Annotated in this window: 53 protein-coding genes (1 of these 53 running past the window's edge); 25 read left to right on the top strand and 28 right to left on the bottom strand. The window is 51.3% G+C overall.

Annotated elements, in window-relative coordinates; translation table 11 throughout:
- Window positions 1-618: TRAP transporter substrate-binding protein (locus E1162_RS03290; protein ID WP_257098628.1), on the bottom strand; the 618-nt coding region annotated here is incomplete at its 3' end.
- A gap of 239 nt (window positions 619-857) precedes the next feature.
- Between E1162_RS03290 and E1162_RS03295 the strand changes: the two genes are divergently transcribed.
- The 5 genes from E1162_RS03295 (at window position 858) to E1162_RS03315 (ending at window position 6,664) form a co-directional block, all read left to right on the top strand.
- Window positions 858-1,832: a C-terminal binding protein gene (locus E1162_RS03295; protein WP_371311791.1), complete on the top strand. Its 975-nt coding sequence runs from the start codon at window positions 858-860 to the stop codon at window positions 1,830-1,832.
- Between the two features lie 211 nt (window positions 1,833-2,043).
- The gene (locus E1162_RS03300; RefSeq protein WP_155126762.1) at window positions 2,044-2,739 is read left to right on the top strand and encodes a GntR family transcriptional regulator; all 696 of its coding nucleotides are present in this window, start codon (window positions 2,044-2,046) and stop codon (window positions 2,737-2,739) included.
- 201 nt (window positions 2,740-2,940) lie between these two features.
- Entirely contained in the window at window positions 2,941-4,212 is a 1,272-nt protein-coding gene (locus E1162_RS03305) for an ATP-binding protein (RefSeq protein WP_155126765.1), read from the top strand.
- Entirely contained in the window at window positions 4,209-5,345 is a 1,137-nt protein-coding gene (locus E1162_RS03310; RefSeq protein WP_155126768.1) for a lipid II:glycine glycyltransferase FemX, read from the top strand. Before E1162_RS03305 ends, E1162_RS03310 begins: the two co-directional genes overlap by 4 nt.
- Window positions 5,342-6,664: a lipopolysaccharide biosynthesis protein gene (locus tag E1162_RS03315; protein WP_155126771.1), complete on the top strand. Its 1,323-nt coding sequence runs from the start codon at window positions 5,342-5,344 to the stop codon at window positions 6,662-6,664. The genes E1162_RS03310 and E1162_RS03315 overlap by 4 nt, the downstream gene beginning before the upstream one ends.
- A 15-nt stretch (window positions 6,665-6,679) precedes the next feature.
- On the opposite strand, the gene E1162_RS03320 is transcribed toward E1162_RS03315, so the two are convergent.
- The 7 genes from E1162_RS03320 to speA all read right to left on the bottom strand — a co-directional run bounded on the left by E1162_RS03320 (window position 6,680) and on the right by speA (window position 15,616).
- A complete protein-coding gene (locus tag E1162_RS03320; RefSeq protein ID WP_155126774.1) occupies window positions 6,680-6,910 on the bottom strand; it encodes a hypothetical protein in 231 nt (76 codons plus the stop codon).
- Window positions 6,911-7,060: 150 nt separating this feature from the next.
- Entirely contained in the window at window positions 7,061-8,299 is a 1,239-nt protein-coding gene (gene pepT / locus E1162_RS03325; RefSeq protein ID WP_155126777.1) for a peptidase T, read from the bottom strand.
- A gap of 74 nt (window positions 8,300-8,373) precedes the next feature.
- Window positions 8,374-9,933, bottom strand: coding sequence for an AbgT family transporter (locus E1162_RS03330; RefSeq protein WP_155126779.1), 1,560 nt, complete (start codon window positions 9,931-9,933; stop codon window positions 8,374-8,376).
- A 485-nt stretch (window positions 9,934-10,418) separates the two neighbouring features.
- A complete protein-coding gene (gene speB, locus E1162_RS03335) occupies window positions 10,419-11,267 on the bottom strand; it encodes an agmatinase (protein ID WP_155126782.1) in 849 nt (282 codons plus the stop codon).
- 74 nt (window positions 11,268-11,341) lie between these two features.
- Complete coding sequence (nspC, locus tag E1162_RS03340) at window positions 11,342-12,520, bottom strand: carboxynorspermidine decarboxylase (protein ID WP_155126785.1); 1,179 nt, start codon at window positions 12,518-12,520, stop codon at window positions 11,342-11,344.
- Between the two features lie 2 nt (window positions 12,521-12,522).
- Window positions 12,523-13,734 carry a saccharopine dehydrogenase family protein gene (locus E1162_RS03345; protein ID WP_155126788.1) on the bottom strand — a complete coding sequence of 404 codons (1,212 nt, stop codon included), beginning with the start codon at window positions 13,732-13,734 and terminating at the stop codon, window positions 12,523-12,525.
- A gap of 22 nt (window positions 13,735-13,756) precedes the next feature.
- Entirely contained in the window at window positions 13,757-15,616 is a 1,860-nt protein-coding gene (speA, locus tag E1162_RS03350) for a biosynthetic arginine decarboxylase (RefSeq protein WP_371311796.1), read from the bottom strand.
- A 658-nt stretch (window positions 15,617-16,274) separates the two neighbouring features.
- On the opposite strand from speA, the gene E1162_RS03355 reads away from it, so the two are divergent.
- Genes E1162_RS03355 through E1162_RS03380 form a run of 6 tightly spaced genes read left to right on the top strand, consistent with a single transcriptional unit; the run spans window position 16,275 to window position 21,938 of the window.
- The gene (locus E1162_RS03355) at window positions 16,275-17,378 is read left to right on the top strand and encodes a TRAP transporter substrate-binding protein (protein ID WP_257098629.1); all 1,104 of its coding nucleotides are present in this window, start codon (window positions 16,275-16,277) and stop codon (window positions 17,376-17,378) included.
- Between the two features lie 57 nt (window positions 17,379-17,435).
- Entirely contained in the window at window positions 17,436-18,008 is a 573-nt protein-coding gene (locus E1162_RS03360) for a TRAP transporter small permease subunit (RefSeq protein ID WP_371311792.1), read from the top strand.
- Window positions 18,009-18,034: 26 nt separating this feature from the next.
- Window positions 18,035-19,399 (top strand): TRAP transporter large permease, encoded by a 1,365-nt coding sequence (locus E1162_RS03365; RefSeq protein WP_155126797.1) that lies wholly within the window; start codon window positions 18,035-18,037, stop codon window positions 19,397-19,399.
- Window positions 19,400-19,423: 24 nt separating this feature from the next.
- Complete coding sequence (locus tag E1162_RS03370) at window positions 19,424-20,746, top strand: amidase (protein ID WP_155126800.1); 1,323 nt, start codon at window positions 19,424-19,426, stop codon at window positions 20,744-20,746.
- A gap of 23 nt (window positions 20,747-20,769) precedes the next feature.
- Window positions 20,770-20,979 (top strand): hypothetical protein, encoded by a 210-nt coding sequence (locus E1162_RS03375; RefSeq protein WP_155126803.1) that lies wholly within the window; start codon window positions 20,770-20,772, stop codon window positions 20,977-20,979.
- Window positions 20,976-21,938 (top strand): 2-hydroxyacid dehydrogenase, encoded by a 963-nt coding sequence (locus tag E1162_RS03380; RefSeq protein WP_155126806.1) that lies wholly within the window; start codon window positions 20,976-20,978, stop codon window positions 21,936-21,938. The genes E1162_RS03375 and E1162_RS03380 overlap by 4 nt, the downstream gene beginning before the upstream one ends.
- 17 nt (window positions 21,939-21,955) lie before the next feature.
- Here the strand turns inward: E1162_RS03380 and fabI are convergent, their stop codons facing one another.
- Window positions 21,956-22,720 carry an enoyl-ACP reductase FabI gene (gene fabI, locus E1162_RS03385; protein ID WP_155126809.1) on the bottom strand — a complete coding sequence of 255 codons (765 nt, stop codon included), beginning with the start codon at window positions 22,718-22,720 and terminating at the stop codon, window positions 21,956-21,958.
- 139 nt (window positions 22,721-22,859) lie between these two features.
- Between fabI and E1162_RS03390 the strand changes: the two genes are divergently transcribed.
- From E1162_RS03390 to E1162_RS03405, 4 genes are all read left to right on the top strand, one after another.
- Window positions 22,860-24,356, top strand: a complete 1,497-nt coding sequence (locus E1162_RS03390) for a helicase HerA-like domain-containing protein (protein WP_155126812.1) — start codon at window positions 22,860-22,862, stop codon at window positions 24,354-24,356.
- Window positions 24,357-24,436: 80 nt separating this feature from the next.
- On the top strand, window positions 24,437-25,138 hold the full coding sequence (locus E1162_RS03395; RefSeq protein WP_371311797.1) for a Rossmann-fold NAD(P)-binding domain-containing protein: 702 nt from the start codon (window positions 24,437-24,439) through the stop codon (window positions 25,136-25,138).
- Between the two features lie 116 nt (window positions 25,139-25,254).
- Window positions 25,255-25,698 (top strand): DUF3429 domain-containing protein, encoded by a 444-nt coding sequence (locus tag E1162_RS03400; protein WP_257098630.1) that lies wholly within the window; start codon window positions 25,255-25,257, stop codon window positions 25,696-25,698.
- A gap of 54 nt (window positions 25,699-25,752) precedes the next feature.
- Window positions 25,753-26,910 carry an MFS transporter gene (locus E1162_RS03405; protein ID WP_155126821.1) on the top strand — a complete coding sequence of 386 codons (1,158 nt, stop codon included), beginning with the start codon at window positions 25,753-25,755 and terminating at the stop codon, window positions 26,908-26,910.
- 25 nt (window positions 26,911-26,935) lie between these two features.
- Here the strand turns inward: E1162_RS03405 and pstS (E1162_RS03410) are convergent, their stop codons facing one another.
- From pstS (E1162_RS03410) to E1162_RS03420, 3 genes are all read right to left on the bottom strand, one after another.
- Window positions 26,936-27,997 (bottom strand): phosphate ABC transporter substrate-binding protein PstS, encoded by a 1,062-nt coding sequence (gene pstS / locus E1162_RS03410; protein WP_155126824.1) that lies wholly within the window; start codon window positions 27,995-27,997, stop codon window positions 26,936-26,938.
- A gap of 229 nt (window positions 27,998-28,226) precedes the next feature.
- Complete coding sequence (locus tag E1162_RS03415) at window positions 28,227-28,904, bottom strand: ChrR family anti-sigma-E factor (RefSeq protein WP_155126827.1); 678 nt, start codon at window positions 28,902-28,904, stop codon at window positions 28,227-28,229.
- Window positions 28,901-29,461 carry a sigma-70 family RNA polymerase sigma factor gene (locus tag E1162_RS03420; protein ID WP_155126830.1) on the bottom strand — a complete coding sequence of 187 codons (561 nt, stop codon included), beginning with the start codon at window positions 29,459-29,461 and terminating at the stop codon, window positions 28,901-28,903. The genes E1162_RS03415 and E1162_RS03420 overlap by 4 nt, the downstream gene beginning before the upstream one ends.
- A gap of 197 nt (window positions 29,462-29,658) precedes the next feature.
- On the opposite strand from E1162_RS03420, the gene E1162_RS03425 reads away from it, so the two are divergent.
- From E1162_RS03425 to E1162_RS03440, 4 genes are read left to right on the top strand one after another with little or no spacing between them, the layout of a single operon-like run.
- Window positions 29,659-31,005: an NAD(P)/FAD-dependent oxidoreductase gene (locus E1162_RS03425; protein WP_155126833.1), complete on the top strand. Its 1,347-nt coding sequence runs from the start codon at window positions 29,659-29,661 to the stop codon at window positions 31,003-31,005.
- Window position 31,006: 1 nt separating this feature from the next.
- Window positions 31,007-31,867, top strand: coding sequence for a DUF1365 domain-containing protein (locus E1162_RS03430; RefSeq protein WP_155126836.1), 861 nt, complete (start codon window positions 31,007-31,009; stop codon window positions 31,865-31,867).
- A complete protein-coding gene (locus E1162_RS03435; protein ID WP_155126839.1) occupies window positions 31,857-33,104 on the top strand; it encodes an SAM-dependent methyltransferase in 1,248 nt (415 codons plus the stop codon). The genes E1162_RS03430 and E1162_RS03435 overlap by 11 nt, the downstream gene beginning before the upstream one ends.
- A complete protein-coding gene (locus E1162_RS03440) occupies window positions 33,073-34,422 on the top strand; it encodes an MFS transporter (RefSeq protein WP_155126842.1) in 1,350 nt (449 codons plus the stop codon). The genes E1162_RS03435 and E1162_RS03440 overlap by 32 nt, the downstream gene beginning before the upstream one ends.
- 11 nt (window positions 34,423-34,433) lie before the next feature.
- On the opposite strand, the gene E1162_RS03445 is transcribed toward E1162_RS03440, so the two are convergent.
- From E1162_RS03445 to pstS (E1162_RS03475), 7 genes are all read right to left on the bottom strand, one after another.
- Window positions 34,434-34,877: a nuclear transport factor 2 family protein gene (locus E1162_RS03445; protein ID WP_155126845.1), complete on the bottom strand. Its 444-nt coding sequence runs from the start codon at window positions 34,875-34,877 to the stop codon at window positions 34,434-34,436.
- The gene (locus E1162_RS03450) at window positions 34,874-35,593 is read right to left on the bottom strand and encodes an SDR family NAD(P)-dependent oxidoreductase (RefSeq protein ID WP_371311793.1); all 720 of its coding nucleotides are present in this window, start codon (window positions 35,591-35,593) and stop codon (window positions 34,874-34,876) included. Before E1162_RS03450 ends, E1162_RS03445 begins: the two co-directional genes overlap by 4 nt.
- A 48-nt stretch (window positions 35,594-35,641) precedes the next feature.
- Window positions 35,642-36,280 (bottom strand): DUF6134 family protein, encoded by a 639-nt coding sequence (locus E1162_RS03455; RefSeq protein WP_155126851.1) that lies wholly within the window; start codon window positions 36,278-36,280, stop codon window positions 35,642-35,644.
- A gap of 139 nt (window positions 36,281-36,419) precedes the next feature.
- Window positions 36,420-37,253 carry a phosphate ABC transporter ATP-binding protein PstB gene (pstB, locus tag E1162_RS03460; RefSeq protein ID WP_257098632.1) on the bottom strand — a complete coding sequence of 278 codons (834 nt, stop codon included), beginning with the start codon at window positions 37,251-37,253 and terminating at the stop codon, window positions 36,420-36,422.
- Between the two features lie 18 nt (window positions 37,254-37,271).
- Window positions 37,272-38,180: a phosphate ABC transporter permease PstA gene (pstA, locus tag E1162_RS03465; RefSeq protein WP_257098633.1), complete on the bottom strand. Its 909-nt coding sequence runs from the start codon at window positions 38,178-38,180 to the stop codon at window positions 37,272-37,274.
- Complete coding sequence (gene pstC, locus E1162_RS03470; protein WP_155126854.1) at window positions 38,180-39,151, bottom strand: phosphate ABC transporter permease subunit PstC; 972 nt, start codon at window positions 39,149-39,151, stop codon at window positions 38,180-38,182. The genes pstA and pstC overlap by 1 nt, the downstream gene beginning before the upstream one ends.
- A gap of 86 nt (window positions 39,152-39,237) precedes the next feature.
- Complete coding sequence (pstS, locus tag E1162_RS03475; RefSeq protein ID WP_155126857.1) at window positions 39,238-40,266, bottom strand: phosphate ABC transporter substrate-binding protein PstS; 1,029 nt, start codon at window positions 40,264-40,266, stop codon at window positions 39,238-39,240.
- Between the two features lie 524 nt (window positions 40,267-40,790).
- Between pstS (E1162_RS03475) and mgtE the strand changes: the two genes are divergently transcribed.
- On the top strand, window positions 40,791-42,203 hold the full coding sequence (gene mgtE, locus E1162_RS03480; protein ID WP_155126860.1) for a magnesium transporter: 1,413 nt from the start codon (window positions 40,791-40,793) through the stop codon (window positions 42,201-42,203).
- A gap of 139 nt (window positions 42,204-42,342) precedes the next feature.
- Here mgtE and adhE read toward each other — a convergent pair whose 3' ends face one another.
- Together adhE and E1162_RS03490 are read right to left on the bottom strand one after the other, a co-directional pair.
- On the bottom strand, window positions 42,343-45,012 hold the full coding sequence (gene adhE / locus E1162_RS03485) for a bifunctional acetaldehyde-CoA/alcohol dehydrogenase (RefSeq protein ID WP_155126863.1): 2,670 nt from the start codon (window positions 45,010-45,012) through the stop codon (window positions 42,343-42,345).
- A 381-nt stretch (window positions 45,013-45,393) separates the two neighbouring features.
- On the bottom strand, window positions 45,394-46,065 hold the full coding sequence (locus tag E1162_RS03490; protein ID WP_257098634.1) for a pseudouridine synthase: 672 nt from the start codon (window positions 46,063-46,065) through the stop codon (window positions 45,394-45,396).
- 230 nt (window positions 46,066-46,295) lie between these two features.
- Between E1162_RS03490 and E1162_RS03495 the strand changes: the two genes are divergently transcribed.
- Window positions 46,296-46,580 (top strand): SCP2 sterol-binding domain-containing protein, encoded by a 285-nt coding sequence (locus E1162_RS03495; protein ID WP_155126865.1) that lies wholly within the window; start codon window positions 46,296-46,298, stop codon window positions 46,578-46,580.
- A 65-nt stretch (window positions 46,581-46,645) separates the two neighbouring features.
- On the opposite strand, the gene E1162_RS03500 is transcribed toward E1162_RS03495, so the two are convergent.
- A complete protein-coding gene (locus E1162_RS03500) occupies window positions 46,646-47,296 on the bottom strand; it encodes a TetR/AcrR family transcriptional regulator (RefSeq protein WP_155126868.1) in 651 nt (216 codons plus the stop codon).
- A gap of 93 nt (window positions 47,297-47,389) precedes the next feature.
- On the opposite strand from E1162_RS03500, the gene E1162_RS03505 reads away from it, so the two are divergent.
- Together E1162_RS03505 and E1162_RS03510 are read left to right on the top strand one after the other, a co-directional pair.
- Window positions 47,390-48,196 carry a LuxR C-terminal-related transcriptional regulator gene (locus E1162_RS03505; protein WP_257098635.1) on the top strand — a complete coding sequence of 269 codons (807 nt, stop codon included), beginning with the start codon at window positions 47,390-47,392 and terminating at the stop codon, window positions 48,194-48,196.
- 195 nt (window positions 48,197-48,391) lie between these two features.
- The gene (locus tag E1162_RS03510; RefSeq protein WP_155126874.1) at window positions 48,392-49,006 is read left to right on the top strand and encodes a hypothetical protein; all 615 of its coding nucleotides are present in this window, start codon (window positions 48,392-48,394) and stop codon (window positions 49,004-49,006) included.
- A gap of 19 nt (window positions 49,007-49,025) precedes the next feature.
- Here E1162_RS03510 and E1162_RS03515 read toward each other — a convergent pair whose 3' ends face one another.
- From E1162_RS03515 to E1162_RS03540, 6 genes are all read right to left on the bottom strand, one after another.
- On the bottom strand, window positions 49,026-49,445 hold the full coding sequence (locus tag E1162_RS03515; RefSeq protein ID WP_155126958.1) for a Fur family transcriptional regulator: 420 nt from the start codon (window positions 49,443-49,445) through the stop codon (window positions 49,026-49,028).
- A gap of 6 nt (window positions 49,446-49,451) precedes the next feature.
- Complete coding sequence (locus E1162_RS03520) at window positions 49,452-50,264, bottom strand: metal ABC transporter permease (RefSeq protein ID WP_155126964.1); 813 nt, start codon at window positions 50,262-50,264, stop codon at window positions 49,452-49,454.
- A gap of 2 nt (window positions 50,265-50,266) precedes the next feature.
- Window positions 50,267-51,115 carry an ATP-binding cassette domain-containing protein gene (locus tag E1162_RS03525; RefSeq protein ID WP_371311794.1) on the bottom strand — a complete coding sequence of 283 codons (849 nt, stop codon included), beginning with the start codon at window positions 51,113-51,115 and terminating at the stop codon, window positions 50,267-50,269.
- 155 nt (window positions 51,116-51,270) lie between these two features.
- Window positions 51,271-52,446 carry a mannonate dehydratase gene (gene uxuA, locus E1162_RS03530; protein WP_155126878.1) on the bottom strand — a complete coding sequence of 392 codons (1,176 nt, stop codon included), beginning with the start codon at window positions 52,444-52,446 and terminating at the stop codon, window positions 51,271-51,273.
- A 52-nt stretch (window positions 52,447-52,498) separates the two neighbouring features.
- The gene (locus tag E1162_RS03535; protein ID WP_155126881.1) at window positions 52,499-53,257 is read right to left on the bottom strand and encodes an FCD domain-containing protein; all 759 of its coding nucleotides are present in this window, start codon (window positions 53,255-53,257) and stop codon (window positions 52,499-52,501) included.
- Window positions 53,258-53,277: 20 nt separating this feature from the next.
- Window positions 53,278-55,083, bottom strand: a complete 1,806-nt coding sequence (locus tag E1162_RS03540) for a glycoside hydrolase family 2 protein (RefSeq protein ID WP_155126884.1) — start codon at window positions 55,081-55,083, stop codon at window positions 53,278-53,280.
- A gap of 958 nt (window positions 55,084-56,041) precedes the next feature.
- Between E1162_RS03540 and E1162_RS03545 the strand changes: the two genes are divergently transcribed.
- Both E1162_RS03545 and E1162_RS03550 read left to right on the top strand, forming a co-directional pair.
- Window positions 56,042-56,569, top strand: coding sequence for a TRAP transporter small permease (locus tag E1162_RS03545; RefSeq protein WP_155126887.1), 528 nt, complete (start codon window positions 56,042-56,044; stop codon window positions 56,567-56,569).
- A gap of 14 nt (window positions 56,570-56,583) precedes the next feature.
- A protein-coding gene (locus E1162_RS03550) for a TRAP transporter large permease (protein WP_155126890.1) crosses the window boundary here: on the top strand, window positions 56,584-57,671 show its 5' portion. 220 nt of this gene lie beyond the right edge of the window; only the first 1,088 of its 1,308 coding nucleotides appear in the window; it begins with the start codon at window positions 56,584-56,586; its stop codon lies beyond the right edge, outside the window.

Here is a 57,671-nt window from a genome sequence, read left to right on the forward strand (position 1 = left end):
ATCTACAACGCCCTGCTGAAGAGCGGAGTATACTTCACCGAATGCCATTGGGGTTGGGTTCGCGCCGAGGTGACGGAACGCAGCCATGTGAGCGTCAACCTGCATGGTACGGATCTTGATGCCGTTCAGGTCTTCTGGCTTGTGTACAGCGCGAACGTTGGTGTTCACCTGACGGAAGCCGTTTTCGAACCAGCCGAGGTGCAGCATGCCGATATCCATCGCGCGCTCACCAATGAACTCGCCATAAGAACCGTTCAGAGCAGACAGAGCGGTCTTACGATCAGGGAACATGTAAGGCAGTTCGGAGGTTGCAAATGCGGTGTCCCAGCCAGCCAGCACAGCAACGGTAGAAGCGTTAAGGTCGATGGTGCCGTCCTGTACGAATTCTAGCAGCTCGCGGTCCTCTCCCATCTGACCGTTTGCGTAGATTTCTACTACGATGTCACCTTTGGATTCAGACTCGACTACTTCTTTGAATTTTTCCCATGCTTTGTGCATGTGGTAGCTCTCGGTGTTACCGTGAGCAACGCGAAGGGTGTAGTCAGCAGCAAAAGCAGAGCCTGCAGCAAAGGTCAACGCAGCGGCAGCAACAGCGCCAGCCAATTTCAGCTTCAACATTATATTCTCCCAGTTATGTAATCTGACATTCCAGATCGTAAGCAAAGCACACTAGGGAAAATCCCTAAAAGCTGAGCTTACCTTGGAATATCAGCTGGTTTCGGAGCATAATCGATGATTTCGCCACAACATTGACATTAATCAAAGCAGCAAACTGAAATCTCACTTCATAAAATATGGCAGCTATCCGTTGGAAACACACCAAACTGGAACGCCACTTTTGATGGGAGTATACTTAAGTGACCAAACCTAAAGCAAAAGTCGTTATGCTTGAACCGGGCTACTCCGACTACGTGTCCGAAAAAGCTGCACTGGCTGAGTTTGATCTCGATTTCGTTGTTGTAAGCCGTGATGCCAGCGACGAAGAACGTATTGCCGCCGCTCGCGATGCTGACATCGTGATGCTGCGTGACCGCCTGCTCGACGCTGACATGCTCGACAAGCTGGAAAACGCAAAAGGCGTTGTTCGTTATGGCGTTGGCTATAACAACATCGACTTCAACCACGCTGCAAGCCGCAAAATTCCGGTTTGTAACGTGCCTGACTACGGCGCAGATGCAGTTGCAGAATTCGCTGTTGGCCTGATGTTTGCTGCTAACCGCATGATCGTTTCTCGCGACAAGCTGGTTCGTAACGGCGCATGGGATATCTCTGAAAGCCAGCCAGTTCGTCTGCTCGTAGGCAAGACCCTCGGCATCGTTTCTTTCGGCCGAATTGCTCGTCATTTCAAACAGAAAACCGACGGTATCGGCTTCAAGGAAGTGCTCGTACACGACCCTTACCTGAGCGACGAAGATGCAGCACGCTACGGCGTTCGCAACGTTGACATGGACACCCTCTGCAAAGAGTGTGACATCATTTCCATGCACGCTCCACTGACCGACGACACCTACCACATCCTCAATGCTGAACGCATTGCGATGATGAAGCCTAACTCCGTTGTTGTGAATACCGGTCGTGGCGGTTTGATCGACGAAGACGCGCTTTACGACGCTCTCAAAGCACGCCGTATTTTCGCAGCTGGCATCGACGTATTTGAAGTTGAGCCTGCAATCAAAGACCACAAGTTGTTTGAACTCGACAACGTAGTCGTCGCCGACCACACCGCGTGGTACACGGTAGAATCCCTAGAAGAACTGCAGACTAAAGCAGGTCTGGAAGCTGTTCGTATGCTCAAGGGAGAAGAGCCGAAGAGCTGGATTAACCGCTGGTAAGACGACTTTTTAGGGCCGCAGACAATTCTGCGGCCCTTTTTCTTTCAAACTAACGTTCCACTTTTTCAGTTTTTGCCGGTTTTTTGGGCTTTTCGCGCCGACGTGTTATTGCAATACGCTACAAAAACACTATAGCCAGATCTGAGATCGTGCTTTGGCAAACCCTTTGCATTAGTTTAATCAAGACTGGGAATCGAACTGGCAACCACCGATGAAAGAGCAAAAAAAACTCCTCCGAGAAATCGTTTACTCCCGATTGAAGTCGAGGATTGTCATCGGCAAATTGCCTATGGGCTCCAAACTTTCTGAAAACAGCATTGCTAGCGAACTGGGTGTAAGTAAGTCGCCAGTGCGTGATGCTATCCAGATGCTAGAACGCGACGGTCTTGTAACCGTTAAGCAGCAATCTGGAACGTTTGTTGTAAAGCCTAGCAAAGAGCAGCTAAAGGAGATTCTTGAGCACCGCCACGCAATAGAAACTGCGTGCCTGCGCTATTGTGATCGCGATTTTCTGCCAGATTTGGGCCAAGAACTCGCCGGTATAGTTGAGCAGATGGAGTTTTCCATCGAGCAGAATAACACTGCCCTCTTCTACCTACTGGATCATCAGTTCCACGAAAAGATCGTCGCAGCGGCTGGTAACCGCCTTTTGGTCAAATCTTACGAGCTATCCAACACGTTGATGGCGGCGATCCTGAACCAGTACGGCCTTTCCGACGAGTACGTTCTGAAAGCCTACAAAGAGCATCAGTTGATCGCAAACTTTCTCATCAACAGCGACCTTGAAGGGGCGATCACAATTCTGGACGATCACCTCAACGTCGAGCGCAACATTTACTACGGCTACCAGTTCAAAGAATTCCTGAACCATGTCGGCGTAAACCTGCCGGATCAAGACAAGCTGTAGACCAAATAGCTTCGCAGCTAACTACACCTCCACATGGACATGCAATGCGCGGAACAATCGGTCCGCGCATTTTTCGTTTCCGGCTGTTTTTTCGCCTAAAGTTTTCGGTTCCTAACCTCAAACTACGCCTTGTGTCGTCTTTACGAGTTATAAGGCACTGCTATTTATACTCCGCTTTATTCAGTGAAGGCGGGCTGCATCATGGGCATAAATAACAAGCAAATAACCACCCAGAACGAGACCATTCTCCTCCTTGGAAACTATCGTCCAACCCTTGCTCTTGCCAAGCAATTCAAGGGCGAAGGTTATAAGGTGATCGCTGGCCTAGAAGGCTGGGAGGGCGGCGCCCAGTACAGCAAATATGTCGATTCTATCTGGGACCATCCAGATACCGCAAAGTCGCCAGATGCCTTCTTACAAGCGCTGCTCAGCTTTTGCGATGAGCAGAAAGTCTCCATCGTCTTTCCGGTGGCTGAGGAGTTCGTACGCCTGCTCGCAAAGAACACTGAAATCCGCGAACAGTTACCGCCAGTAGTACTCGTCTCTCCGACACTCGTGGAACAATGTCTCGACAAATTCGGCATGCTTTCACGGTGCACCAAGCTTGATGTACCTACCGCACCTTATGGAACAGCAACCTCCATGCCGGAGTTGGAAGAGGTGCTCGCAATTATCGGGTATCCAGCGGTTATTCGCCCTGAGGCTTCCACTGTCCGCATCAACGACAAGAAGGCAATTACCGTTACTTCTAAGGAAGATCTACTCGCACAGCTACCGGTTTGGCCTGCAAGCCAAGGCATGTTGATCTGCCAAGCATTTGCGAGCGGCCTTCGCCACAATGCCTATTTCGCTGCCAAGGACGGCAAGGTTTTCCGCTTCCTCCATGCCAAGATCCTAAGAACTGACGTTCCAGATGGGTCTGGTCTTGCTGTCGAAGGGATCACTCTAGACGCCGACCCAACCCTGCGCCGATATACCGAGGCCCTTGTTGCAGACATGAATTACACCGGTATTGGCTGCGCGCAGTATCTCGTTGACGACGAAACCGGCGCTATCAGCTTTCTGGAGATTAATGCGCGTATCGCCGGAAATCATTGCGTACCAGAGGCTACCGGTTTGAAGCTCGGTCAAATTCTGGTCGATCTGGCTCTTAACAAATCACTCGACACGACGTCGATTACAGGCAAAGGCGGAATGCGCTACGCTTGGTTTAGCGGCGAACTGATGGGCATTAAAATCGCTCTACTCCGCAAGCAACTCAGCGCGAAACAAGCCGTTTCGAGCCTATATCTTGCGGTCGTTACAGCGCTTAGGGCAGATCTACACATGACGTTTTCGTGGCAGGATCCGAAACCGGGAATTATGGCCCTGTTTCGCGTAGTCCCGAGCCCAGCACGCATTATTCAACGGGTTTGCGCGCCTATCTCCAATATTTTCAAAAAGTCATTTTCCAAAGGGACGCATCAACAATGAGCTTTGCCCTAGCCTCCAAGGAGTCTCCTGTGCTGCACCAAGCCGCCTCTAGACCTCAAAGTTCCCCTGCCCCTCTTGAAGCTGTGAAGCTGGATCGGGATACATTTGATGTTCTTTCAGCAGAATTTGATGATGTCCTTCACGAACAGACCGCAAGCTATAACGATGCACGCTGGGGAGCGGACCGTAGCGAGTATGTAGGCTTTAAACGAGGCAACACATTCGTCGGTGCATTGGCAATCATTGTTATTCCTGCCCCATATACAGGCTCTGGCCTCGCCATTGTGAAGTGGGGACCGCTCTGGAGAAAGTCCGGCAAGCCGACTGATATCAGTATTTATCAGCAGATCATCGAGCATATCCAAACTGAATATGCAGGTCGTAGACGCCTCTACGTAACCGTTATGCCGCGGGCCGAACCGGAATTGGCAGGGGAAATTGAAGAAATTCTTGTCGAGAAGGGCTTCAAGGCGGGGGATTCCCTCCCATCGCCGGAACGTTACCTCGTTAATACACAAGAAAGTTCCGAGGAATTGCACAAGGCGCTATCCCAAAAATGGCGCTACAATCTGAAAAAAGCCCTCAAAAATGACTTCGAGATTGAATGGGTAGAAGGTTACGACGGCTTTGAGCAGTTCATGGACCTATATACCGCCATGCTGGAGCGGAAAGATTTCTTCGATCACTCCGCTATCTACACCCTCGATGATCTCATGCAGAGCCAGAGCGATGCCATCCGCCCTCGCATTATGCTTGTCTCTCACGAAGGTGAAGTCGTTGCTGGCGCAGTCGTGGATATGAGCGGCGATACTGCAATCTATCTCTATGGAGCAACCAACAACCGCGCTCTTCCGCTAAAGGCCGGTTTTCCTATGCATTGGGAGATCGCCAAAGAACTATGCGATCATCCGCGCATTAAATGGTACGACCTTGGCGGAACGGATCAGGACGCAGGTCTTGAACAGTTCAAAAAAGGCTTCGTTGGCAAATCTGGCCGAATGCCGGTTTTGCCGCCCAACTACCACTACACAGCCTCCATTCGAGCGCGTTTGATCGGGGAACTGACGTTCCAGATTAAACGTGGACGCGTGCTTTTCCATAAACTCCGGCGCCAGCTCAAAGGCAGCAAATGAACAGCTCCACCCTTTACTCGTTCATGATGCGCTTCTTTACGCTGACCGGCGCGCGCATCCTCGGCGCTGTCGCGGCGCTGGGAACGAACCTTCTGATCGCCAGAGTGTATGGCGCAGATATGCTGGGAACCCTCTCCGTTCTTTTGGCCGTCTCTGCCTTGCTCGCCATGATGACGACTGGCGGTTACAACGCCATCGCAACCGTTCTAACGGCTGAGTACAACGCGCAAAAGAAGCCTGAGCTTTTGAAAGGCTTTATCATTCAGGGGACCAAGCTTCTCAGCGTTGGCACGCTCTTGGGTTCTGCGGGCTTTGCAGTCTACCTTTGCTATTTCCCGCCCGAGATTGCCTACTCCTACTGGAAGACGGTAGCTGCTGCTGTTGTATTTATCGGCGCAAACGGAGCAATCTTCTTCTACTGCATGGTTCTCATCGGGCTTGATCGCCAGCAAAGCGCCCTACTCCCGGACACGCTGCTAAAACCAGCATTGGCGCTGCTTCTTCTGCTGATCACAGCAATGTTCAGTCACAAAATTCGCATCAGCGATCTGCTTATCATCTACGGCGTTGCAAGCCTTGCAGCAGGCGTGAGCGCGGTGCTCTTCCTTCATAGAACGGGTGTCTGGAGTAAGTCGATCACAGCGAAGTCTGATAGCAGCCGCTGGATAAAGATGGGTCCACCGTGGATTGTCACGTCCATCGTTTGGGACTTCTTCATTGAACTGCATATCATCTTGGCTGGCATCATCGCCCTTCCGGCACAAATCGCAGGGCTGCATATTGCATTCCGGCTGCGGATGATTGCGGGCTTCGGCATGCGCACACTGTATTCGCTGCTTCTGCCAGAAATCTACGCCAAGAATGCGCTTCAAAACGGGGCTGAGGTCATAGCAAAACTGCGCCTTGCGGTTCTCTCGACAACGGCTTTCAGCGTCTGCGTGATGATCGGCATGTATGTGCTTGGTGAGTTCGCCTTGAGCTTATTTGGGCCGGAGTTCGTTGCCTACTGGCCTCATCTCCTGATCATCAGCGGTGCGATTTTCTTCCGAGCAATCTTTGGCCCAGCCCCTGCTATTCTCTCAATGAGCGGTTATCAGACACAGCCGGCAATCGTCATGGCTGTGTGCTTGGTGCTATCACTAGGCGCAAGTGCTTTCTTCTATCAAACCCACGGCCCATTGGCTTTCGCGGTTGCCTACACAGGCTCGAACGCCCTTTCCAATGTCATCTTGTGGCTTTGGGCGAAAAAACTGACAGGCTTTGATGGCTCTATCTTCGTCCTGTTTACGCCAACAAAAGCGGCCCAGCAGGTTTCTTAAAGAAGGATAGAGGCTTTACTGCCTCTGCCCCCAGTTGCGGGTAAAGCGGGGCGTGTTCAAGCGGCTTGTTGCAGCTTCTGCAACAGCAATCAGCGCGCATGGGTCAACAGCCTTCATGCGGCCAATCTCGCGCGCATAGGTACAGCACGCTTCTTGTGCGTTGTGCGCACTAAGACGGGCGACCAGAAGATCACCGGACCAAACCAGGTAGAATTCTTTCTGCTCAAGCGAAAGCTCGTACTGCATACTTTCCTCGCTTCTTGGCATTGCCTAGTTTTTAGCCTGCCAAGAAGTTAATGGTCGGTCAATATTCGCGCCAACCCTTCGCACAAATATTGACCGAAAACCCTAAGAAACACGGGCGAAAACGTATCCGTTCGCCCGCGCTTCAATAGTTTATGCTTTGTCCGCTACCAGCTTCACAATGCGGCGGGTCACATCGTAAGACTTCTGGAATGCAGAAAGCGGCAGGAACTCGAAGCAGGAATGGAAGTTATGGCCACCAGTAAAGTAGTTCGGCACGACCAAGCCCTTCTTGGAAAGAGCTGAACCATCTGTGCCACCGCGCATCGCGATGGTCTTAGGGGTCACGCCTTCCGCTGCCATCGCCTCATAAATCTGCTGAATAGAATGGTGATCCTTATCTACTGCGTTGGAGATGTTGCTGTAGACATCCTCAATGGAGAAGTCGATCTTCGCTTTCGGGTTCAGGGCGCGGATCTTCTCTACAACTTCACCCACCTTAGCTTTGCGGGCCTCATATGAAGCGAGATCATGATCGCGGATCATCATGGTCATCTGGCATGTTGCCTGATTGCCTGTGATGCCGGCAAACCACCAGTAGCCTTCGCGTTCTTTAGTCCACTCAGGTGTCTGTTTGCGGTCAAACTCGCTCATGATGTCATGAGCTACCAGCACTGGGTTTACCAGCACGCCATAGGCGGACATAGGGTGCGCGGTCACACCTTCAATGGAAAAGTTTACGGTTGCCGCATTGAAGGTCTCGTAAACGACCTCACCCAGCTCACAGCTGTCGATCGTGTAAGCGTAATCGACAGGGAAACGGGTAAGATCCATATGCTTTGAGCCGACAAGGCCAATTTCCTCGTCCGGTACGAAAGCAACATAGATATCGCCATGCTTCTCTTTGTTCGTGATGAGCTGCTCAAGCATTGTCATAACAATGGCGACAGACGCTTTGTTGTCAGCTCCGAGAACGCTCGTTCCATCGCTGAAGATGATCTCTTCTCCCTTGTAGAGATCGATTTCAGGGTTGTTCGCAGAGCGGATCCAGATGTCTTTGTCTGCGTTCAAACAAAGGTCCTCACCTTCATAGCGCAGGATCTGCGGCTTCACGTCAGGCGAGAGGTTAACATCAACGGTATCAAGGTGTGCGACAAAGCCAATGGTATCCACGCCAGAAACGGTACCCGGCAGGTAGGCAGTCAAAATACCAAAGTCATCAATGTGGATCTGTTTCAGTCCAAGCACTTCCAGTTCCCCGGCAAGCATCTTTGCCAGTTCCAGCTGTCCTTCAGAGGAAGGAATTTGGCCAGTACCCGCTTTACTCTGACTGGTTACAGCCACATAGCGGAGAAACTTCTCGGTCATCACCGAGGTAATCGGATTGCTCATTCTGTAAAACCTTAATTCTCAAAGGGAGAACGAATAAGGGCAGCCTGTAGCTACCCTCAAACATTGCTATGCGTTTATACCGCAGGATAGACGTAGCCGCTATCAAAACCGAGCGGAATACCCAGTGCCCAGAACAGGTAGAGGGTAATGGTCATGACGACAAGCAGACCAACCGTGTATGGCACCATCATGGAAACCAGCGTACCAACACCCGTCTTGGTGCAGTAACGCTGACAGTACATGATGATCAGCGGATAGAAGGAGAACAACGGAGTAGAAACGTTGATTGCACTATCGGAGATACGGAAGGATGCCTGTGTCAGCTCTGGAGAGATACCAACCGCCATCAACATCGGAATAAAGACAGGCGCAAGAATAGCCCACTTGGACGATGCAGAAGTGATCAGGATGTTCAAGCACGCAGTCAGGAAGATGATACCCAAAATCGTTACCTGCGGAGGCAGGTCGATGGACTTCAGGAACTCAGCGCCGGACATTGCGATAAGCGCACCAATCTGAGACTGGCCGAACACATAAAGGAACTGTGCGCAGAAGAAACAGAAGACGATGAAGCCAATCAGCGTGATGACGACGTTCTCCATAGACTTCGTGATCTGCGAGGTATCCTTAAAGGTGCCTGCAATAAAGCCGTAAACGATGCCCGGAACCGCAAAGAAGATGAACAGCAGCGGTACGATGATCTGCATGATCGGCGCCTGAGGCGAAGTCATGGAACCATCTGGCGCACGCAGCATGGAGTCTACCGGGTAGAGCAGCAGAACAAGGCCAATAGCCATTGCCAGCATAACGTAGTTCGCTGCGCGGAATGCTTTCGCTTCAAGCGGCGTAACGCTCTGAAGGGAACCTTCGTCCTCGCCTTCCGGCTGGTTGTCGATTGGCATGAACTTCTGCAGGCGCGGCTCTACAATCTTGTCGGTAATGTACCAACATACGCCGATGACACCAAAGGTAGAGCCAAAGGAGATGAAGTAGTTACACAGCACGTTGACCGCGTAGTTCGGGTCAATAATGCGTGCAGCACCCTGCGTGAAGCCCTGCATAATCGGGTCGATGGAAGACGGCGTGAAGCTCGCTGCAAAACCACCAGCAAGACCTGCAAAGGCCGCTGCGATACCTGCAAGTGGATGCTTGCCGGATGCATAGAACATGAAGGCCGCAATCGGCATCAAGAACACGTAGGCACTATCGGCAGCAACGTGACTTACAACACCAACGAAGATAACGGATGGCGTTACAAAACGCTGCGGGGTAATGGCCAGCAACTGCTTAAGCAGCGTGCGCAGGTAGCCCGCGCCTTCAGCAATACCGATACCAAGCGTCGCAACAATTACGATACCCAAAGGTGGGAACGTAACGAAGTTCTTCACCAGACTCTGAGAAAGCGCCAGCAACTCGGAAGGAGCCAGCATATTCTTGATCTGGATTTGCTCGCCGCTTACCGGATTGATGTAATCGAAACTGATGTAAGACAGCAGCCAAGACGCTAGTGCTGCCACACAGAGCGCGTAGAAGAACAGAATTGTGATATTCGGAAGTCTGTTACCAACTCGCTCGATTGCTCCAAGAATGCCAGGTGAACGACCGGCATCCAGGCTTGTCGATGGGGTGGACATAAAATTTATTCCCGCTCAGGCATAACTTCATTAGCGAAGCTTGCCGAATTCTTTTCGTTTCTGCCGCGTAAATACCCCGTAGAGCAATACAATGGCAACGCAGGGATAATACCGATATTTACGCATATGCGCTGTTTTAATTGATTTTTGGAAAGCAAAGTCCCCTTTAAGCGACTGGGAACCAATAGGATTCCTACAGCAGTATTAAGTTAAGTTGCCCAGCAGAGAACTAAAATTACTAGTGCCCAGCACCGCTGATCTTCTGCTGATTTACGACACGACTCTAACTTTTGATTTGGAACGGCATCGTGTAAAAAGAACACTAGGGTATACAAAAGTATCCCTAATATTTCTATCTAAGGCACTTTTATGTAATAATATTACATATTGAGCGCCAATTTTTACCATTCATCACTTTAAGGTCCAAAAACAAAAAGGGCGAAGCTCTCGCTCGCCCTCTTCAAATAACTATTGCGCTAAATAGATTAGACTGCCGTCGCCATCAGGCGATAGGTGATCTGCGCAGCAGTAAAGTCCCAAGCAGCATTACCGTCTGGAGCCAGCTCAACAACGTCGATACCTACGCATTTGCGGCCCTTCAAAGCATGTTCAACCAAGTGCAAAGACTGGTAATAGCTCAGACCACCCGGCACAGGAGTGCCTGTCGCAGGCATCTGGGAAGGATCAATACCGTCAACGTCGAAGGAGATGTACACCAGCTCCGGGAAGTCTTCGGGAAGATCAACCGCATGGATATTGCCGGTTACCAGCTCCTCTGCATCCTTGAAGAACACATTGAACTTCTCGCGGCTTTCCATTTCCTGCTCGCACAACGCGCGAACGCCAAACTGGGCAAGGCGAACTTTCTCTTCCGCCAGCAGGTTCATTACAGACGCGTGGGAGTGCGGATTACCCTGATAGGCAATGCGCAGATCTGCATGGGCATCAATGTGAACGATACCGACTGGCTGACCAAGAGCACGAGCAACACCAACTACGGCGCCATACGTGATGGAATGCTCACCACCCAGCACCACAGGTTCCTGACCTGCTTTCACAGCAGCTTCCGTACGCTGAGCAAGACGCTCCATAACCTCAGGAAGATCGCCCTCGCAGTTCACCTCTTCCTGAGTGTGAATGCCAAGTGCGCAAGGCTCAACGCCATTCGTGATGCGCTCAAGCTCGTTACTGGCTTCAATAATTGCCGCCGGACCGTTGATTGTGCCGGAACCATAGGAGACAGTGCGCTCCAATGGCATCGGGATAACCTGAAAACGAGCGGTTTCAGCAGAGCGCTCGCCCTCGGTGAGTTCGCTACCAAGAAAAATAGTCATGTCCATCTCCTAGGGCATACTCTCAACCGCCGGAACCTCCGGTCATTCAAGAGTATGCGCAAATTCAAAAAGCGTTACGACAGCCTGTTCAGGAAGTCTTCGTAACCGAACTGGCGCACCAGCTTCAGCTCATCGGTCTCGCTGTTCCAAAGTGCAATCGTTGGCAATGGCACACCGTTAAAGGTGTTGGTCTTGACCATGGAATAGTGGCCCTGATCAAGGAACGCAAAACGATCACCAACCTGAAGCGGCTCGGCGCGGGCGTAATCGCCAATCACGTCGCCAGCCAAGCAGGATGGACCGCCAAAGCGATACATATGACCACCTTCGCTAACCTCCCCCAGCATTGCTGGACGGTACGGCGCTTCGATCACGTCTGGCATATGGCAAGTTGCCGAAATATCGACGATCGCCAGATCCATATCGTTGCGATGGATGTCCAGAACTTCACCAACCAGAATACCCGCATCAAGGGCAACGGCTTCACCCGGCTCCAGATAGACTTCCAGACCGGTACGTTCACGCAGGTCTTTGATGAAAGCAATCAGCGCCTCGCGGTCATAATCCGCGCGGGTAATGTGATGACCACCACCGAAGTTAAGCCATTTCAGCTGACCGAAGTACGGCGCAATCTTCTCTTCAATCGCAGCCCATGTACGCTGTAGAGGCTCAAACGCCTGTTCGCACAGAGTATGCATATGAAGACCGTCAACACCTTCAAGAACTTCCGCCGACAACATAGAAACCGGCGTACCAAGACGAGAGCATGGTGCGCATGGATCGTACTTTGGCACTTCACCCTCAGAATGCTGCGGGTTGATGCGCAAACCAACCTGAATGTCACGGCCACTGGCGCGTACATTTGGAAGGAAACGATCTTTCTGTGTCGGGGAGTTGAAGATCAAATGATCGGAAAGCGCGATGATCTCATCAATATCTTCGGCTTTGTATCCAGCGCAGAAGGTTGCAACTTCACCGCCGTATTTCTCGCGTCCAAGGCGCGCCTCGTAAATACCGGAGGCACAGGTACCTTGAAGGTACTCTCGCACTACCGGCGCAAGGGCGAACATGGAGAATGCCTTCAGCGCAGAAAGAATATGGGCGCCCGAACGGTCGCCCACATCTTTCAGAACTTGCAGATTGCGCCGAATGGCTGCTTCGTCAACAACGAAGCACGGGGACGGAACGCGGTTCAGGTCAAAGGACTTGAACGCGCCGGGATCCCCGGCCTGTGTCTGCATCATTTCTGCCATTCTTAGAACTCTACTGGACCGTCCAGCTCAACAACCTGCCAAGGCAGACCCTGAGTGTTCAACATGTCCATGTATGCGTCTGGATCAAGCTGTTCCATGTTCCATACACCCGGCTCTTTCCAAATGCCGTTCAGCACCATAGCAGCGCCGATCATTGCAGGCACACCAGTGGTGTAGGAAACAGCCTGAGAGCCAACTTCTGCATAACACTCTTCGTGATCGCAGATGTTGTAGATGTAGTAGGTCTTTTCGCCAGAACCGTCTTTTGCTTCACCGGTAGCAATGTCACCAATGCAGGTCTTGCCTTTGGTAAGTGCACCGAGGTCGCCCGGATTTGGCAGAACGGACTTCAGGAACTGAAGCGGGATGATTTCGTGACCTTCGTGCATGACCGGCTCGATAGAGGTCATGCCAATGCCTTCCAGAACGCGAACGTGGTTGATGTACGCATCACCGAAAGTCATCCAGAAGCGAGCACGCTTGATTTCAGGGTAGTGCTCTTTCAGGCTTTCCAGTTCCTCATGGTACATGAGGTACATGTTCTTCTCGCCAACGCCCGGGAAGTCGAAAGCGACTTTGTGGGTCATTGCAGGAGAGATAACCCAGTCACCATTTTCCCAGTGACGTGCGTCTGCAGTCACTTCGCGGATATTGATTTCAGGGTTGAAGTTGGTTGCAAAAGCCTGACCGTTGTCACCACCGTTACAGTCGAGAATGTCGATCTGACGGATGGAGTTCAGCTTGTGCTTCTTCAGCCATGCAGCGTAAACGGAAGTTACGCCCGGATCGAAACCGGAACCGAGGATCGCAGTCAGGCCAGCTTCTTTGAAGCGCTCCTGATAAGCCCACTGCCAGTGATATTCGAATTTCGCTTCGTCTTCTGGCTCGTAGTTTGCAGTATCAAGGTAGTTGATGCCAGCTTCAAGGCAGGCATCCATCAGCTTCAGGTCCTGGTAAGGCAGAGCAAGGTTTACCAGAAGTTCTGCGCCGGTTTCCTTGATGAGCGCTACGACTGCGGCAACGTCCATAGCGTCCACTTCCGCAGTCTTAATCTCTACGCCGGTCTTTTCCTTGACGCTCTTTGCGATATCGTCACACTTGAATTTGCGGCGTGATGCCAACGTGATCTCGGAGAAGATGTCCGAGTTCATTGCCATTTTGTGTACGGCTGCGGAAGATACACCGCCAGCACCGATGACCAGAGTCTTACCCATTTATTGAGCCTCCAGTTAGAGATTATTCGTAATAAGTGTAACCATTGATGCTGTCGCGGTAAGCCGCCACCAGCGTTTTTCGATCCGCGTTCTTCAGCTTACCGGCAGAAATCGCTTCATCGATAGATTTGCGGAATGCGTCCATACAGTCCTTAGGGTCATACTCTACATAAGAGAGCACCTCAGAGATTGTATCGCCTTCCACTTCCTGCAACAGATCAAAGCCACCATCTTCACGAAGATCGATAGTAGCAACGTTCGTGTCGCCGAAAAGATTGTGCAGGTCGCCCAGAGTTTCCTGATAGGCACCTATGAAGAACACGCCCATGTAGTAAGGCTTGCCTTCTTGAAGGGAGTGCACTGGCAGAGACGGATGAATGCCATCTGCCAGAATAAATTTGTCCACTTTGCCGTCTGAGTCGCAAGTAATATCAGAAAGCACCGCACGGCGATCCGGCTCCTCGTTGAGCTGCTGAAGCGGCACAACAGGGTGCAGCTGATCAATCGCCCAAACGTCCGGCAATGACTGGAACAAAGAGAAGTTGCAGTGATAGATATCGACCAGCTTCTCCAGATGTGCCGCAACTTCCGGCGCATCTTCCAGATCCCGTGCCAGCACCTTGATGCGGGACATGAGGTAGAGATAGATGCGCTCACCGCGGGCCATCTGGCGCAGATCAATGTAACCACGGCGGAACAGAGCTCGCAATTCGTTGCGATAGAAGTCCGCGTCGTTGATACATTCCTGCAGACGCTCAACGCTCAGATAATTGTTTACCTCAGCAAGGTCGAAAACCAGATGGTGGTCACCTTCTTCCGGTTCGATCTTGTTTGGCGCATCAAACAGCGTTGCTTCAAGAACGTTGAAGATAAGCATAGAAGACGACGCAACAGCTGCGCGGCCACTCTCGGTTACGATTGTCGGATGAGGCAGCTCAGCTGCATCCATTGCATAAGCAACGGTCTCAACCACGTTATCGCAGTATTCTTCAACGGAGTAGTTAGTTGAGTTCTCGGTCGCTTTCTTTTCGCCGGTGTAGTCAACACCCAAGCCGCCGCCCAAATCAAGGAAGCTCAAAGGAGCACCTTCTTTGGTCAGCTCAACGAAATAGCGACATGCCTCACCAACAGAACGGCGCACATCGTTCACATCCGGCACCTGAGAACCGAGGTGAGAGTGCTGCAACTTCAAGCAATGCAGAAGGTTGTGTTCGCGAAGCTTATCAATAACCGCAACCAGCTGATCGGTGTTCATACCAAACACCGAACGATCACCGGAACTCTGCGCCCAGTTACCACCAATCTGGTTGGTCAGCTTAACGCGAACGCCAAGCAGCGGCTCTTCACCCAGTTCTTGAGCAACCGAGATAACGGTCTCAAGCTCCTTAGGGCTTTCCAACACGATAAAGGTGTTAAAGCCAAGCTTACGAGACAGAATAGCGAGACGAACGAATTCCTCGTCCTTGACGCCATTACAAACAATAAGGGCGTCTTTCGCCAAGCGGTGTGCAAGCGCAATCACCAACTCAGGCTTGGAGCCAGCTTCAAGGCCGTAAGAATAAGGGCGGCCATATTCCACGATACGGTCAACAACCTGCGCCTGCTGGTTCACCTTAATAGGGAACACGCCGCGATACTGGCCGTTATATTTGACGCGCTTAATCGCTTCTTGAAAGCTTGTATTAATATGATGGATCTCGTGCTGCAAAAACGAACTAACGCGCAGCAAAACAGGCGCGTGAATACCGCGCATTTCAAGATCATGAACGATTTCTGGAAGACTAACTTTAGGCGCTTCTGGACGAAGCGGGTTACTCAATCCGATATCACCGTTGGGAAGAACAGAAATTAGTCCCTTCCCCCATCGATCCAACCCATACACAGAGTGTGGAGCAACATCGTTATTGCGCAACTGTTTATCCTTTTATACACCGGGCAGCACATGCCCGACCACGCAATTACCAGCTCTACCGACCTACTCACATCAAAATGACATCATGGTTTCATGCGCATTCGATGCATCAGAGGCTTTATAACTAGTGGAAAAGGCCCTGCTTCCAAGCAGGAGTAGACGAATACAGTTTACGTCCAATCGAGGACAACATCCGTCGGGGTTAAACAGCATTTTTCACTCGATAGTCAACCTCGCACCGCTATCTACCAACATATTTTCATAGGTTAGCAACAAGTCGATTTGTTGACGATCCCAGAAGTTTTTTACGCCTCTCTCACTAGACGTCAAACAACTTGTGTGACGGTAAGCCCGCATATCAAAACACAACCCAAAATACAAAATACAATAAAGTAAAAATTGCAGTTAGCCTAATTAACAACCAAAAACATATTAGCATCACTGCAATATATACCAATACAACAAAGCTTACCTATAATTAAACATAACCATAAATTTTGCAGATAAACATAAATAACTTACAGTGACCCTCGTAATATTATAGAATTATAATAATCGAACAAAAAATAACGATGAAAACCAGAGGTAATCTCGACGTCTAGATTATAAATCCATGGGAGGAACCATAATGAAACGCCTTGATAGAAGAAGCTTTCTCAAGGGCAGTGCGCTGGCTGCAACCGCAACAACAGCATCCCTCGCAGCACCTTCAATCGCTAGAGCCCAACCGGTTCAAATGAAGATGCAAGCAGCGTGGGGTGGCGGCATTTTTCTTGAAAACGCGCAGTCCTATGTAGACCGCGTCAACCAGATGGCTGGCAACGCCCTTCAGATTGACCTTCTGCCAGTAAACTCGGTCGTGAAAACCAGCCAGATGCAGGATGCGGTACACCGCGGCGTGCTTGATGCTGCACACTATGTTCCTGCCTATTGGTACTCCAAATCCAAAACAGCCTCCTTGTTTGGCACAGGCCCATGCTTTGGCTGGTCTTCTCAAGAAGTTCTCGGCTGGGTCAACTATGGCGGCGGTCAGGAACTCTTTGACGAACTCATGGGCATTCTGGGCCTCAATGTTGTTTCCTTCTTTAATAGCCCAATGCCAGCTCAGCCTCTTGGATGGTTCAAGGAAGAGATCACCGACGCTGCTCAAATGAACGGCCTGAAGTACAGAACCGTTGGTCTAGCAGCTGATGTTCTGCTGGAAATGGGCATGTCTGTTGTCCAGCTTCCGGGCGGTGAAATTCAGCCAGCCATGAAGTCCGGCCTTATCGATGCAGCAGAGTTCAACAACCCGACGTCTGACCGAGACTTCGGCATGCAGGATGTTTCAAAGCACTATCACCTTGCATCGTTTCACCAGTCTCAGGAGTTCTTCGAAGTCACCTTCAACAAGCAGAAGTATGAAGCTCTGCCAGACGAGCTGAAGGCAATCTTGAAGTATGCGTCAGAAGCAGAGAACTCCAACTTCTACTGGCACAACACCAAACGCTATGCGGAAGATCTGGAAACACTTGCCAACGATCAGGGCGTGAATGTGTACCGCACGCCAGATTCAGTCATGCAGGCCCAGCTTGAGGCTTGGGACATTGTCGTTGACCGCATTTCCAACGAAGACCCGTTCTTCGCGAAGGTCGTAGATTCCCAAAAAGCCTATGCAAGGCAGGTGATGAACTACCTGAACCTGAACCAGCCTGACTACAAGTTGGCTTACGCCCACTATTTCGGCAGCTAACCAACACCTGTCGGGGGCTTCTGCCCCCGATAGTTTTCACATTGTGTGGGGGGCACGGTGTCAAAAATCATCTATGCCATTGAATATCTAAGTGTATGGGTCGGAAGAGCGTTCGGTTGGTGCATTCTCATCTTAACGCTATCGGTTTCCTACGAGGTGTTTGTGCGCTACGCGCTTAATGCACCGACCGTATGGGCCTTCGATATGATGGTGCAAATGTATGGTGCGCTGTTCTTGATGGCTGGCCCCTATGCGCTCGCTCAGGACGCGCATGTGCGCGGCGACGTCTTTTACCGCCTCATGCCAGTACGCTATCAAGCCTCCATCGACTTCGTCCTTTACCTGCTATTCTTCTTCCCCGGCATACTGGCTCTGTTTTGGTATGGCGCAGAGATCGCCTCAGACAGTTGGCGTTATCAGGAAGTCAGCTGGAATAGCCCTGCGCGCATTCAGATTTATTTCTTCAAGACCCTCATCCCGATTGCTGGATTTCTTCTCATTTTACAGGGCATCGCAGAGTTACTTCGTTGTTGGAGGGCTATACGAACCGGCAAGTGGATGAAGCGACTGGATGACGTGAAAGAAACCGAAGATTTGCTGATGGAGCAAGAGCCCAGCGCAGGTCATTGATTTATTTATTTTATTGAGAGCAAACGATGACGAATCCAGAAGTCGCCATTTTGATGCTGTGCCTGTTCATCCTACTGGTGTTATTGGGCTTTCCCATTGCATTTACGCTGTTGGCTATGGGTGTGGGCTTTGGTTACTACGCCTATTATCAAGGCAATCTCGATAGTTTTGCGGATCTGTTCAACAACAACATTTTCTACCTGCTTAACCAGAACACCTACTCTGTGATGGAAAACGACACGCTGGTGGCCATCCCGCTCTTTCTGTTTATGGGATACGTCGTTGAGCGCGCCAATATCGTCAATCGTCTTTTCTATTCCTTGCAACTTGCAGCTCGGAACCTACCCGGCTCCATGGCAATCGCCGCTCTAATCACCTGCGCGGTATTCTCAACGGCTTCAGGAATTGTCGGTGCGGTGGTTACGCTCATGGGTTTGCTCGCATTCCCCGCTATGGCTAACGCCCATTACAACAGGCAGTTCGCAGCTGGTGTTATTTGCGCTGGCGGTACCCTTGGCATTCTCATCCCCCCATCCATCATGCTTATTGTTTATTCAGCGATCGCAGAGCTATCACCGCTTAGACTTTACGCAGCCGCTGTTTTTCCCGGCTTGATGTTGGCAGGTCTCTATATTCTCTATGTTATTGCCCGCGTTGGCATCTCCCCTTCAATCGCCCCCAAGCCCAAACAGGAAGATATACCGCCAGCAGCCCAAATCTATATTGAATTGCTGATATCGTTCGTGCCGCTCACTGTTCTGATTATGCTAGTACTCGGCTCAATTCTCGGAGGCCTTGCAACACCCGCGGAAGCAGCCGCCATGGGTGCATTGGGCGGGCTGGTACTCGCCTTCCTCTACAGGGCGCTCACTTGGCAGAAAGTGAAAGAAAGCGTCTTTCTGACTGCAAAAGCTACAGCAATGGTTTGTTGGCTCTTTGTCGGTTCATGGACGTTTGCCTCCGTCTTTTCATACCTTGGCGGTCATGATGTCATTGAGCATTGGGTGCTTAGCCTGAACCTTGAACCTTGGCAGTTTCTGGTAATGGTTCAGCTCATCATTTTTATTCTAGGCTGGCCGCTTGAGTGGTCAGAAATTCTGATCATTTTCGTACCAATATTCCTGCCGATGCTCGATACATTCGGCGTGAACCCCTATTTCTTCGCGATGTTGGTTGCGCTGAACCTCCAAACTTCGTTCCTCACCCCGCCCATGGCCATGTCGGCCTATTACCTCAAAGGAGTGCTCCGAAGTCAGATCGAACTGGTCGATATCTTCAAAGGTATCCTGCCTTATCTAGCCATCGTTATTCTTTCCATGGTTCTCATGTACCAATTCCCAGGGATCGCTCTTTGGCTTCCAGATTATCTCTTTGGTGAGTATATTCCCTAATTAGAATGAGGTGAGCAGGAATTCATGAGCTATCTATTGAGCGCGAAAGAAGCACGGGATCAAATTCTGGCAGGGACACTAACTTCGGAAGCGTTGGTGCGATCCTGTCTGGATAGGATTGATGAAACCGATAATACACTTCACGCTTGGGCTTATGTTGATGCTGAGGGGGCAATTGAACAAGCCCGAGAGCTTGATCAAATTCGCAGACAAGGCAAACCCACGGGGCTTCTCCACGGCGTACCTGTTGGCATCAAGGACATAATTGATACCAAAGACATGCCAACAGAACGGGGCTCACCGATCTTTCAAGACCGCCGCCCCAAAGATGATGCGGAACTGATCAACTGTCTGAAGGAAGCAGGCGCAATCATTCTTGGAAAAACCGTAACGACAGAACTAGCGTTTTTACATCCAAGCGAAACACGCAATCCGCACAATATCGCGTACAGCCCGGGCGGTTCTTCGAGCGGATCAGCAGCCGCAGTTGCAGCTTATCAAGTACCTCTTGCCATCGGAACGCAAACAAATGGGTCTGTCATCCGTCCAGCCTCGTTTTGCGGAGTTTTTGCAACGAAACCGACAAGCGGCGTTATATCGAGAACTGGCGTTTTGCGAACATCGGTAACCCTCGACCAAGTGGGAGGTTTTGGTAGAAGCCTAGAGGACCTTGCAATCTTGAACGATGCGTTGGCCACCTACGACCCTAGAGACATCAACAGCTACCCATATCCCAAGCCCCATTTTCATGAAGGGTATGCGGCAGATCCGCCCGTTACTCCCAATTTAGCGTGGCTCGACCTACCCTTTTCTGATCGGCTCTCGGAGGAAGCAACGGCAGCATTTAAGGAACTAAAGTCTGTCCTTAGTCCGATCATGGAGACAATCCCCTGCCCTCCAGCTTTTGCAGGCCTGCCGGATACTTTGATGACCATTCATCTCTATGAGTTCTGTCAGCATCAGGCAGAAACAATCGAAACCCGATGGTATGACCTTAGTGAGACGATCAAGCCCTACATCGAAAAAGGACGTGCCATTAGCCACTCCCAATACGAAGAAGCGATCGGCACGAAAACTGCGGCAAGTGACTTCTTCGATGCCTTTTTCAAGGACTTCGACGCCATTTTGTGCCCTTCCAGCACTGGTGCTGCTCCAACGTTCGAAAAAGGTACAGGAGATCCATGTTTCTCAACTATTTGGACACTCTCCGGTTTGCCATGCCTAAACCTGCCTCTTCTTTCCAGCTTGGAAGACATGCCAATGGGCGTGCAATTGATCGGCGGACGCGAAGAAGACGACAGATTAATGCGAACCGCCCGCTGGCTACTCAACGAGTTGACTGAATAAAGACTAACTAGAGAGGTATGCCTATGCCGCCACGCTTTATACTGATCCTCTTTGCTCTTCTGGCAACGCTGCTATTTGCTGCGTTTATTCTTGGTTTGGCCGAGAGCATATCCAGTGGCTTCGCAGGTTTCTGGGGTGGGCTGCCGTTCTGGGTCATTACTGTCTTTGTGCTTTGCCTCGCTCTCTATGACTTCTGGGAGGACTGCGTCAAAGAACTAAGGAAACAAAGATGAACAAGCCTGTTTTATGGATCACCCGTCGCCTGTCTGATGCCGCGCTGGAGCGTGCGCAGAAGGATTATGACACCATCATCAACTGGCACGATGATCCACCATCACAGGAACAAATCATCGCAATGAGTGCAAAGGTTGATGCCATATTGCCGTGCCATTCCGAAATTTTTGACCGGCAAACGACCGAGCAATTAAACGATCGGCTCAAGATAATTGCCAATCATTCAGTCGGTGTCGATCATTGTGATCTTGCAGCGCTCGCCCAGAAGGGAATTCGCGTCACAAACACACCAGATGTGCTGTCTGACGCAACGGCGGAGATCGCGCTCCTCCTTATGCTTGGGGCTGCACGGCGCGCCGTAGAGGGAGATGCGCTTGTTCGCAATGGAAAGTGGGAAACATGGAGCCCCTCCTTCATGGTTGGGAAACAGGTAAGCGGCGCTCGACTAGGTATTATCGGGATGGGCCGCGTTGGCAGGGCTATGGCCCGAAATGCCCGCGGCCTTAATATGGAGGTACATTATTTCAATCGCAGCCGTCTATCGGCTGAGTTAGAGCAAGGCGCTATCTATCATGACACCCTCGATAGCCTCCTCCCCGACTGTGACTTCCTGTCCCTACACTGTCCGGCAACGCCAGAAACAACAGGCATAATGAATGCAGCCCGTTTTGCGCAGATGCCAAAACAGTCAGTTTTCGTTAACACCGCAAGAGGCGCGCTGGTTGTCGAGGAAGACCTTATTGCCTCATTGCAAGACGGCCAGTTATTCGCAGCAGGGCTAGATTGCTTTGTGAACGAGCCCGGCGGCAACCCTGAGTTTGCCAAGCTACCCAATGTCTTTATGCTTCCACATATAGGTAGCGCAACAGACCGTACGCGAGATGCAATGGGCTTTCGCGCTCTTGATAATCTTGACGCATTCTTTGCAGGCAAAATTCCGCAAGATCTAGTTGCCTAGACAAGCAAACATCACTCCTATCCGATAATGCGATAACCGCCATCAATCGGGTGAATTACACCTGTGGTATTGTGGGCTTCATTACTGGCAAGGAAAGCGGCATACGCGCCGATATCGTCGATAGTCGCCAAGGCATGCGTTGGAGCTTTCTCTGCGGCTTTTGCCAGCATTCTATCAAAATGGGCAATACCGCTCGCTGCTCTCGTAGCAAGTGGCCCCGGTGACAATGCGTGAACAGAAATTCCTTTATTTCCAAGCTCTGCAGCAACGTAGCGCGTTGTGCTTTCCAGCGCAGCTTTTACCGGCCCCATGATGTTGTAGTGTGACACAACCTTTTCAGATCCATAAAAGCTCACGGTAAGAATGGTTCCGCCTGGCCCCATTAAGGGCTCAGCCCGCTTTATAAGCCGCAAAAACGAATGAACGGAAATGTCCATCGCCATGGCAAAGCCCTCGGCGGAGCAATCAATCACACGTCCATGAAGATCGTCTTTTGGGCAAAACGCTATGGAGTGTATGAGGATATCCAAAGAACCCCACTGCTCTCGAATTTGCTCGAATAACGCGTCGAGTTGCACCGCACTGCTGACATCCAAGGGGGCGAAAATCGGCGCTTCCAGCTCTTCCGCTAAAGGGCGAACGTACGGCTCTGCTTTCTCATTTAGGTAGGTTACTGCTATCTCGGCCCCTTGAGCACGCAATGCCCGTGCGCAGCCCCATGCTATCGACTGGTCATTTGCTACACCAACGACCAAAGCCCTTTTGCCTTTCAAAGAAAACATAGTGCCTTCCACGCTCCTCATACACATTTGGTAGACACTCATGGTAGCCCCTTAAATATAAATGGACGTTGAAATTGCCCTAGCGTTTTCAATCGGGTTTCATGATGATTGAGTAAGAACCGCTTGCAGAGGTAGCTCAATGACAACGGACGCCAAACAGCTTTTTATCGGCTTATCAACCAAGCCGGAGTATCTCAATTTAAAGCGTGCCAATCGACATGGGCTCATCGCCGGAGCCACAGGAACTGGAAAAACCGTTACGCTCCAAATTCTTGCGGAAGGTTTTGCTAAAGCTGGCGTGCCAGTGTTTTGCGCGGATGTGAAAGGCGACTTAAGCGGCATTGCAGCAAAAGGTGAATCGAAAGATTTTCTGATTAAAAGAGCTCAGGAAGTCGGGCTGGAGAACACGTACACCTTCCATGCTTTTCCTAGCGTGTTCTGGGATCTATTTGCAGAGCAGGGGCATCCGGTTCGTACAACGCTTTCAGAAGTTGGCCCTCTACTTCTCTCACAACTATTGGAATTGAACGAAACGCAGGAAGGTGTTCTCAACATCGCTTTCACGGTCGCAGACAACGAAGGGCTGCTGCTGCTCGACCTGAAAGATCTAAGAGCACTTCTAGAAAACATCAGTGACAGAAGAAGCGAACTTTCAAAACGTTATGGAAACATATCCGCCGCATCCATTGGCGCGATACAGCGCCGCCTCCTCGTACTGGAGCGTCAAGGGGCAGACCTCTTTTTCGGTGAGCCCGCTCTGGCAATAACGGACTTTATAAGCCGTGCCGCAGATGGCCAAGGCACCATCAATATTCTGGCAGCGGATAAATTGATGCTCTCGCCCAAACTTTACGGCGTATTCCTGCTTTGGCTTTTGTCCGAGCTGTTTGAAGAACTTCCAGAGATTGGAGACCCCGAAAAGCCGAAGCTGGTCTTCTTTTTTGATGAAGCTCACCTACTGTTTGATCAAGCCCCAAAGGCATTGATTGAAAAGGTGGAACAAGTGGTCCGCCTCATTCGATCCAAGGGTGTTGGTGTTTATTTCATTACCCAAAGCCCGTTGGACATACCGGAAGAAATTTTAGGCCAACTGGGCAACCGTATTCAGCACGCTCTGCGGGCTTTCACTCCAAGGGACCAGAAAGCCGTTCGTGCTGCCGCGCAAACTTTCAGGCCAAACCCCGACCTTGATACGCAAAGCGCGATCATGGAACTAGGCGTGGGTGAGGCTCTGGTTTCGACCCTCGATAGTAAGGGTGTGCCAACCCCAGTCCAACGTACTCTCATTCGCCCACCCTGCGCGCGCATAGGCCCGCTTTCTCAGGAGGAAAGAGCCAAGCTCATCAAGCAAAGCCATTTCTTTGGTAAGTATGAAGATACCTACGACAGGCAATCGGCCTACGAGATGCTGCAGGCAAGAGCCGACAAAATAGTCGCGGCGATCAGCGAACCAATGGGATCGCCAGTACCGGAAATAAAACCCCAAGAGCCTGCGCCGGAAAAGCGCCCATCCAAGAGGCGTAGACGCGAGAGCCCTATGGAAGCCGGATTAAAATCTGCAGCGCGAAGCATAGGGACGTCACTAGGACGCGCCCTCATTCGTGGCATACTTGGTACGTTCAAGAAGGGCTTTTGACCCAGAGGTCCATCTGGTCTGCACCTGCGTAACTATTCCAAACTTCACGAAGGAGCGGAACTCTGGAACCTGCAATCGTTATATACGGCGCTTCTGGTGCAATCGGCTCTGCCATGGCAGACCAACTAGCGCTTAACAACCCTGATACCAAGGTGTTTGCCTTTTCGCGGCGGCCCCACCCATACGCAAGAGGCAACATCGAGAATATTGCTCTGGATGACTTTAGGGAAGCTGCGCTAGCGGAGTGTATTAAAAAGGTTTCCAGTAAACACTCCATTCGGACCGCCATAGCCTGTAGCGGTATGCTTTCAGACGCAGATACAAAGCCTGAGAAGTCCTTGAGAGCGGTGACGGGTGAAAGTATGGAGAGGCTCTTCTTCGTAAACACAGTGATACCGTCCCTATTTCTAAAACATGCGATCTTAAATGCACCGCGCAATGTACCCTATACAGCCGCGGCAATCTCAGCCCGTGTGGGCAGCATTTCAGATAACCAATTGGGCGGCTGGTACTCCTACAGAGCATCCAAGGCCGCACTGAATATGATTATCAAAACCGCAGCTATAGAGGCGACGCGCCTCAACAAGCAATCAGCCGTTATTGGCCTGCATCCCGGCACTGTAAACAGTGCGCTTTCCAAACCTTTCCAAACGTCGGTGCCGGAAGGAAAGCTGTTCTCGCCCGAGCAATCCGCCAAGCACCTCGTTCAAGTTCTTGCAAGTGTTACACCCGCCCAAACAGGAGGCTGCTTCGCTTGGGATGGCGAAGAAATACAGCCGTAAGAAACGAAAATATGCTCAACGGTTCCCTTACATAAACTCCACGGAACCGTAGTGGAAAACCCATACAAATTCGCTAGACTACTAGGCAAAGAAACATCTAACCCTAGGAGATGCCAATGAAGGGGCCGCACATAAACCTCTTTGATGTTCTTGCATACGCTGGCACGCTCCCGTTTATCTTCTGCGCTGGCGCACTTTCAATGGGCTATACAGAGCTTCCGCACGTGGGCACACTCCATGAAATACTTGCCAGCTACACATTGATGATCCTCACTTTTATGGCAGGAACCCACTGGGGTGAGTACATCGCGGGCAACGTCCATAATGAAATCAACTTGCTAGTGACATCAAATGTAATCGCTCTAGGTGGCTGGATACTGTTTTTGCTAGCCCCGCCCTACACATTCTTTATCGGCTGTATTGCGTTGTTCATCACGCTGCTTTGGATAGAGTGGACCCTTCATCGTCATAAGCTCATTGGCTTCAAATACTTCCGCATGCGCATCACTGCCACAGCCATTGTAACCCTGTCTTTACTCGTCGCAGCCTTTGCCCCTTAGCGCAGCAAATCAAACGACGCATTGCATATTTCAACTACTTTTTTGAGGTCTCTCTTGGAACTCGCCCAAACCACCCGTTCGTCGAAAGACATTTCCCTCATTCGGCTTATCTTCTTCATGCAGCCGATTATCTTTGGCGCATGGTTTCCGCGCATCGCGCAGGTACAAACGCAGCTTGGGGTGTCCGACGGGGCCCTTGCTATCGCTCTGACAGGCATGCCGATTGGCCTTATGCTTACCCTCACGTTCGCAGGTGGCGTAGTTGGTCGATACGGATTACGGCCGGTCTTTTTGAGCAGCTTTGTCTTCTTCTTTATTGCCATTCCAGCAGCTGCCGCTTCGCCATCCATCTTCATTTTGTTCGGAATGCTGGCACTTGCAGGGGTAACGGTTGCGCTTTTAGAGCTCGCGATGAATGTCGCGGCAGATCAGATCGAGCGCAGAAGCGGTAAGCTCATCATGTCATCGTGTCACGGCTTTTGGAGCCTTGGTGTTCTGGTCGGCAGTTTGATCGGGTCGTGGTTTGCCTATCAAGGCATCTCCCCGTTCCATTCGCTAGGCCTTATTGGCTTGATAATGCTGGCACCTTGCCTGTTCGCTGTTGCCGCACTTTCGGATATCTCGGTACCGACGAGTAAAGAGGCCAAGTCCAGACCGCGCCTGACGATGCCACTCATTCTTCTTTGTCTCTTCCTGTTTGGCATTGCACTTACAGAAGGGGCTATGGCGGATTGGTCGGCTATTTTTATGCGCGATATTTTTGGTGCAAACGATGGTGAGCAAGGCCTAGCGTATTCGGCATTCGCAGGCTGTATGGCACTTGGCAGGTTTTGCGGCGATGCACTTCGCGCCTCCCTTGGTGCCAAAAACACCGCACGCTTAACAGTGCTTCTTTGCATAGTAGGGCTGTTTACGCTGGTAGCATCGCCAGTTCTTGAGCTATCGCTGCTGGGCTTTGCGCTTATGGGCTTGGGTGCTTCCACCGGCTTCCCGCTGGCAATAACCGCAGCATCTGAAAAAGGCGGAACCTCTCCTGCGGCCAACGTGGCTCTGGTTTCACAAATAGGCATGGCAGGCTTTCTGATCGGCCCACTGATCATCGGAACCGCATCAGACTTCGTTGGCATTAAGCTTGCGTTTTTATTGATGTTCCCGCTGCTACTTATGAGCCTTTTCACATCGGCTTCGGTGACACAGAAAACAGACCAATAAAAAAGGGCCTCAAGGCCCTTTTCTCCTATTTAACAGTCTTCACCAGCCTTTTGGCTTCGTGACGAATAGCATCTGGCATCGGCACATAACCCAAGCGAACCGCCGTTGCGCGCACACGACCACTAAGTAGGAAATCCGCCAGTTCCTTGATCGCATCACTCTTGGCTGTGTCTTTGTACGACTTGTCGATCAGCATCCAGTAGAACGAAACAATCGGATAGGCATTTGTGCCCTCAGGGTCCGGAACAAAGACCATCAAGTCATCCGTTCCCTTTAAAGCAGCCTCCTGAACGGCCAGTTCACCAGACTGCATGGAGGGAGCTACAAACTGCCCAGCTTTGTTTTCAAGCGATGCCATTTGCAGCTTGCCCCCCACACCGAAGGCATAGGACGCATACCCAATCGTTCCGGGTGTTGCTTTAACAAGCTCAACGAGTTCCTCGTTGGATTTGGCGAACTTTGTGCCATCAGGAAAGATACCGGCAACTTCCATGGCAGGCCCAACCTCCGCCCAAACTTTACTGATTTCTTTCAGGTGGTTGGTTAGCGTATAGGTCGCCCCGCTACCCAGATTGGGCGCGATTATTTTAATCGGCAGATCGGGAAGTGTGACGCCATCATTGCTGCTTGCAATCTGCGGGTCGTTCCAATTGGTTATAGAGCCGTCGAAAATTCCTGAAAGCGCCTGCCTAGACAGCCGCAAGTTCTTAATGCCATCCAGATTATAGAAAACACCAATCATACCGGATGTAATAGGCAAAGCTAAAAAGCTCTCGCGTAGATCCTGCCCTTCAATTTGATCCAAAGGAGCTCCGGCAATCGCGTAATCCGCCGTCCGGTTCATAAAGGCGAACACGCCCTGCGCAGTCCCTGCTGGCACATAGGTTACCACCACGTCTTGGTGATCTTTCATGAATAAGGAAATTGCATCCTCATAAAGGACGGTTGGAAACCCAGCACCAGCACCAATGAGATTGGTTTTTTGATCGGATTCCGTAGACGCCTGCTGCGCAGACAATTCCGTAGTGACATTTGCAATAAGAGCAAATGCCATGACTGCATAGACCCAGCGTACCGCTTTAATCATGGCCTTTCCTTTCCTTCAGACACCGGTATCTAGCTACCAGTTCTTCAAGTTTGCCCGATTAATGCGCCGCTCTCCCCTTGGCAGTGCGATCTCCGCCCATGCCTTGCACCTGCACAGACGGATGCTGATAGTGCACCGAAAAAGACCTTGAGACAAATTTTGGCTGATGTCTTGCTAAACGAAGGCTAGCAAAAAAGAAAAGGCCCGGAATGATCCGGGCCTTGGAGGGTTAGAAACCGATAAACGGTTGCAGTAATTTATTGATCACGCCTTTGAACTGCAGCGGCGCATCCGTCACTACCAAGCAGATGCAATCTTCTTCCGTATCAGCGATCGGCTGGTGGTGAACAGAGCCATCCATTTCCTGTACATCGCCAGCTTTGTATCGCCCCGTTTCGTCAGAGAACGAACCCTTGAGGACCATCGTCATTTCGTGGCCATGGTGGCTGTGCTCCGGCGTTACAAAACCGGGAGAGAGCTTGAGTAAGCGGACCTTTTCACCCGGGAGCACGTCCACGGGGAGTGGATATTGCTTAACGCCGGGCGCGACAGTTTTCCATTTGAGCTCATCGAAGCCGCCATCCAACAGCAACTGCAGCGGCTCAGGCAACCCAACCATATCTGCGGAAGCAACCTTGCTTGAAGATGTTCCTACTCCGTTAACGGCTGATGTCTCCACCGCATTGCTATCGATCCGAGCCATAAGCTGGTCGAAAGCGTCTGCGCTCACGGGAGTACACTCAATGTCGTTTAGCAGGACGCCACCAACCACCTCCGCAGTTCGAACGCGCTCACGACAGCTTTCGCACACGGAGAGGTGACTTGATACGAAAAGGCGGGACGCGGCTGACATCGCGCCTGCTGCGTAGCTCAGGATTGTTTCATCGCTGGGGTGATGGTTAATCATTGTTCCAGATCCGCCAGTAAAGTTCTGAGTCTTCCAAATGCCAAGCGCAGACGCGACTTCACAGTACCAAGAGGCAATTGAAGACGGCTGGCAATTTCAGCATGGGTTGCATGTTCGTAGAACGAGAGCTTGATCACTTCGGCCTGATTTGAGGGAAGCTGTGTGAGGGCTACCTCTACCGCCTCTCCAATGACGCCTTGATCGACGTAGGCTTCTTGATCACCTTCTTCGACCATTGCCTGCTCGAAGAAAAACTCTTCTTTCTGAACGAACCGGCCCTCCTTACGAAGGCGATCTATTCTTAGATTTCTCGCTATCGTAAAAATCCACGTAGACGCCGCCGCTTTCGCAGGATCATAAAGTCCCGCTTTACGCCAGATCGACATAAAGGTTTCCTGAACCAGTTCTTCTGCAAAAGGTTCAGAGGATCCAGATCTGATGTAAAATGACTTTAAGCGAGGCGCAAAGTGGTCGAACAAGGCCTTGAAAGCCGAGCGATCAGAGCATTCTCCGACCGAGACCAAATGGGCACTGAGTTTCCTTGGATCCAAACCCAAGTCCCTCTCTACTTTAAGCGTAAGCTGCTCACACGTCACCACGAGACTATCCTGCTGTGTTTGACATCACTTGCAACTACGCAAGTTCAATTGAACCGGATCACACAACCACACATATTTTTTTAGGGCGGTTGAGTGATCCATAGCTGATTAGCGACCTTATGATGCCAAAAAGGAAATGAATTGGAAGACATTTAATGCGCATCGCAATTATCGGTTCTGGCATATCAGGTCTCTCCGCCGCTTGGCTCCTGTCACGCGAGCATGACGTCCATCTCTTTGAGAAGGATGATCGTCTCGGCGGTCACGCCAACACGCAGAATGTCACCGTAGACGGATCTAATGTTTCCGTGGACACGGGGTTCATCGTCTACAACAATCGGACCTACCCAAACCTAAGAGCGCTTTTTGACCATTTAGAGGTTTCGACATCTGCCTCAGACATGTCGTTTGCTGTGAGTACCCGTAACGGATTACTCGAATACTCCGGCACCGGCCTCTCAGGCCTGTTCGCCCAGCCGAAAAACGTCTTCAGCCCCACTTTCTGGGGCATGCTTAACGACGTGCGTCGTTTCTACTCCTATGCCGCAACTGACAGCCTGCAAGAGAAGAACCTCAAAGTTACTCTGGGAGATTACCTGAAGAGGGAACGATATGGATCAGCGTTTATTAATGACCATCTAATCCCGATGGGGGCCGCGATCTGGTCCACCCCGGCTGAGCAGATGCTGGCGTTCCCGCTAAGCTCCTTTGTCGATTTTTGCGAAAACCACGGCCTCATCCAGTTCCGCAATCGTCCCCGCTGGCGCACGGTAACGGCTGGCTCGGCTCAGTACGTCAGCAAGTTGGCGAACGGCATTTCTGGCGGAGTGCACCTCAACGCCGCGATAGACAGTATTGAACGTCGTCCCGGGTTCGTGGAGCTGATCCATCGCAATGGTGACCGTCAACGCTTCGATCACGTTGTTCTAGCGACCCACTCTGACCAATCACTAAAACTGCTTCAAGCGTCTGAAACAGGGGCAACTACCGCGGAAGAAGAGTTGCTCTCGGCGATACGGTACCAGCGTAATCTGGCGGTGCTGCATACTGATGCAAGCTTAATGCCTAAGTCTCGTAAGGTTTGGTCTAGCTGGAACTATATAGAGAGCGAGCACCAAGGCACCAAGCAACTCTGCCTCTCTTACTGGATGAACCGCCTCCAGCCCCTGCCCTGCGAGAAGGACCTATTCGTTACGCTGAACCCTGAAATACCGCCAGCAGACGGCAGTATTTTGCGGTCTATGATCTACCATCACCCGATTTTCGATAGCGCAGCGATGGAAGCTCAAAAGCAGCTTTGGTCTTTGCAGGGAGATCGCCGGACATGGTTCTGCGGTGCCTATTTCGGGCATGGTTTCCATGAAGACGGTCTTCAAGCGGGCCTAGCAGTAGCAGAGCAGCTTGGAGGCGTGCGCCGTCCGTGGACTGTCCAAAACGAGTCCTCTCGCATACACTTGCCAAGTAATAGTCAACGCGGAATCAAGCAAGAGGTAGCTGCTTGAGATGCAAGTAACTGTAGAGAACAAGCCGGCTGACGACAGGGACACTTCGCTAAGTGGTGAAGACCTCTGTCTTTATGCGGGCGAGGTCATGCATCGCAGGCATCACCCCAAAGAACACAAGCTGAACTACAAGGTTTTCTCAGCCTATGCGGACGTTGACAATCTGAAAACCACCCAGCGCGGCTGGCGTGTTTTCAAAGCAAATGCGCTAGCGCTGTTTTCCATTAATGAGCGTGACCACATGGACGAGGGCTTCAACGACCTTCGACAGTATGTGGAGCATATGCTTTGCGAGGGCGCCATTGATTGGAAGCCGCACACGATAAAGATGCTGTGCTATCCGCGCTTCCTTGGCAGGGCGTTCAACCCGTTGACGATATACTTCTGCTTTTCCGACGAGCAGACGCTTGATGCGATTGTCTATCAGGTAAACAACACCTTTGGTCAGCGCCACCACTATGTGGTTTCAACAAAAGGTGAGCGAAAAAAGCTCCTATCTCACAGTTGCCCGAAGACCTTCTATGTTTCTCCGTTCATGGAGGTGAATGGCTATTATGATTTCCGTCTCGCCACGCCTGATGAAAAAATCCACGTTCACATCAATCATCGCGACGAGAAAAAGCTGCTCTTAACTGCGATTTTCAATGGCACCAAGACACAGGCAACAACCGCAACTCTCTTGGTTTATGCTCTCAAATACGCCCAAGGCAGCCTCAAGATTTTGGCGGGCATTCATTGGGAAGCACTCAAGCTCTGGTTAAAGGGCATCAAACTTGTGCCAAGACCGGCACCACCAGCACGGCAAGTAACGGCGGCAATCAAACAAGCAAGTTATAACGAGGGAATGGGTCATGACGATTGAAGACAACGCCAACCGACAGAGCAACATTCTCTCCCATCAGGCCCAAAGCCTTGCACTACCCCGTCTTAACCTATGGCGGCGTCTTGTTGTTAAGGTTCTCACCCACATCAAGATCGGCCATCTACGCGTGGAGTTTTGTGAAGGCACAGCCATGGAGTTCGGCACTCCTACACCTGAACTGCAGCCCGTCACTGTTATGATGCATAGCGATAAGCCGTTTCGTCGTTTGGCTCTCGGCGGTCATCTTGCGCTAGCTGAAAGCTATATGGACGGACAATGGAGCTGCTCAAGCCTGAAGGCGCTGTTTGACCTGTTTCTTGCAAACACCAAAATGTTGGAAGGCATCAACCAGAAGGGCCAGCTCAACATCTGGCTGTCTCGCCTGCGCCATCTGGCCAATGCCAATACCCGTAAAGGCAGCAAGCGAAACATTGCCTACCACTACGATCTCGGGAATGACTTCTACGAGGAGTGGCTTGATCCTTCCATGACTTACTCCTCAGCCTACAAGCTCTCACAGGATGAGCCACTTGAGGATGCCCAATACCGCAAATACAAGCGAGTGCTTGAGCTTGCAGGCGCTGTGAAAGGTGAAAGCCTCTTGGAAATCGGCTGCGGTTGGGGCGGCATGGCAGAGGCTGCGGCCCGCCAAGGCATCAACAGCCATGGCATCACGCTCTCAAAAGAACAGCTTGCATACGCCAAAAAGCGTAGCGTTGATAAAGGCTTCTCCAACCTCGCCGAGTTCGAACTTCGCGACTACCGCGATACCGAAGGCAAGTATGATCACATTGTCTCTATCGAGATGATCGAGGCTGTAGGCGAAGAAAACTGGAATAGCTACTTCAACATCATTCGAGAGCGGTTGAAGGATGATGGGTCCGCAGTCATTCAAGGCATTGTGATTGATGAAGACCGCTATGAAAATTACCGCAACCGCGTTGATTTCATTCAAAAATACATTTTCCCGGGCGGCATGTTGCCAAGCCCTTCTGCCCTTAAAAAGTCCATTGAAGCAGCAGGGCTGCAGCTCGTTCACGAAGAGTATTTCGGGCTTGATTACGCCGCAACGCTAGGCCGGTGGGACGAAGCATTTTCAAGGGCGTGGACCGACTTACAGGCGCAAGGTTTTGACGAGCGGTTCCGCCGTATGTGGCACTATTATCTGGCCTACTGTCAGGCCGGTTTTGAAGCAAAGTCAATCGATGTCGGTTTCTTCAAAATCCAGAAGGCTTAGCAGCGGTCAGCTTGCTGTCTATGCCTTTCCCGGCCTAGCAACAGCCATTCCAACAATACCTGTACTCGTGTTGTTACCGCAGTTTTATGCAACGGCAACAACGCTCACTCTGTCGAGTATTGGTATTGCACTGCTTTTGGCCCGCCTGTTCGACATGGTAACCGACCCGCTAGTAGGAACGGTAATCGATGCCGTGCCGACAAGGTGGGGCAAGCGCAAGCCATGGATTATTCTCGGCGGCCTTGTCTGCGCCCCTGCCCTGCTGCTTTTAGCAACTCCGCCTGAAAGCACGTCGCTATGGCTGTTAACCGGCTATCTTTGCCTTCTCTATGCAGGATGGACGCTGTTTTCCGTGCCTTACAACGCACTGGGAGCGGAGCTATCAACGGACGGCTACGAGCGCACGCGCCTTGCATCATCGCGTGAAGGGGCCGTGCTCTGCGGTATTGTCATGGCAAGCGCTTTGCCGGTGGTACTGACCCAGATCGGGGTTCCATCGACAGACCAGTTTCTAGCAATCTCTTGGATTACCATCTCACTTGGTGCAGCCGCTATCATCTTGCTGGGTTTCAGGCTGGTAGAGCCAACGAACTATCTGTCGCTGCCCAAGGCCGAAAAAATATGGAAAGTAGAGCAACTGCGCTCTCTCATCCATAACAAGCCCTTTACCGTCATAATGGCTTGTTGGTTCCTCAATGGCTTGGCTAATGGCACAGGAACAGTCCTGTTCCCTTTCTTTCTTACCGACGTGCTTTTGACCTCGGAAACCCAGAAGAACCTCCTGATCTTCCTCTATTTCTTTATGGCGATCGTCGGGCTGCCGATTTGGCTCCTACTCAATAAGAGGTTTAATAAGTCCCGCTTGTGGCTGAGCTCTATCCTGATTGTCTCCGTCACCTTCACAACCGTGCCATTCATGAGCGCAGGTGATGTCGTCCCGTTTGCCATTGTCTGCGTGATAACAGGATTTTGCCTTGGTGCGGACCTTGCCCTGCCCGCCTCGCTCTTTGCAGACGTGACCGATTGGGACGAGCTACAAAGTAAGCATAACCGGCGCAGTTTCCTCTATTCGCTATGGACCCTCATAACCAAACTGTCGCTCGCCATCGCCGCAGGCATCTGTCTGCCGCTGATCAGCTTCTGGGGTTTTAAGACGGGGGAAGAGAACGCACCGGAAACGCTTACAAAACTGGCTATCCTCTACGCGATGGGGCCAGTATGCCTGAAGGTCGGCATATTGTTGATGATGTGGAATTTTCCGATTGGAAGAAAAGCCCAACGCGCAATACAGAGCAGGCTACGTTACCGAGCACTATAAAAAAAGGGCCTCTAAATGGAGGCCCTTTTTTGGATCATGCCGATCAGAAAACCGATCACAGGGATCTTTTTATAGAAATAGCGTGACGCATCCCAATAGTCGTAATGGGCAACCACACGCCCCTCGTCATTGAACTGAAGCTCAGTTATTCCGCGCACAGACCAATTGCCCAGCAGCTTTTGCTCGCAGGAGAAATCCCAGCGCATCAAGCACATATCACCAGACCAAGCGAGATCGAGGATTTTGAAACGCGGGTTTTGAACATCCTCGAACATCTTGGTAACGAGGCGTTCCACTTTATCGCGTCCATGTACATCGTTAAACGGGTCGATGAAGTGAATGTCATCGGCGATTAGATCATGAATTTGAAGTACGCTCTCGGGACTAAGCGTATTGAAGTATTCCGCATAACGTTGGGCAGTTTCCTGCTTCTTCTCGATTGCAACTGTATTCATTGACTAATTCTCCCGATGGCCTTGAAGTAGAGCGAATAAGGCAGAAGGCGAAGAAAGCGCAGACGGCGCACAAGCGGTGCAGGAAAAGTGACTTCAAACTGCTTCTTTGCAAGTCCGTCCAAAGTCGCTTCCGCTGCCTCTTCCGTCTCCATAAGGAATGGCATTTTGAATTCGTTTTTGTCCGTCATAGGCGTGCGAACGAACCCCGGATTTACAACAGACAGATCAAGACCAAGCTTATCGAAGTCCGGTTTGATGGTTTCACATAGGCTGAGGAGAGCTGCCTTTGTCGGTCCATAAACGGCTGCCTTGGGTAGACCTCGATAAGCAGTTAAAGACGACACAATGGCCACGTGACCACGCGCACGCTTTTTTAAGACAGGAACAATGGCATCAAGCGTTGCGACAGCGCCCAAGTAGTTCACTTTGAAATGATGCTCGGCGCTCTCGTAGTTGAGGACTTCGAGCCCCCCGGGAACGTAAGTTCCCGCGCAGAACACAATCAGTTCTGGAAAATTGTCCACGCCCAAAGTGTCAACAGCCGCACTTACACTCGCTGGATCTGACACATCAAGTGGTAGGGCCGTAAGGTTAGAGTAGGATTCTGCCATCTGCTCCAGAGGCTCCCGCCGCCGCGCGCTCGCGACGACATCTAGGCCTCTCTTGGCTCCTAGCTCAGCAAGAGCTTGCCCGATACCGGAACTGGCGCCTATCACCCACATACTCCGCCACGGCAAATTGTTAGTTTGAGCCCCCATCTAACCTCAACACCTAAAGAAGATTGTCGAACCATCCTGCGCTTTGAAACGAAGACCTACCCAGCGCCCGGAACGATCATACCAAGATTCTGTATCTCTAATCTGTCCTGAATAAACGTAGCGTGTTGCTTTAATACTACCCTTTCGGCATTCAAGCGTTTCCGTGCCCGCTTTGCGAATACGAACGGAGTTCACATTGCCTGTAAGGGTATTGAGCACCTTACCTTGACGCAGGACCGCTGCGTTCCAGTGGTTACTTGGGAAGATGGCTCCACTAACACTCTGGTTTTTGCCACCCGACTTCCACGAAAAGGTCTTGCCGTTTCTTTTGCCTTGCAGACTGCGTTTCTTGCCATTGTCGTTGACCGACACTTTCAGTGCCTCCAACTCGTTACCGCGCCACGCCTCATCGGCACGATATGTAAATCTGTAGACAGGAACGCCTAACAAACGCACACGGATATCCATTTTAGCGTCTACGTTCAGCGTCCCTCCGGAACTGCGGAAAGAAGTGGTGTAGGTACCGACAGCCTTGCCGTTTCTTTCAACGGAAAAACTAATGTTTCCCGGACGGCTTTCCGCCATCTGTACTGGGAGTGCAAACATACTGGTCGCAAAAGCTGCTGCAAAAACACGTGTTCCCATTGTTCTTCTCTCCTCTCCGTTCTGTTGAAACCTACGAGAGGCAGGCTGCAACGGATCAGCGAAAGAGCGTTCAAGCAGACAAGAAAAAAGGGCCACCAACAGGAGACCCTTTGTGTTTTCATAGGTTCAAAGCCATCCCTTAACTGAACTCACCGCGAATGTATTTGCGGGTCAGTTCCTGCTTCGGATCTTCAAAGAGTTCTTCTGTCTTGCCCATTTCAACGAGGTAGCCGCAGCGCTCACCATCGGAGATATCAACGGAGAAGAATGCTGTCGTATCAGCAACGCGCTGTGCCTGTTGCATGTTGTGGGTCACGATAGCAACGGTGTAGTGCTTCTTAAGCTCGTGCATGAGCTTCTCAACTTTGCGCGTCGCAATCGGATCAAGAGCAGAGCACGGCTCGTCCATCAACAGGACAGTCGGGTTTGGCGCAATCGCACGAGCAATGCACAAACGCTGCTGCTGGCCGCCGGAAAGCGCAAGACCGCTGGAGTGAAGTTTATCCTTCACCTCATCCCAGAGCGCAGCTTCGCGAAGAGCTTCTTCCACGCGCTGGTTCACATCGCCCTTGAAGCGGTTGATTTTCAGGCCGAACGCAACGTTATCGTAGATACTCATAGCAAACGGATTTGGTTGCTGGAACACCATACCGATGTGACGACGAACAACCACCGGATCGATAGCCGGATCATAAATATCCTGACCCATGAAATGCACATGGCCCTTCATTTTGAAGGTAGGGATCAGGTCATTCATCCGGTTCAAGCTTCGCAGCACGGTGGACTTACCGCAGCCGGACGGGCCAATAAAGCCGGTGATCTCGCCTTTGCGGATCGGCACGTGGCTCTGGCGCACAGCGCGGAACTTGCCGTAGTAAATGGCCTCGATGTTCGCATCGATAGCAATCTGGTTTTCTTCGGTCGGTACGCCAGTGGTCTGTTCCATGGCATCAAGTGGTGTCGTCTTGGTCATGTTATTCTTCACGATCGCCTAGTACTTTGGCCGGCCCAGAATTCGGCTGAGGATATTGAAGGTAAATACAATCAGCACCAGAACAAGCGAGGCAGCCCAAGCCAGTTCAATCTGATTAGGGAATGGCATTCCCGAGAAGTTGTAGATCAGGATGGACAGCGAGGCTGTCGGCTCCATGAGACCGCGCATCCAGTAGTTACTAAAGAGCGCGGTAAACAGAAGCGGAGCAGATTCACCGGCAGCGCGAGCGATGCCAAGCATGATACCGGTCAAAATTGAAGGCAGACTTGCAGGAAGAACGACCTTCAAAATCACCTGCGTATGGGTACAGCCCATTCCGTAAGCCGCATCTTTCATGCGCTTTGGCACCATAGCAACAGCCTGTTCAGCAGTTAGCAGAACGATAGGCAACATCAGGATGGAAAGCGCCACACCACCTGCAAGCGCGGAGTAGGTCTTGAGGCCAACGACAAGCCAAGCATAGGTGAACACACCGGCAAGAATGGACGGGAAGCCGGACATTACCTTACCGATGAAGCGAACCACCTTTGCGGTCTTGCTCTTAGGAGCCATTGCACCGGTTAACACACCGCCGCAAATTCCAAGCGGAACAGCGATAACGCAAGCAACACCAACCATAACGATGGTGCCAACAATTGCGTTACCAAAGCCGCCGCCCTGCATAAAGCCAGCCGGAGGAAGCTGGGTAAACAGATCAAGACTGAGACGTGCTCCACCTTTGGTGATCAGCATATAAAGAACTGAGAACAGCGGAATGGCGCCAATGGCTGCTATACCCCAAAGCCCAAGCGTGAAGAGCGTATCGAGAAATGAACGGCGCTCCATACGCTTTCTGCGCAGATCAGGAATAATCGCGGCGTTTATTTCGCCGGTAGCGGTCATTGGAAGTGTTTCACTCGCACCCATTAGATCGCCTCCTGCCGTTTGGAGCGGGACATTATGAATGCGCCCAAAGCGTTCACACCAACGGTGATGATGAGAAGAGCTACTGCTGCATACATCAGCGCAGATACTTCGACAGCACCAGCCTCAGGGAAGTTGGAAGCCAAGAGCGAAGCCAAAGTTTTTGCAGGAGAGAACAGAGAAAGGCTGATCTGGTTCGCGTTACCAATCAACATTGCCAGAGCCATGGTTTCGCCAAGCGCACGGCCAAAACCAAGCACCAAAGCGCCCATGATGCCGTTTGCAGCTGTTGGCAGCATCACCAGCATAATCGCTTCACGGCGGGTAGTGCCCATGCCGTAAGCGGCTTCCTTAACTTTGTAAGGGATCTGCTTGAAAGCATCCTGAGAAATAGCCGCCACGGTTGGCAGGATCATGATAGCCAGAACGATTACTGCAGGTGCCAGACCAGGACCCGACAGCTTGGTGCCGAAGAACGGGATAAAGCCGAAGTGCTCGTTTAGCCAGCTTGCGACAGGGCGAAGCGCCGGAATAACGACATAGATACCCCAAAGGCCGTAGACAACAGATGGGATAGCAGCGAGCAGCTGGATAATGCTACGAAACACCTGCGCGACGCGGTGGTTCAAGTAGCCTTGGGTGAAGAAAATCGCAATGGAAACGCCAAAAAAGCCACCCAGCAGCAACGCTAGAAGGGAGCTATAGAGCGTACCCCAAATCTCGGCGAGGATACCGAACTCGTTCCGTGCAACATCCCATGTCGTACTCACGAAAAAGCCCAGACCGTTATCCTTCATAGCAGGAACGGCGGCACTACCGATTTCGAAGATGATATAGAGGCCCAGTGAAATGACGATGCCGCCAGCTGCAAAGGTCAGCCAGCGAAAACCACGGTCACACAGAATCTCAAGAAAACTTGGGGCACAAGGTTCGCCACTGCCACCTTGCTCCGCACAGAACGGATCGAGTTTCATTATTCTCTTTGAGTTTGGCAGGCACTTTGCCTGTTCGGTTTGGGCTAAGAGGGGAAGGAGAACGTCTCCTCCCCCATTTTCATCGCTTACTTGATGCGCTTAACTTCTTCGCGGATACGCTCGATAATCACTTCAGGAAGTGGGATGTATCCAAGATCGGGCGCGATCTTCTGGCCATCGGTCAGGCCGTATTCGATCACAGCACGAGCCAACTCGGCTTTCTTCGGATCATCGTATTTTTCGTAGAAGAGCAGCCAAGTGAAAGTTGCAATCGGGTAAGCGTCGTCACCGTTTGCATCATCAATCCAGATGCGCAGGTCGTCGCTTGAAAGGTCTGCACCAGCAAGGGCTGCCATGCCAGAGGTCTCATTCGGTTGAATGAACTTGCCAGCTTTGTTTTCAAGCGCAGCCGTTGGCGTACCGGTCAGCTTTGCATAGCCATATTCGATGTAACCGATGGCACCCGGGGTCTGCATGACCATTGCTGTAATGCCATCGTTCTTAGGCGCAGCTACAAAACGCTCGCTTTGCGGCCACTGAACAGTGGTACCAATGCCAACGTTTTCCTTGAACTCAGGGTCGATAGCAGAAAGGTGACGGGTGAAAACATAGGTGGTACCGGAGCTGTCAGAACGGCGGATCACGATGATCGGCTCGTCTGGCAGGTCAACACCTTCGTTGGTCGCTGCAATTGCCGGATCATTCCAGCGTTCAATCTCACCGGCAAAGATACCGGAATAAGCTTCGCGGGAAAGGCGCAGTTCTTGAATGCCTTCAAGGTTGAAAGCAAGAACGATCTCACCAGCAGTCATCGGCAGAGCAACAACACCGCGGCTAACCTTTACAATGTCCTCATCGGAGATGCCAGCATCGGAACCGGCAAAATCCACGGTACCGTTGATGAGGTCCTGAATACCAGCGCCGGAACCCTTGGACTGATAGTCAACAGAAGCATCAGGCGTTTTCGCGCTGAAGTCCTGAAACCAGGTGGAATAGATAGGAAATGGAAAGCTCGCGCCTGAACCGTTCAGACGGGTTTCTGCATGGGCGACGCTTGCGGTCGTTGCCACAACACAGGCGGCAACAAGGGCTTTGATGGACTTTCCAAAAGACATACGAGATCAACTCCACGACACAGTTTTTGTTCGTTCGTTTGTCCCAACGCTTTTCTTGCTGGCGTTGGATGGCGCCGATTTAGTGAGCTTTCATGACAGTTTGATAACAAACAGCCAGCGCGCACCAAGACCTAGTATTTGCACTAGGATGCCATAGTTTTTATACACATACGCCATAAACTTGAGGTCGCCCTTAACCCCTCAACTAAGGCAATGAAAAATATAGGATTTTTCAAAATCAGGTTAACCACCCACCACAACCAATGCTCGATTTGAATTGTTTTGCCTTACCCTATGTTTCTGTTTTTGTAGTGCTGTAAGGCTCGTCGTTTGAGGAACAGGACTAAAATGGCGAAAACAGTTTTCTTTCATCGCAGAAAACGATAAGCAGGCCACAAATGGCCGCCACCAGATGCCAAAGCATCGGCCATTTCATAATCCAGTCATCAACAAACGATCAAAGCATCATATGGGCATATGATCTCTCTCGGGTGCGCTTGCGCCTGAAATGCCAGGAGAGGCACATGAAAACAAATACAACTCTTCCAGCACTGCACTGGAACCGGGCGAGCAACGAAAAAGCAACCGCACACAACGAAGCTGTACAGCGCCAAATTCTGGAGATGCTGGCGGAAAACAAAACGGACGGCCTCGTTACAGAACTGCGCAACTGGGACCCAACCGATCTCCTGCAGCTTCTAACCCAGATGCCTTTGGTATCTGCCCGAAAGCTCCTCAAGCGCCTTCCTATCAATCCCTCAGCCAAGATAATGGCGGAACTTGACCCGGATTTTCGCGCACTCCTCCTTCATGATGAAACACTGTCGCGCCTAACCGACATGCTGAACGAAATGAGCGAGGATGATGTCGTTGAAACTCTTGATGAATTTCCTCCTTCGGTTGTCGAACTCCTGACCCCCAAGCTCAACGTACGCAAGGAGCTTGAAGAGCGCCTGCTGCATGACGAGGATACCGCCGGCCGCCTGATGACCCGCAAGTTCGTGGTCTTCAAGGAAGACAACACAGCACGCGAGGCCATCGACTCCATACGGGACCAATCAGAACTGCTTGGCCGTTTTCGCACGATCTTTGTGGTCGATAATGAAGGCCATCTTGTTGGCCGAATGGATGTCACCAAACTGCTCACGATCCGCCGCGCCGAACGCATCGGCGACCACATGAGCCGCACCGTTCTTGCTGTATCATCCGATATGGATCAGGAAGACGTGCTGCGCAAAGCAGCGCAGCTTGAGCTCTCCGCAGTTCCCGTCGTCGATGCAGAAGGCCGCCTGATTGGCCGTATTTCCATTGAGCAGCTTAACCAGATCGCCCGAGAAGAAGCGGTTGAGGATATGATGCTTATGGGCGGCGTTTCTCCGGAAGCACGGCCTGACGACAGCATCCGTCGCATCATTAAAGGCCGCCTGCCGTGGCTCATGTCGGGCTTGGTTGGCTCTGCTGTCGCCGCAACGGTCGTTGGCTCCTACGAGGATGAACTGGCAAAAGCTGCAATTCTTGCTGCGTTCATACCGGTCATCATGTCCATGGCGGGCAACTCCGGCCTGCAAGCCTCCGCTGTTGCGGTTCAGGGGCTTGCAACTGGCTCCATTTGGGCAAACAGCACGCTTTTCCGCCTTTGGAAAGAGTTTTGCGGCGCTGTTTGTAACGGTGCAATTGCGGGCTGTGTGCTCTCGGCTTTGATAATGGTCGCATCGTTCGTCTTTGAGATACACCAACCGGCGCACCTTGCAGTAACAGCATCCCTTGCCCTGCTAACAGCAACCACAATAGCAGCTATGGTCGGTGCTACTATTCCGCTGCTCTTGGATAAAGTTGGCATAGACCCAGCCGCGGCAACTGGCGTGTTCATTACAACAAGCAACGACGTACTTGGCGTGTTGATCTACTTCACCATTGCCAGCGCGCTTTACCTCTAAAGCTCGATCACACACATCAAAAGGGGCGGCGAACTTCAAAGTTCACAGCCCCTTTTTGTATCGGCAGAACAAACAAAAAGGCCCGGGAGTTGAACTCTCCGGGCCTTAAAGAGGCTTGCTTAGCTAGCAAGCATGGCGATTATTCAGCAGCAGCTGGAGCCTTCTTGGCTTTTTCTTCAGCCAGATCAACAACTGTTTCATCACGGCCTTCCACGTAAACGCGGCCATAGTAGGTGTCCGTGAGGATCTGCTTGATTTCAGAGATCAGTGGGTAGCGTGGGTTTGCACCGGTGCACTGATCGTCGAATGCTTCAACAGCAACCTGATCAACTTTTTCCATGAACTGTGCTTCGGAGATGCCGAGGTCTTTCAGACCTGCTGGAATTTCCAGAGCTGTCTTCACGCTTTCGATCCAAGCGATGAGCTTTTCAACTTTCGCTTCGCCGCTGTCGCCAGCTGCGGTCAGACCGAGGTGATCAGCGATTTCACCGTAACGGCACTTTGCCTGCGGACGGTCGTACTGGGAGAACGCAGTCTGCTTGCTTGGGTTGTCGTTAGCGTTGTAGCGGATCGTGTTGGAGATCAGCATCGCGTTTGCAAGACCGTGTGGTACGTGGAACGCAGCACCAACCTTGTGAGCGATGGAGTGACATACGCCGAGGAAGGAGTTCGCGAAGGCGATACCGGCAATGGTTGCACCGTTGTGAACTTTTTCACGAGCGTTAGGAGCTTCGGCACCCTTTTCGTAGGATTCTACAAGGTTCTCTTTGAGAAGCTTCAGAGCCTGCAGCGCCTGACCATCAGAGTACTCGTTGGCCAGAACAGAAACGTAAGCTTCAGTTGCATGGGTGATCGCATCGATACCACCGAACGCAGTCAGAGACTTAGGCATGTTCATAACCAGGTTCGCGTCTACGATTGCCATGTTAGGGGTCAGTTCGTAGTCAGCGATTGGGTACTTGGTGCCGGTTTCGTCATCGGTCACAACCGCGAACGGGGTAACTTCAGAGCCAGTACCGGAGGTGGTTGGGATAGCAACCATCTGCGCTTTCACGCCCATTTTAGGGAACTTGTAGATACGCTTGCGGATGTCCATGAAGCGCAGAGCAAGGTCAGCAAAGTTCACTTCTGGGTGTTCGTACATCACCCACATGATCTTCGCAGCATCCATTGGAGAACCACCACCGATAGCGATGATTACGTCTGGCTTGAATGCGTGGCAAAGTTCAGCGCCCTTGCGAACAACAGACAGGGTCGGATCGGCTTCTACTTCGTAGAATACGTCGGTTTCCATGCCCATTTTCTTGAGAACCTTGATGGTCTCATCGGTGTAGCCGTTCTTGAACAGGAAGCCGTCGGTTACGATCAGAGCGCGTTTCTTGCCAGCAAGGTCACCCAGTGCGATTGGCAGAGAGCCACGACGGAAGTAGATGGATTCCGGCAGTTTGTGCCACAGCATGTTTTCAGCTCGCTTCGCAACGGTCTTCTTGTTGATCAGGTGTTGAGGTCCAACGTTTTCAGAGATGGAGTTACCACCCCAAGAACCACAGCCCAGTGTCAGGGAAGGTGCGAGGCTGAAGTTGTAAAGATCACCGATACCGCCGTGGGAAGCTGGCTGGTTGATCAGAATACGAGCGGTTTTCATCATCGCGCCGAATTCTTTTACGCGCTCAGGGCAACGGTCCTGATCGGTGTAGAATACGGAGGTGTGGCCGATACCGCCGAGTGCAACAAGAGCTTCAGCTTTTTCGAATGCGTCCACGTAGTCCTTCGCACGGTACATAGCGAGGGTCGGGGAAAGCTTTTCGTGTGCAAATGGCTCTTCGTCACCAACGGAGGTAACTTCAGCGATAAGAACCTTGGTGTTAGCAGGAACTTTAACGCCTGCCATTTCAGCGATTTTCGCTGCTGGCTGACCAACGATAGCAGCGTTGAGGGCACCGTTCTTGAGAAGGATTTCCTTAACAGCTTTTGCTTCTTTAGCCTTCAGAATGTAACCGCCGTGGCTTGCAAAGCGCTCTTTAGCTGCTTCGTAAGCGGATTCAACGATGATTACGGACTGTTCAGATGCACAGATAACGCCGTTGTCGAAGGTTTTGGACATAAGGATGGAAGCAACCATACGCTTGATGTCAGCAAATTCGTCAACAACTACAGGGGTATTACCAGCACCTACGCCGATTGCAGGCTTACCGGAAGAGTAAGCAGCTTTAACCATGCCTGGACCGCCAGTGGCGAGGATCAGGTTGATTTCGTCGTGGGTCATCAGAGCGTTGGAGAGCTCAACAGTCGGAGCGTCGATCCAGCCGATGATGCCTTCAGGTGCGCCAGCCTTAACAGCAGCTTCCAGAACGATGCGTGCAGCTTCGTTGGTCGCGTTTTTCGCACGTGGGTGCGGGCTGAAGATGATACCATTGCGGGTTTTCAAGCTGATCAGAGCTTTAAAGATCGCAGTGGAAGTAGGGTTAGTGGTTGGTACGATACCGCAAATCAGGCCGGTTGGCTCTGCAATGGTGATTGTGCCGAAGGTGTCGTCTTCGCACAGAATACCGCAGGTCTTCTCGTCCTTGTATTTGTTGTAGATGTATTCGGAAGCGAACTGATTTTTGATAACCTTATCTTCCATCACACCCATGCCGCTTTCCTCGGCAGCCATGCGTGCGAGTGGAATACGGTTGTCCGCTGCAGCAAGAGCAGCTGCGCGGAAAATAGCGTCTACTTGTTCCTGAGTGTAGGTCGCGTAAACTTTCTGTGCCTCCCGCACTCGTTTAACCAGTGCATCGAGTTCTTCGCGGTTCGTTACAGGCATCCCAATCTCCATAGAGTCCCGTGAGTTTAGAGAAGCCTAACAACTAGTTGTCATGTTATTTGACATGTAACCTAATCGCTGGTGGCTTTCGGCTTCTCCCATGCACGTAAGATGCGCCTGAACCGACAAAAGTCTTATGATCTATATCAAAACAGAGTTGATATATGAGAAATTGTTAATTTAACCGATTTAGTTCAAGAACTAATCTATCTCAAATGTGTAAAAACGCCTTAATTGCATACAGGCGGAAACAATTCCAATAACAAATTAGTTTGTTATTATTTAATTACGCACGTACATATACCTAGTTATTGCAGAAAACTGGTATACATTGTTATATAACGACACTAGGGCGCAATACTTATTTGTAATTTTTAGGTGTTACGAAAACTCTGCAGCCCGTGAAAAGCTCATCCAATCTCCTCCAACGGGATGATGAAACTCTAACGTCTCAGCGTGCAGTTGAAGGCGATCAGAATACGCAAGCGCGTCTCCATCCGCATAGAAGCGATCACCGACAATCGGGTGCCCAAGCGATAAAAGATGGACTCGCAGCTGATGAGAACGACCCGTTATAGGGTGCAGTCGCACAAGGGTCGTTTTTTCTTCACGCGCAATAACCTCCCAGTCCGTTTGGGCGGCACGGCCATGTTCAAAACAAACCATCTGCTTCGGGCGGTTAGGCCAATCGCAGCGAAGCGGCAGATCCACCCTGCCCTGATCCTCTTCTATGTGGCCATATACTCGCGCAATATAGGTCTTGCGGGTCTTTCTCCGCTCGAACTGAAGCCCCAAATGACGGTGCGCTTCACGGTTCATCGCCATAACAATTACGCCGGATGTATCCATATCCAGCCGGTGAACCGTCGTAGCTGTTGGGTAGGTTTCGCGGGCACGCGCCTCCAGACAATCGCTATGCTCTGCAGCCTTTCCCGGTACAGTCAGCAAACCGCTCTGCTTGGCCATTACAAGGATTTGCTCGTCTTGATGAATCACATCAAGATAAGGGGACATCGGCGGGTTATAGATGAATGGAAGATCAACAATGCTCATGCCCGCCTTATAGAGCGGAAGGTGGAACAGTCAATATCACTTAGCAGCGCGGGTTTTCGCTGCGAGAGCCCCTTTTAACCCCTGAAAAACCAGACCATCGGATAGGCAAGTTCAGGTCTATATCCAACTTCTGTTTATTTACAGCTTCTAGCGAGAGCTTTAAATTTCAACCTAGCGTACAACGTGGTCGCGGCCGCAAACCGCTGAACCCGAAACTGAAGGATTATCTCATGAGCATTCAAGCCATCGTGGACCAGATCAAGGGCAACGTGGAAAGCAGCGACTTCGACGGCATCATCAAGTTTGACTGCGGTGATGACGGCCTGATCGTAATCGACGGCAACACCATCTCTACCGAGGACAAAGAAGCAGACTGCACCATCGGCGTTGCTCTTGCAGACCTCGAAGCAATTGTAGCAGGCGATCTGGACCCAACCGCTGCATTTATGCAGGGCAAGTTCGACATTGATGGCGACATGAGCCTTGCAATGAAGCTCGGCCAGCTGATGGGCTAAACCTAGCCTTCATTGGAAACACAGAGCCCGGGAACAAACCCGGGCTTTTTTGTTGCTGGAGTGCTTTAGTTCGGCGATTTAGAGAACTTCGGCGCCAAGAGCAGATCCAGAATTTCGGCCCATTCCTCGACCAACCTATCCATCTCTTGTGCATCGCGGAACATCGCATCGTAAGTGACGAACCCGCAAAGCATGCTGCGCGAAGCTGTAATCAACACGCGCGTAACCGCAGGCCCATAAACACTTTCTGGAAACAACGCGATGACACGTTCATCAGCTTTGCGGCCATAATCCTCGACAACCGGCTTTAAGCGATTGCGCAGGCTATCATCGGTTCTGGCACCAACCATTATCTCCAGCATTGCAAGGAATTCCGGCGAGCGCATTTGATTCGACCACCACACCTTCGTCATGTCGGAGATGCGGATATTCTCCCGCCCTATTTCCTCAGCCCATTCCAGAGTGAGATTCAAGGACTTGGTGAGGATCTTGTCCATCACAAAGACCATCAGATCTTCTTTGGTAGGAAAGTGATGTTGCAGCGCACCCTGTGAAAACGAACTCTCCAGCGCGATTTTTTTAATAGATGCGCGATGATAGCCATTTTTGTGGAGGCAAGAGATAGCCGCCAGCACGATCTCTCGCCGCATTCGATCACTCTTACGCTGCTGATGAGATTTTGCTTCCAACGGTTCCTCTGTAATGCGTTCGACCATTTTCCCTCACATGACGGCTTGTAAAAAAACCGTATGTATGTATTGTTTCTTCATCTACGGGTTATAGCGTAGTTTTGAGGGAGGATGACACCAATGTTTCAGGAAAGCTATAGGATCAATGGTCCAATGGCTGACAAGCCATCAGCTGCTACAGTAATTATTGCTGACCAGCATCCAGCGTTCGCACAGGCGCTTGCCGTGCTTTTCCAGCGCGATGGTTTGGCAACCAAGGTGTTCACCACTCAAAGCTTCTCAGAACTGCAAGACTTGGCCTGCGCGCACAGCGGCAGCACTGTTCTTGTAAACCCGTCCCTCGAAGGCGCTCCGGGTCTGACAACCGCGTTGGCTCTGCGTGAAAAGGCTTCGATCTCCAAGCTGATCATTTTGTCTGATAACGACAATCCGGGCCTTGGCGAGTACTTCATCAATCACGGTGCCCATGCATCCATCTCGAAAACAGCGGACTTCGAGATCTTTGTACAGGTTCTTAAGCTGAAGCATGCTGGCGTGGTGTACCCGCATAGTCAGCCAGAAAGTACCTCTCACTTTACGCTCGACTTTTACGAGGGCTTGGCAAGCCTGACACGTAGACAGGCAACTATCCTGCGCTACTTGAAAGAAGGCAAGCTGAACAAGCAGATCGCTCACGATCTGGGCATCTCCGAAGCGACCGTGAAGCACCACGTTTCTGCGTTGCTGAGCACCCTTGGCTTTTACTCTCGAAGCCAGCTGGTTGCCATGATCAACGCAATCGGTATCAGCGTCGATTACCGCCCCGGCTCGCGTGCAAAATCCAGCCAACGCCGCACGAGCACCCCTGCGCGTTTGATTTCACCAAGTTCTATCCAGTCCCTTAACATGGCCCAGTCACACCGCGCGGAGCTGGCAGCGGCCTGTTAAGTCCATTCTCCCATGCCATGATGGCAAGACTTGCCCGCGTTTCCTCGGAGGCGCGGGCTTTTTCGTTAAAACCACTGGGACCGATTTGACACAGGTTGAAATCAACCATTCCAAACCCTGCAGAACCTTGGATTGTTGCCGAGAAAGATTGGCCACTACTATTCCCGAGGAACAACAAACTGCCTTGGACTGGAAATGCCTGGTTTCTCGCCTCAGATCGCTGACTTAAACGACCCCATTCCTCTTGGAAAAGAGACAATTGAATCAATCGAGGTTCCTGCCCGCCTACTGGTTGCGGCAAATACATTGGTGTGGGTGGGCCCCATCCCCGACCTTCAAATCCTGACAGACTTTCAAAAAAAGTCAGGTGCCTTTGTACTCTCATTAGATACAGGCAAACCAAGCCCTCACCATGCAAATGAATGGGCAAGAGAGTTTTTTGATGGAACTCATGCTGTCGAACTGCCCGTTCGCTCGCGGTATCACGACAACTGGTCTACGTTCGAAATTGGCGACATCGTCGCAACGCTGCCATTTCCGCTGTTTATGCGCTTGAACTCTATTGAGGATATGAGTAGCCACCTAAGCAGCATCGTTCCCTATCTTGGAAAGTTTTGCGGCCTTACTCTTCCCAGAGCGTGGGAGGCAATTGCGCCAGGCCTTCAAGAAGATCTAGCACTTCACTTCACGCCTATCAGGTTTCAGGCGGCGGCGTGTGCCAATGCAAAGGCGGGGGGAACAACGCTTGTGGCGCACCGTTTTATAGAGCCGATAGAGACAGATGCGGGTAATGGATTTCCCATCAACTGACCCTAGCAACTAACAAGGGCTAACAGCAGGCTTCAGCAGCCTCGTTTTCGCGGCAGGTTTTACAAGTACCACGCACTTCAAGCGCAATACCTGAGCGCACGAACCCTGTCTCCTGCGCCCAATTATCCAAGTGGAGAGAAACAACGTTTTCCGGCAGTTCCTGAACGCCATTGCAGCTTGAGCAAATAGCAAAACCAACTGTCTTGTGTGTGTGGCAGTCAGGTTGAACACAAGCGACGTAGGCGCTCATACTCTCGACTTTATGAATGAGCTTCAACTCCATGAGCTTATCGAGAGCGCGGTAAACCTGCAGCGGAGCCTTCACACCATGGGGGCGCAGCTCTTCCAGAATAGCGTAGGCGCTTAGCGGCCCCTCGGCACTTTTAAGCGCTTCGACAACCAGCTTCTGGTTTTTGGTCAGTTTATGCGTTTCCACCATCACTGCTTACTTTCTGCCCGCTAACCATCCATGCTTGATATGTCCGGCTGCCATCGCTGCCAAAAAGAGCAGGAGCGCCGCAACGACGATGGATGGTCCAGACGGACTATCAAATTGAACAGACCCCCAAAGCCCCAAGCTAACGCTTATCATACCCGCTATAGAGGCAACAGCCGCCATACCTTCCGGCGTAGCAGATAACCACCGTGCCGTTGCGGCAGGGATAATCAGCATGGCAGTGATCAGCAAGATACCGACGATCTTCATCGCAATGGCGATTACGCAGGCCATCAGCAACATGAGTACAAGCTGTGAGGTTTCAGGCTTCAACCCTTCCGCCGCCGCAAGGTCGTTGTTGACTGTGGCAGCTAGCAGTGGTCGCCACATGGCAACGATAATACCAAGAACCGCAGCACCACCGCCGAATATGAGAAGCAGATCAGAATGGGAAACTGACAGGATATCGCCAAACAACAGCCCCATCAGGTCAAAGCGTACCCATGTCATAAAGGCAACCAAAACCAACCCGAGGGCCAGTGCAGAATGTGATAGAATGCCAAGCAGCGCATCCGTCGATACTGCCTTACGGCTCTGCAATGCGATGAGACTCAACGAAACAATGATTGCCACGCAAAACACGCCTAGCATCAGATTGATATCGAGAAGAAAGGCAAGCGCAACACCAAGGAGCGCCGAATGGGCCATCGTATCGCCGAAATAAGACATACGCCGCCAAATAACAAAGCAGCCCAAAGGTCCGGCGGTTATCGCCAGCCCGAGACCCGCGACGAGAGCGCGAACAAGAAAGTCATCAAACAAGCTCATGCCCGATCCCCCTGATTGTGGTTATGGTGGTGTCCATGATCGTGATCATGATTGTGGGAGTGCCCCTCCCCTTCTTCATCACCACAGCCGCAGCAATTGTCATGAACAGAGCCGTCAGAGCGCATAACGCGGCCATCTGGTAGATGTGAGTGATCATGATGGTGGCGATAAATGCCAATTGGCGCGCCAAGCGTTCCGAAAAGGTTTTGGAACTCAGGCGATACAGCAACCTCTTCTGGCCTACCTCGGCAACACACATGCCCGTTGAGGCAGATAACTGTGTCTGTCTGAGCCATAACAATATGCAGGTCGTGGGAAATCAGAAGAATGCCGCAGTTGAGCTGATCACGGATGCGGCCGATCAACTCGTAAAGCGCAATCTCTCCGGAAAAGTCTACGCCCTGTACGGGCTCATCAAGAACAAGAAGATCAGGTTTGCGAAGATAAGCACGAGCCAACAACGCACGCTGAAACTCACCGCCTGACAACTGTTGAACCCCGGAATGCTTGAGATGGGGAATACCTACCATCTCCAATGCTTCTTCGACTTCACCCTTTTTCGGGCTACCAGTTAGCGACATCAGCCGCTCAACAGTAAGAGGCATGGTCCAGTCAATGGCGAGCTTCTGCGGCACATAGCCAACGGTCAGGCCGGAGCTGCGTTTTACTCGCCCCTCGCTGACAGGCATTACCCCGAGAGCTGCCTTGGCAAGGGTGCTCTTACCAGCGCCATTCGGACCAATCAGCGTAACGATCTTTCCGCGGTCTATCTGCAAATCAACATTGCGGATCAGCCAACGCCCTTGCCGCTCAACGCCAACACCCTCAAGCTCGATCAATGCCACTGTTCGCCAATCCTATTCCGCGCCTGCTCTTTGGTCTCACCCAAAACAACTAGAACCAATGTAATAATATAACAAGTCAAGAAAAGGCGAAGGGGTTGCTATAAACAAAAAAAGGGCCGGAAAATCCGGCCCTTTCTTAGGAGATTGGCTTCTGCTTAGCGCAGAGTTTTAACTGCCAGTTCAACGCCGCGCAGCTCTGCCAGACCGCGAAGACGGCCAACTGCTGGATAACCAGGAGCGGACTTCATCTTAAGGTCGGAAAGCATTGCGTGACCGTGGTCAGGACGGAATGGGATCAGATCTTCCCAACCGTCGGTACGGCGGCGGTCTTCTTCGTCAACCAGCGCAGCAACAACGCCAACCATGTCGAAGTCACCAGCAAGGTGGTCAGCTTCGTGGAAGGATGCTGGGTTTTCTTCACGCTTGGTGGAGCGCAGGTGTACGAAGTGGATGCGGTTGCCGTAACGCTGGATCATGCCAACCAGATCGTTGTCTTCGCGTACGCCAAGGCAGCCGGTGCAGAAGGTAAAGCCGTTTGCGATGTCATCAACTGCTTTAGAGATGAACTCGTAATCATCTTCGGTAGAGCAGATGCGTGGCAGGCCGAGAAGTGGACGTGGTGGATCATCCGGATGGATAGCCATCACAGCGCCTTCTTCCATACATACAGGGATAACTGCCTGCAGGAACAGAGCAAGGTGCTCACGCAGTTTCGCGTGGTCGATGCCTTCGTAAGTTGCCAGGTGAGCTTTCAGCTGCTCAACGGTGTAGCTTTCTTCAGAGCCTGGGAGACCAGCGATGATGGTCTTGATCAGGTTCTTCTTGTCTTCGTCAGACATTGCATCGAAAGCTGCTTTCGCGCGTGCCTGTTCGTCAGCGGTGTACTCAGCTTCTGCACCTTCGCGCTCTACGATGTAGAGGTCGAATGCAGCGAATACGTCAGCGTCGAAACGAAGGCAGGTTGCACCGGTTGGCAGTTCGTACGCGAGATCGGTACGGGTCCAGTCCAGCACAGGCATGAAGTTGTAGCAGATCTTGGTGATGCCACAAGCAACGAGGTTGCGGATGGACTGCTTGTAGTTTTCGATGTGCTGTTCGAAGTTACCAGTACGGGTTTTGATTTCCTCGTGTACTGGAACAGATTCAACTACAGACCATACGAGGCCAGCAGCTTCGATTTCAGCTTTACGTGCTTTAATGTCTTCGATCGGCCATACTTCACCATTTGGAATGTGGTGAAGAGCGGAAACGATACCAGTTGCACCAGCCTGACGAATGTCAGCAAGGGTTACTGGATCTTTAGGGCCGTACCAGCGCCAGGTTTGTTCCATTTTCTTACTCTTGGTTCACTTTTTTTATAGTCAGGTTTCAAAAACCCGGTTTTTAGCCGCCGCGCACCTCAGCCAAAGGATCGGCATCAAAAAGGTACGCGTCAAAGGACGGATCGTCCACGTCTGATAGATCGAGAAGCGTCAGCCGTACATTCTCTAGGTGTTGCCACATGGACTGTCTGGCAAGCTGGGGATCCCGGCACTGAATGGCAGTCAGAATATTCTGATGGTCATCCAGCCACTTAACCTGATAGCCCCTATCGAAAATACGGGTATGTAAGGTCTCCCACATTCGGGATCTCTTACGTAAGCTCCAAAGCAAATCGACAGATTCAACTAGAACTGTGTTCTGCGTTGCCTCGGCAATCTGCCGGTGAAAGAGCTCGTCGGCAGAATATCCGCCGAGCGTTTCCTGCATATCGGCTCGCTCCCGCTCCAATGTTTCCCGCATACGCAAAATGTCGGCCTTCGTAACCATCGTAGCGGCAAAAGCTGCTACGTTGCTTTCGATGAGCTGACGCGCCTGCAGAAGCTCGAACGGGCCAATATCAGGTTGCTCTTCTTTTCCCTGATCGCCTGTTTCTGGCAAACGGACCACGTAGGTTCCAGAGCCTTTTCGAACATCGACAAGGCCCTCGACTTCCAACATGATCATCGCATCGCGGACGAGGGAACGGCTGACCCCTAACTCGTCAGAGATCTGCCGTTCTGTTCTCAACCGGTCGCCAACAGTATAGACCCCCTTAGCAAGATCATTCCGTAGCGAAGCCGCTACATCCTGATATCGCCGTCTGTTGACTTCCACATTCATTCCCAGTTGTTTCCTAAGTTTTAGCCCTTCGCAGAGGCCTTCAGTTCAGCATAGAAGTCAGAAAGCAGCTTGAAGGCTGTCTTCTTGGTCTTCTTGTCGTTAGCAATCAAACCCTTACGGTTCCAACCACGCTGATACATGTTCTGACGGCGTTCCACTCGGAAGTCATAAAGAATCCAAGGGGACATACCCTTCACGAACTCGCGCTCGCGCAGTGTCGCAATCTGTTTACGGTAGACTTCAGCCATGTACTCTTCACTGAAGAAGCCCTTTTCGAGCTTGCCTTCGCCGATGTAGCCATCTGCGCCGGTCTCAGTGATGATTACTGGTTTGCCAGGATCGGAATTGTCGAGGAAGTCGATGAGATCATCGAAGTTCTCTTCGTACCAACCGTAATATTCGTTGATTCCGATGATGTTAATATATTGAGACAGACGATCTTCAATGCGGTTCTTTGCGTGGTTTACCAAGCAAGCAGCAGAAGTCAGACGAGTTGGATCCAGCTCACGGCAAGTGTCTGCCAGAGTCTTCATAAATGCCAAACGTTCGTCAGTGTCCGGGTTCTCGTTACCAACAGACCAGATGATCACAGAAGCGCGGTTACGGTCACGCTTGATGAGCTCGCGCATCTGGTTGTCTGCATCCTTGAGGGTTGCAGGGTTTTTGAAGTCGATTGCCCAGTAAACAGGGATTTCAGACCAAACCAGAATGCCCTTTTCATCGGCCATTTTAGAAGCGCGTTCGTCGTGCGGATAGTGCGCGAAACGCATGAAGTTACAGTTGAGTTCTTTTGCATGAACGAAGCGCTGCTCCAGATCTGCATCCAGAAGAACTTTTCCGGTGAATTCATCGTCTTCGTGAACGGAAATACCGCGCAGGAAGATTGGCGTACCGTTCAGGATGATTTCAGTGCCAACCTGTTCGATCTGACGGAAACCAACGCGGTCGGTAATGCGGTCAGCGCCAAGGGTCGCAACTACATCATAAAGCTTTGGAGATTCAGGGGACCATAGCTCTGGTTTTGCATCCAGAACAACCTTACCCTTACCGGAAGCGTCTACTGCGATATCAGCGGAAATGCCCAGTTCTGCAATTTCAAACTTCACTGGAGCGCTGGTGTCGCCATCAACCTTCACTTCAACAGCAATCTTGGAATAGGTGCTGTCTGGCACAAGGTGCACGAACATGTCGGTGATGATGGTCTTAGGCGTACGGTACAGCTCTACTGCGCGGTATACGCCACCGTAGTTGAACCAGTCAGTGTTGCGCATAGGAACACGATCGGTCGTACGGGTGTTGTTAACCACCAGCATCAGCCAGTTCTGACCGGTTTTGATGTGGTCGGACAGTTCAACGTTGAACGGAGTGGAGCCGCCATAGTGGTTTCCGAGGAACTCACCGTTCAGGAACACTTTACAGTCGTACTGTGCTGCACCAACGCGCAGGAACAGGCGTTCATCTGCGGAAAGTTCATCAAAGTCGAAAGAACGAGTGTACCAAGCGGAGCCTTCAAAGAAGTACCACTTTTCTTTCAGCATGGACCAGCAAGACGGAACCGGAACTGTTTCACCGACATACGGATCATAGTCATATGGCTCAATACGCTCTTCCGCTGGCACTGGCAGCATGGTGTGCCATTTCTGGCGAATACCTGTATCCAGCAAGTCAACGCAGAAGTTCCATTCCCCGTTGAGGCTGGTTGCTTCGCGACCACCCACAAAGAGCAGAGATTCATTGTTCAGGTTTTGCAGGTTGAATGGGACATCGTAGTCCTCATCGTGCAAACAAGCTAACCCGTTCTCTGCACCTTCCATACGCTCAAGCATTGTTTTTTCCCGTAGCTATTATTTATTGTTTGTTTCGCCCGGCGCTTTCGTCTCAACCAAGAAGGTCAAGCCTCCAACAAACTCGGATTTCTTTTTTTAGCTTCCTCGTGTGCAGGCAGTACCGCGCCCCTCAGGAAGTCCATCCATCCGCAGCGCCCTACTCCTACACTGTTTCGCCCCGGTTTCTTCTGCAGAGAAACTCTGCAACTTCCACCGAAGCATTGGGTCTCTTGAACCTCCGCCAGCATTAATGAGCTGATCATTAAGGCCAAGACGCCCAATCTTTATTCAAGAGCACGATCTCCATCGCACTCTCGTCTTTTCGAGTGAGGGAAGACCCAAAAGCCATGACTTCCATGACGGCCCTCGACCAACACTCTTTCGATCTGCTCTCAAGCGCTGCTTCCCGGCGCACTTAAAGGAGCAGAAAACCACCTCACAAATCGCTCGTCCCGCTATCGGTTGACCAAATGCCACAGTCCGGACTGGACTGATTCATTCTTCAAACTGGGGAACCCGCGTTTCAATGCCTCAACGTTACCATTTTTACCCCCAATATAATCGCAATAAACATTACGCAGATTTACCGGAGAACGATGGAACGTTCGCACACATCAAACACGAGTGACTGTGCCGAACTCTTTGTTATTATTAGTTTCCAACCGACGACCACTTTCGCTATCGCTGGCTGTGTGAGCACCACATTTCTATAATTTTCGGCCATTGTCAAACCATTTTATTATATTGGTTGACCAAAACAAGAAAATGAGCGATTAGTAACGTCCATGGAAGCAATGCAGCTTAACTTCAGGACGGATTTCATATTCAAATCCCAACCTAGGTATTCTGCGAATAGCTTGATTCATCAAGTTTGCAAAAATAGATGGAATTGGTCGCCCAGATTTGATTACCATCCAAACTTGGCGGTCTCCGGCGCTCTTAAAACTAGGGAAACATTATGAACGCGCTGACAAGAATAATAAATTACATCCTGAGTAGCATCGTAATCACCGTATTCGCTATTCTCGTGGTGTGCGTGATCTGGCAGGTATTCTCCCGTTTCGTGCTTGGCACTCCAAGTACCTTCACGGACGAATTGGCCCGCTTCATGTTTATGTGGGTAGGTTTGATTGGTGCTGCGTTCACTTTGGGACAGCGTCGCCACCTCGCAATCGACCTGCTGACAGGCTCTCTGAGCGGTCAGAAGAAGCTCTACTCTGACTTCTTCATTATTGCCGCTATCGCTGCTTTCGCTGGTTTCATCATGGTATTTGGTGGCTCGAACCTCGTTGCGAAGACACTCGCTAACGGACAGGTTTCACCAGCTCTTCGTATCCCTATGGGTTACGTCTACGCAGCTATTCCATTCTCTGGACTGATGATCTTGTACTACTGCCTCGATTTTGTCGTCGGCCTTATCAATGGCACCGGCACTGGTCCTAACGACCAGCCTGTAGGCAATGACGAGATTTCAGATTCCGTCTAATAAAGAGATAAAAAATGGAACTTCAAAGCGGTCTCATCCTCTTCGGCGTATTCGCCGTACTTCTGACACTCGGCGTGCCAGTATCTTTTGCCATTGGCTTGGCAACAACAGCAACCGTAACCTTCCTGCTCTCTTTTGATCAGGCTGTGTTCGTTGTTGCTCAGCGTATGGCAACAGGCCTCGACAGCTTCACCTTGCTGGCGATTCCGTTCTTTATCTTGGCTGGTAACATCATGAACCGTGGCGGTATCGCCCGACGCATGATCGAACTCGCGAAAGTTATTGGCGGTAGCCTTCCAGGCGCTCTTGCTCACTGTAACGTTCTTGCAAACATGCTGTTCGGCGCTATCTCCGGCTCCGCAGTTGCATCCGCAGCAGCTGTTGGCGGCATCATGTCCCCACTGCAGAAAAAAGAAGGTTACGATCCAGCATACTCCGCAGCGGTTAACGCAGCTTCTTGCCCAACCGGCCTGCTGATCCCACCATCCTCCACGCTGATCGTTTACTCCCTGATCTCCGGCGGTACCTCCATCGCAACTCTCTTTGTTGCTGGTTACCTGCCAGGTATCCTCATGGGTCTGGGCGTAATGCTCGTTGCTGGTATCATCGCTAAAAAGCGCGGCTACCCAGTAATTCCTTTCCCAACCATGAAAGAAATCGCGTTCAAGACTGCTGATGCATTCCTGCCTCTGCTTCTGATCGTGATCATCATGGGCGGCATCATCGGCGGTATCTTCACCGCGACCGAAGCATCTGCTGTTGCAGTGGTTTACACCCTTGTTCTGGGCTGCTTCGTATACCGTGAAGTTAAGATCACCGAACTGCCAAGCGTTATCCTTGAATCCGCAATCACCAGCTCCATCGTGCTGCTGCTGATCGGCTGTTCCATTGGTATGTCTTGGGCGATGACCTTCTCCGATATCCCTTACGCTATCGCTGAAGCTCTCTCCACAGTTTCCGAGAATCCGATCATCATCCTGCTCGTAATCAACCTCTGCCTTCTGCTGGTTGGTACGTTCATGGATATGACTCCGGCTCTGCTGATCTTCACCCCGATCTTCCTGCCAGTGGCAACGGAACTGGGCATGGACCCTGTACACTT

Source organism: Pseudovibrio flavus (assembly GCF_009711345.1).
Taxonomy (GTDB): Bacteria; Pseudomonadota; Alphaproteobacteria; order Rhizobiales; family Stappiaceae; genus Pseudovibrio; species Pseudovibrio flavus.

What these genes read in the sequence shown, in the direction of transcription:
- E1162_RS03415 (WP_155126827.1), bottom strand. Translation starts at nt 28,904, where the DNA reads ATGATTAACCATCACCCCAGCGATGAAACAATCCTGAGCTACGCAGCA.
- E1162_RS03375 (WP_155126803.1), top strand. Translation starts at nt 20,770, where the DNA reads ATGCCGCCACGCTTTATACTGATCCTCTTTGCTCTTCTGGCAACGCTG.
- E1162_RS03545 (WP_155126887.1), top strand. Translation starts at nt 56,042, where the DNA reads ATGAACGCGCTGACAAGAATAATAAATTACATCCTGAGTAGCATCGTA.
- E1162_RS03505 (WP_257098635.1), top strand. Translation starts at nt 47,390, where the DNA reads ATGTTTCAGGAAAGCTATAGGATCAATGGTCCAATGGCTGACAAGCCA.
- uxuA (WP_155126878.1), bottom strand. Translation starts at nt 52,446, where the DNA reads ATGGAACAAACCTGGCGCTGGTACGGCCCTAAAGATCCAGTAACCCTT.
- E1162_RS03305 (WP_155126765.1), top strand. Translation starts at nt 2,941, where the DNA reads ATGGGCATAAATAACAAGCAAATAACCACCCAGAACGAGACCATTCTC.
- speB (WP_155126782.1), bottom strand. Translation starts at nt 11,267, where the DNA reads ATGACTATTTTTCTTGGTAGCGAACTCACCGAGGGCGAGCGCTCTGCT.
- E1162_RS03330 (WP_155126779.1), bottom strand. Translation starts at nt 9,933, where the DNA reads ATGTCCACCCCATCGACAAGCCTGGATGCCGGTCGTTCACCTGGCATT.
- fabI (WP_155126809.1), bottom strand. Translation starts at nt 22,720, where the DNA reads ATGTTTTCTTTGAAAGGCAAAAGGGCTTTGGTCGTTGGTGTAGCAAAT.
- E1162_RS03315 (WP_155126771.1), top strand. Translation starts at nt 5,342, where the DNA reads ATGAACAGCTCCACCCTTTACTCGTTCATGATGCGCTTCTTTACGCTG.
- pstS (WP_155126824.1), bottom strand. Translation starts at nt 27,997, where the DNA reads ATGATTAAAGCGGTACGCTGGGTCTATGCAGTCATGGCATTTGCTCTT.
- E1162_RS03345 (WP_155126788.1), bottom strand. Translation starts at nt 13,734, where the DNA reads ATGGGTAAGACTCTGGTCATCGGTGCTGGCGGTGTATCTTCCGCAGCC.
- E1162_RS03310 (WP_155126768.1), top strand. Translation starts at nt 4,209, where the DNA reads ATGAGCTTTGCCCTAGCCTCCAAGGAGTCTCCTGTGCTGCACCAAGCC.
- pstS (WP_155126857.1), bottom strand. Translation starts at nt 40,266, where the DNA reads ATGTCTTTTGGAAAGTCCATCAAAGCCCTTGTTGCCGCCTGTGTTGTG.
- mgtE (WP_155126860.1), top strand. Translation starts at nt 40,791, where the DNA reads ATGAAAACAAATACAACTCTTCCAGCACTGCACTGGAACCGGGCGAGC.
- E1162_RS03535 (WP_155126881.1), bottom strand. Translation starts at nt 53,257, where the DNA reads ATGAATGTGGAAGTCAACAGACGGCGATATCAGGATGTAGCGGCTTCG.
- E1162_RS03380 (WP_155126806.1), top strand. Translation starts at nt 20,976, where the DNA reads ATGAACAAGCCTGTTTTATGGATCACCCGTCGCCTGTCTGATGCCGCG.
- E1162_RS03510 (WP_155126874.1), top strand. Translation starts at nt 48,392, where the DNA reads ATGCCTGGTTTCTCGCCTCAGATCGCTGACTTAAACGACCCCATTCCT.
- adhE (WP_155126863.1), bottom strand. Translation starts at nt 45,012, where the DNA reads ATGCCTGTAACGAACCGCGAAGAACTCGATGCACTGGTTAAACGAGTG.
- pstB (WP_257098632.1), bottom strand. Translation starts at nt 37,253, where the DNA reads ATGACCAAGACGACACCACTTGATGCCATGGAACAGACCACTGGCGTA.
- E1162_RS03435 (WP_155126839.1), top strand. Translation starts at nt 31,857, where the DNA reads ATGACGATTGAAGACAACGCCAACCGACAGAGCAACATTCTCTCCCAT.
- E1162_RS03365 (WP_155126797.1), top strand. Translation starts at nt 18,035, where the DNA reads ATGACGAATCCAGAAGTCGCCATTTTGATGCTGTGCCTGTTCATCCTA.
- E1162_RS03515 (WP_155126958.1), bottom strand. Translation starts at nt 49,445, where the DNA reads ATGGTGGAAACGCATAAACTGACCAAAAACCAGAAGCTGGTTGTCGAA.
- pstA (WP_257098633.1), bottom strand. Translation starts at nt 38,180, where the DNA reads ATGGGTGCGAGTGAAACACTTCCAATGACCGCTACCGGCGAAATAAAC.
- E1162_RS03430 (WP_155126836.1), top strand. Translation starts at nt 31,007, where the DNA reads ATGCAAGTAACTGTAGAGAACAAGCCGGCTGACGACAGGGACACTTCG.
- E1162_RS03320 (WP_155126774.1), bottom strand. Translation starts at nt 6,910, where the DNA reads ATGCAGTACGAGCTTTCGCTTGAGCAGAAAGAATTCTACCTGGTTTGG.
- E1162_RS03500 (WP_155126868.1), bottom strand. Translation starts at nt 47,296, where the DNA reads ATGGTCGAACGCATTACAGAGGAACCGTTGGAAGCAAAATCTCATCAG.
- pstC (WP_155126854.1), bottom strand. Translation starts at nt 39,151, where the DNA reads ATGAAACTCGATCCGTTCTGTGCGGAGCAAGGTGGCAGTGGCGAACCT.
- E1162_RS03540 (WP_155126884.1), bottom strand. Translation starts at nt 55,083, where the DNA reads ATGCTTGAGCGTATGGAAGGTGCAGAGAACGGGTTAGCTTGTTTGCAC.
- E1162_RS03390 (WP_155126812.1), top strand. Translation starts at nt 22,860, where the DNA reads ATGACAACGGACGCCAAACAGCTTTTTATCGGCTTATCAACCAAGCCG.
- nspC (WP_155126785.1), bottom strand. Translation starts at nt 12,520, where the DNA reads ATGGCAGAAATGATGCAGACACAGGCCGGGGATCCCGGCGCGTTCAAG.
- E1162_RS03490 (WP_257098634.1), bottom strand. Translation starts at nt 46,065, where the DNA reads ATGAGCATTGTTGATCTTCCATTCATCTATAACCCGCCGATGTCCCCT.
- E1162_RS03300 (WP_155126762.1), top strand. Translation starts at nt 2,044, where the DNA reads ATGAAAGAGCAAAAAAAACTCCTCCGAGAAATCGTTTACTCCCGATTG.
- E1162_RS03425 (WP_155126833.1), top strand. Translation starts at nt 29,659, where the DNA reads ATGCGCATCGCAATTATCGGTTCTGGCATATCAGGTCTCTCCGCCGCT.
- E1162_RS03370 (WP_155126800.1), top strand. Translation starts at nt 19,424, where the DNA reads ATGAGCTATCTATTGAGCGCGAAAGAAGCACGGGATCAAATTCTGGCA.
- E1162_RS03440 (WP_155126842.1), top strand. Translation starts at nt 33,073, where the DNA reads ATGTCGGTTTCTTCAAAATCCAGAAGGCTTAGCAGCGGTCAGCTTGCT.
- E1162_RS03355 (WP_257098629.1), top strand. Translation starts at nt 16,275, where the DNA reads ATGAAACGCCTTGATAGAAGAAGCTTTCTCAAGGGCAGTGCGCTGGCT.
- E1162_RS03495 (WP_155126865.1), top strand. Translation starts at nt 46,296, where the DNA reads ATGAGCATTCAAGCCATCGTGGACCAGATCAAGGGCAACGTGGAAAGC.
- E1162_RS03455 (WP_155126851.1), bottom strand. Translation starts at nt 36,280, where the DNA reads ATGGGAACACGTGTTTTTGCAGCAGCTTTTGCGACCAGTATGTTTGCA.
- E1162_RS03400 (WP_257098630.1), top strand. Translation starts at nt 25,255, where the DNA reads ATGAAGGGGCCGCACATAAACCTCTTTGATGTTCTTGCATACGCTGGC.
- E1162_RS03445 (WP_155126845.1), bottom strand. Translation starts at nt 34,877, where the DNA reads ATGAATACAGTTGCAATCGAGAAGAAGCAGGAAACTGCCCAACGTTAT.
- pepT (WP_155126777.1), bottom strand. Translation starts at nt 8,299, where the DNA reads ATGAGCAATCCGATTACCTCGGTGATGACCGAGAAGTTTCTCCGCTAT.